The organism is Sphingomonas melonis DAPP-PG 224 (assembly GCF_000379045.1).
GTDB lineage: Bacteria > Pseudomonadota > Alphaproteobacteria > Sphingomonadales > Sphingomonadaceae > Sphingomonas > Sphingomonas aquatilis.
The window spans coordinates 1,882,501-1,940,171 of sequence record NZ_KB900605.1 but is presented as its reverse complement, the minus strand read 5'-3'; the positions used below and the strand labels follow the sequence as shown (position 1 = coordinate 1,940,171).

The window sequence follows — 57,671 nt, the reverse complement described above, 5'->3', positions numbered from 1 at the left end:
CAGCCATCCGTTTCAGCGGCTCAGCGGCTCAGCGGCTCAGCGGCTCAGCGGCTCAGCGGCTCAGCGGCTCAGCGGCTCAGCGGCTCAGCGGCTCAGCGGTCCCACAAGGCCTGACCGAAGCAACCCCTCCGCCCTGACGCACAAAAAAAAGGCGGCCCCGGATGGGACCGCCCTGTCATCGTACCGTTCGGCGTCGATCAGAAATCGTTGCGATACTGTTCGTTGCCGATGAAGCCGAGCTTCGTGACCGCCGAGCGCTTGATCACCGCCAGCGTCTGGTCGACCTTGTCGTACTTCGCCTGCGGGTCCGGCTGGAAGTGCAGTTCCGGCTCCGGATTGATCGCCGCAGCGGTGTCCAGATACTGACGCAGCGTCACCTCGTCGACCGGCTGACCATTCCACGAGACCGTGCCGGCCGCGTCGATGATGATCTTGTTCTTCTGCGGATCGACCGGCGGCTTCTGGTTACGCGGATCGTTGACCGGAAGGTCGACCTTCACCGCGTGCGTCGGGATCGGAAGGGTAATGATGAACATGATGAGGAGCACGAGCATGACGTCGATCAACGGCGTCGTGTTCATGTCCATCATCGGCTCGCCGTCGTCCGAGCCACCACTCATTGCCATGTCAAATACTCCTGGGTCGGGCGGGGCAGATCAGCCACCCGCGGGTGGCGGCTGCGAGATGAAGCCGACCTTGGCGAAGCCTGCCTGCTGCATCGTGTAGATGGTGCCGCCGATGCACTTGTAGGGCGTGTTGACGTCGCCGCGGATATGGACTTCGGGCAGTTCGAGGTTCGGGTTGCCCGCGCCGCCCTGGCGTTCGATCTCCAGCTTCAGCTTGTCGACCGCGCGGGTCAGCAGGTCCTTGCTGGTGATCGGCGACGTGCCCCAATAGACGAGGCAGTTGCCGTCCGGGCCGCTCGTCACCGACAGCAGCACGTTTTCGGGCTTCGTCGTCGTCGGATCGAAACGGACCTTGGGCAGAACGATGCCCTTGACCGTCTGGATCGCCACCGGAACGGCGATCAGGAAGATGATGAGGAGCACCAGCATCACGTCCACGAGTGGCGTGGTGTTGATGTCCGACATCGGTTTCTCGGAGGAGCCTCCTCCTCCAGTGCTCATCGCCATGTGCGAGCTATCCTATCCATTCCTTATGGCCGGACGCCATCTGCCGCAGTGGACGAAGCCACGGGCACCGGCGCCGGCGGGTTGCGGGATGGGCCGATGCCGGCACATCCCGCAGCCTCGTCGCTTACGGGCGCGTCTGCACGCCACCGGCCTGGCCGGCGGTCGTGGTCGCGGCAACCGGCTTCACCGGCGCCTTCGAAGCGGCACCTGCGATCGTCGGCTTCACGGCGCCGTTCGAGGCGAGGAAGCCCAGCACGTCGTTCGAGAAGGCCGACAGGTCTTCCGCGATCGACTTGTTGCGGCGCTGCAGCCAGTTGTAGGCGAGCACGGCCGGAACCGCGACGACCAGGCCGAGCGCGGTCATGATGAGCGCCTCACCGACCGGGCCTGCGACCTTGTCGATCGAGGGGTCGCCCGACGCACCGATCTTGATCAGCGCGCGGTAGATGCCGACCACGGTGCCGAACAGACCGATGAACGGCGCGGTCGCGCCGACGGTCGCGAGGAAGGCGAGACCGCCACCCAGCTTCGAGTTGATCGCCGCTTCCGAGCGGGCGAGCGAACCGTGCAGCCAGTCGTGCGCTTCGACCGGATCGGTCAGCTTGGCGTGCTGGTCCTGCGCCTGCAGGCCGTCGTCTACGAGCTGCTTGTAGGCCGAGTTCTTCTCGAGCTTGGCCGCGCCTTCACGCAGGTTGCTCGACTGCCAGAAGCCCTGACGGACGCGCTTCGCCTGGTTCATGATCTTCTGCTGCTCGAACAGCTTCGAGAACAGGATGTAGAAGGAGACGATCGACATCAGCACGAGGATCGTGAAGACCGACTGTGAGATGAGGCCGCCTTCCTTCAGAGCGGCCTGCAGGCCGAACTGGTTTTCGGCTGCCGCGGTGCCGCCGGCCGCGAGAATGGTGGTGAGCATTTGGGTTAAATCCTTGTCAAACGGTGTAGAAGTTCGGGGAGGATCCGCCCGTCGTCCGGCCTATTCCGGATAACGGGCGGACCGCATCATTCCTTCGGGATCTTCCAGACCACGCGCCGGGTCTGCGTCGTGGCGATCGGGTTGCCGCTGGCGTCCTGCGCCGGGGTATAGCGTCCCCGCCGCGTGATCGCCGCACAGGCTGCACGATCGAGAGCCGACGAGCCGCTGGACGAGGTCGTCCGGCAATTCTCCACCCGGCCAGCGGTGCTGATCGTCCAGGCGATCACGCTGGTGCCCTCTTCGTTGTTGCGAAGCGAGCTGGGCGGATAGTCGTCGTTCGTGATCCACGCCGACGGGTCACCCTTCGCACCCGCAGCCTTGCTGACGACCGGCGGAGCCGGCGGCGCAGGGGGTGCAGGCGGGGCCGGCGGCGCTGCGATCGGCGTCAGATTGACGGCCGGCGGCGGCGTCGTGACCGTCTGGATCACCACGGGGGGCGGATTCGGATTCTGCACGATCGGCGGCGGCGACACCACGGGCGGCGGCGTCATCGGCGTATCGGGCGGAGGGGGCGGCGGTTCGTCCGGCGGCGGGGGCGGCGGCTCCTCGACGTCGAACGTATTAAGCTTTTCTTGGGCCTTCTTCACGTATTGGTACGCGAGCCCGGTGACGAAGGCATAGCCCAGCGCCGCATGGATGAGCACGACGATGAAAATCGCGACCATCTTGCCACCGGACATCTTCTGGTCAGCATAGGCCATTCAGCAACGACACTCCCTAATCTCGTGGTCCTCGCGGCGCCTGGGGGAAGGACACGCGTAGGCCACTGCCCCGGCTGCGCCGGATATGGCAGTGCCGTCAGTCCTATCGCCCCGTTCCCCGCCGCGCAAACGCTTTGTCGGACGCAACAAACGTACAATCGCTTCGCGACAGAATTATTTCTGTATCGTTCAGGCGCGCTGGGCTAGCGCTACCGCCATGATCAGCGCCTTTCACCGTCGGCCGGCCGTCCTGCTCGCCTGCCTCGCCTCGGCCGTATCCAGCCCCCTTATTGCCGCACAAATGCCGCAGAATTCCGCGGTTTCGGCCACAAGCGCCTCACCCGGCATCAGCGCGCAGACCGCGCCGCCCTATGCCGACATCGCCGATCTGGTGATCGCGTCGCCGATCATCGCGGACGCCACGATCCGCTCGGCCCTGAAGCTGAAGGGCGCCGATTCGGCCGGCGTCGCGCCGGGCATGACGCGCTATTATGTCGAGGCCGATCTGGTCGCGCTGGTGCGCGGCGCGGGCGGATTGCCACCGCGAATCGGCTATCTGCTTGATGTGGCGCCCGATTCGGCAGGTCGTCAGCCAAAGCTCAAGAAACTGCGCGTTTTGCTGTTCGGACGGAGCGTGCCGGGCACGCCGAATCAGATCCAGCTCGTCGCGCCCGATGCGCAGATTCCCTGGTCCCCGACCGAAGACCAGCGCGTCCGCGCGATCGCGCAGAGCCTCGTCGCCGCCGATGCGCCGCCGGTCGTCACCGGCATCGGCAATGCCTTCCACGTACCCGGCGCGCTGCCCGGAGAAGGCGAGACGCAGGTGTTCCTGACCACTGCGAACGGTGCGCCCGTCTCGCTGACGGTGCTCCGCCGGCCGGGCGAGCAGCCGCGCTGGGCGGTCGCGCTGTCGGAGATCGTCGACGAGGCGGCGGCACCGCCGGCGCGCGACACGTTGCTCTGGTATCGCCTCGCCTGCGCCCTGCCCGCCGCGCTACCCGATCGCAGCACCGCCTCGCTCGATCCCGCCAATGCGGAGCTCGCGCGGCAGGATTATCGTTTCGTCTTGGAACAGCTGGGGCCCTGCGGCCGGACGCGCACGCTGCGCTGAGCCGGCCCGCGCCGCCGTTTACCGACGGTGACGGACCAGCGTGACCCCGATCGATTCGCCCGCCTCGGCGATGGCGAGCTTCACGATCTTCACCTCGACGCGCAGCACGCGCTCGTCGGCGAGGAACAGCGTCTCGCAGATATGGTCCGCGACCGCCTCGATCAGCGTGAAGTGCAGCCCCTCGGGCAGTGCGGTGGTCGCCGCATGTTTCAGATCGAGATAGTTTTTCGACGCCGACAGCGGCGTATCGGGCGCGAAATGATCCGGGCAGCGCAGGTCGACGGTCAGGTCGATGCGCAGCGGCTGCGGCAGGTGCGTTTCTTCCGAATAGATGCCGGTGAGCACCTGGACTTCGAGGTCGTGGACCTGCAGCTGAAGACGGTCTTGCATGGGCGGCGCCTCTAGCAAGCCTGCTTGCCGGACGCGAGTGGGGTGCGATCCTTGCGCATTCCGCTTGCCATCCGTCCCCGCGCGCGTCATGCGCGCCGCCGCCCGCTGTCGGGCGTGAAGGACCCCTGCCCGTGATCGCTTTCGTGCCGCTGGCTGATATCGATGGCGCCGCCGTCGAGGCGCTGCTCGACCGTGCGTTCGGCACGGACCGTCACGGGCGTACCGCTTATAAGGTACGTGGCGCCGCCGCCGCAGTGCCCGCGCTCAGCATTGCCGCGGTGGAAGACGGCACGCTGATAGGCTCGATCCAATGCTGGCCCGTCCTGCTGACCGGTGACGACGGCGTCGGTCATCGCCTGACCATGATCGGTCCGGTCGCGGTCGAGCCGGGGCGGCAGCGCGATGGCATCGGCCGCCGCCTCATGACGCAGGCGCTCGACGCGGCGGCGGAGCATGGCCTCGATCGGGCGCTGATGCTGATCGGCGACCCGGAATATTATGCGCGCTTCTTCGGCTTCGACGCATCGCGCACCGCCGGCTGGCGCTTGCCCGGCCCGGTCGAACGCCACCGTCTGCTCGCGCGCGGTGCCGATGTACCTGCCATCGATGGCATGCTGGGACCGATCCCCTCGCCAGCGGCGCACGCAAACGCCTGACCCGCTTTACGTCGCGCCTGCCAGCCCCTACCTCGCCCCCATGCCGATGGAGGAGCTTCCCGATCTCGCCGGTCTCAGCCTAGCCGAGATCGCCACCCTGGTCGAACAACGGCGCCTGCCGCCGGTCGAACAGTGGAACCCCGCGCATTGCGGCGACAGCGAGATGCGCATCGCGCGCGACGGCACTTGGTTTCATCAGGGGTCGCCGATCGGTCGCCAGACGATGGTGCGCCTGTTCTCCACCATCCTGCGCCGCGAAGAGGATGGCCGCTACGTGCTCGTCACGCCGGTCGAAAAGCTCGACATCGCGGTCGAGGACGCCCCCTTCGTCGCGGTCGAGATGAAGGCCGAGGGCGACGGCCGCAACAGCCGCCTCGCCTTCCGGCTCAACACCGGCGATCTCGTGAAGGCCGGCCCGGACCATCCGTTGCGCTTCGCCACGAGCGAGGACGGCCCGCGCCCCTATCTCCACGTCCGCGGCGGGCTGGAGGCCCTGGTCGCGCGGCCGGTCTATTACGACCTCGCCGAGCGCGCGCTCGCCGACCCGGAGCAGCCCGGCATCTGGAGCGATGGCGCCTTCTTCCCGCTGGACATGACCGCGTGAGCCTTGCCGCGCGGCTGGCTGCCGCCCTCGATACGGGACGGGCTGCGCAACCCGCACTGCTGACGGGCGATCATCGCGATCTCGAAACGCGCAGCGACGCCGATCTGACGCCCGCCGCGGTCCTGATCGCGGTGACCGACCGCCCCCGCCCCGGCGTGATCCTCACCCAGCGCACCGACACGCTCCGCAATCACGCAGGCCAGGTCGCCTTCCCCGGCGGTCGCCTCGATCCGGGCGAAGACCCGGTGACCGCCGCGCTGCGCGAGGCGGAAGAGGAGGTCGCGCTACCCCGCGCCCTCGTCGACGTGATCGGCAGCATCGCGCCCTATCGCACCGTTACCGGCTTTGCCGTCACGCCGGTGGTCGGCGTCGTCCCCGCCGACGTGCCGCTGGTGCCGAGCGAGGCGGAGGTCGCCAGCGTCTTCGAAGTCCCGCTCGATCATCTGCTCGACCCGGCGCAGCAGGTGGAGGCAAGCGCTGAGTGGCGCGGACAGACGCGGCATTTCTACGAAATCCGCTGGCAGGATCGCCGGATCTGGGGCGCGACCGCAGCGATGCTGGTCAATCTGTCGCGGCAGCTCGCATGGGCGTGACCCTGAACCTCGACCGCCTGAGCGCGCGCGAAGGCTTTGCGGCGCTGATCGAGGCGCTTGGCGGTCCAGACCAGACCCGGCTCGTCGGCGGCGTGGTGCGCGATACGCTGTTGGGGCTCGACCCCGCCGACGTCGACCTCGCGACGCGCCTGTTGCCCGACGATGTGCTTGCCCGCCTGAAGGCCGCCGGTATCCGTGCCGTCCCCACCGGCATCGCTCATGGCACCGTCACCGCCGTCCTCCCGTCCGGTCCGATCGAGGTGACGACGCTGCGTCATGACGTCAGCACCGACGGGCGCCACGCGGTCGTCGCGTTCACGGACGCGTGGGATGAGGACGCCGCACGCCGCGACTTCACGATGAACGCACTCTATGCCGATCCCGTCACGGGTGCGGTGTTCGACTCGGTCTGCGGCCTCGCCGATCTGAAGGCACGCGTCGTGCGCTTCATCGGCGATCCCTATCGCCGGATTGCGGAGGATCATCTGCGCATCCTGCGCTTCTTCCGCTTCCACGCCCGCTTCGGCGACACGATCGACGCGGAGGGCCTTGCGGCCTGCAGCGCCCGCGCCAACGACCTGATGGCGCTGTCGCGCGAACGGATCGCGTCCGAACTGCTCAAGCTGCTCATCGCGGCGCAGGCGGTGCGCGTCGTCAAGCTCATGATCGACCACGGCATCTTCCGCGCGGTCCTGCCCGAAATCGTCGATGCCACGCCGCTTGCCGAACTGGCGGAGCGCGAGGCGGCCGCCGGCATCGCGCCCGATGCGATCCGCCGACTGGCGACGCTGATCCCGCCCGCCGCGGCGGAAAGCGTCGGCGCGCGCCTCAAGCTGTCGAACGCCGACCGCAAGCGCCTCTGCGCTGCGCCCCAGGGTCCGGGCGAAGAGGGGCCGCGTGCGCTCGCCTATCGCGTCGGCATGGCGAGCGCGATCGACCGCCTGCTGCTCTCCGGCGAGGACGTGTCGGCGTTGCAGGAGTGGACGCCGCCCGCTTTGCCGATCGGTGGGGGCGCGCTGGTGGCGCGGGGGCTATTGAAAGGACCGCAGGTCGCCGCAGTCTTGCGCGCCATCGAAACGCGCTGGATCGCCGAGGGCTTTCCCCCCGCGGATCGTGTCGATCAGATCGCCGATGCAGCGGTCGAGGACGCCCTCGCCGCCCGGATCGTCGACAGCGCATCGACGGCTTCGAGCGGGCGCGCGTAAAGATAACCCTGACCAAAGGTGCAACCCAGCGCCGCGAGCGTCTGCGCCAGATCGTTGCTCTCAATGCCCTCCGCGGTCGTGCGCATGCCGAGTGCCTGCGCCAGGCTGAGCACAGCGCGCACGATCGCGATCTTGTCGCGGTCGGTCAGCATGCCCGTCACGAAGCTGCGGTCGATCTTCAAAATGTCGATCGGCAGCTTCTGGAGGTAGGCGAGATTCGAATAGCCGGTGCCGAAATCGTCCATCGCCAGCGTACACCCGAGCGATTTCAACGCGTGCATGATCCCCGCGATACGATCGGGATCGCTGACGATCGCGCTTTCGGTCAGCTCCAGCACGAGGCGGTCGCCCGTCAGATCGTGGCGGATCAGGGCCGCTTCGACGACCGGAGCGATATCGTCGCGCTGCATCTGGATCGCCGACAGGTTGACGGCGAGGCGCATGCCGCACGAGCCGCCGCATTCCTCGTCCCACCAGCGCAGCGTGCGCGCCGCTTCCTCGATCGCCCAGCGGCCCAGCGGCACGATCAGCCCCGATTCCTCGGCGACCGGGATGAAGGCACCCGGGTCATGCTCCACGCCGTGCGGGTCGCGCCAGCGCGCCAGCGCCTCGAACGAGACGATCGCACCGCTCGACAGGTCGCAGATCGGCTGGAAGGCGAGGCGCAGCTGGCGCTCCTCGATCGCGCGGCGCAGCGCGGTCTCCATCGCGAATTGCTCGCGCGCCAGCGTAAAGGCCTGGGTCTGATAGCTTTCGACCTGCAACCCCGACTTGGCGCGCTTCGCGGCGAATTGCGCGTTGCGGATCAGCTCCTCGGCGTCCTCGACGCTCTCGTCGGCATGCGCGATGCCGACCGAACATTCGATGCCGATCTCGTAATCGCTCAGGCGGAACGGCGCGGTCAGCACGCGCTGGATGCGCTCGGCGAGCCAGGTCGCCTCCGCCTGATCGTCGTCGATCCCCATCAGGATCCCGAATTCGTCGCCACCGATTCGCGCCAGCACGTCACGCGCGCGCAGCGCCCCCTTGATCCGGCGGGCAACGGTTATGAGCAGCTCATCACCGGCAAGGCCGCCAAGGCACGCATTCAGCCGCCCGAATCGGTCGAGGTCGATGACCAGAACTGCACACCGCCCCTGATCCTTCTGCGCCGTTTCGATCGCGTCGCCGAAGCCTTCGCGATTGGGCAGGCCGGTCAGGCTGTCGGTGGTCATCTCGCGGCGTAGCGAGCGTTCGGTGTGGACCTGCGCCGTCAGGTCGATGAAGGAAATCTGGCAGCGATCGCGCAGCGCCGGCGTCGGCCGTGCGAAGGTCACGCGGTAATAACGCGAATCGATCACCTGCCCGATCGACCAGTCGAAATCGGTGCGCATCTCGGTCGATCGAAGGAAGGCGTCGATACGACTCGCCAGCAGCGCGAGCATCGGCGACCGATCCGCCACCACGCCCAGTCCCGCGAGTCGGTAGGCCCGATTCATCGAGAGGAAGCCAAAGGCATCGCCCTCGCGCGCCACCTGCACCGCGGGGATCGGAATCAGCTCGAGATCCCGCTCGAGCATCTCCTGCGCGGCGGAAAACGGGGGCACCAGATCGGACGAGGCGGTAGCCATAGTCCCGTCCATAACCGGCGTTCGTTAAAGCGATCTGAAAGTCGGCCAGACGTTTACGCGGCCCCCGCCTGATCAGGCGAGGGCCGCGCAAGCCGTTTACAGGTGGATCGCCGCGCCGAACAGGAACGAGCGTCCCGCCAGCGCGTCATAATAGACGTTGGCCGCCGAAGACCCGCCCGTCGTTGCCGCCGCCGCATAGGGAATATTGCGATCGGTGACGTTGTTGACGTTGATGCGGAAATCGAAGCGCGGCGTGGCGTGGATCACGACGCCCGTGTTCCACATCACATAGCTGCCCACCCCCATCACGTCGCGCGTCCCGGGCTGCTCGGTCGGATCGAACACGGCCGGTCCGGTGTACAAGATCTGGTTGAACCAGGACACGTTGCCGCTGTCGAGCGTCGCGTTCAGGTTGGCCCGGTCGACGAAATTGCCGAGGCCCAGCTGCCCGCGTTCGTTCTGGATGCCGCTGTCGGCGCTGATGACGGCATATTGCTTGATGACGTGCTGATAGCTCGCCTGCACCGTCAGCCGACCGATCGAACCCGGCAGCGTCATCGGATAGGCCAGGGTCGCCTCGATCGCCCGGAACACCAGCGCGCCCTGATTGACGTACGGCTCCTGCAGCGCCGTCACCTGCCCCAGATTATCCGGACCAGTGCCGCGGGTGATCAGCCCACAGTAGAAGTTGTTCGGATAGTTGGTCGAATCGTAGCACCCCTTCAGTACCGATGTCGCCGACGAGGCGGTGATGACGTTGCGCAGATCGATGCTGATATAATCCGCCGACAGCGTCAGCCCGTGCAGGAAAGCGGGATCGAAGACGCCGCCGACGGTCCAGGACGACGACTTTTCGTTCTGCAGGTTGCGGTTGCCGATGATCGTGACCGGCACGGTCGCCGAATTGATCAGCGAGCTGAAGTTCGCCGGAACGCCCGCCGCCGCGCAATTCTTCGCCCGCACCGCCGGATTGGGTCCGGCGCTCACGTTGCTCTGATCGCACGGATCGTAGCCGCCGTCATAGGCAGGCTGGTTCGCCGCGAACAGCTCGGTGATCGACGGTGCCCGGATCGCACGGGTGTAATTGCCGCGGATTGCGAAGCCTGCCACCGGCGCCCAACGTCCGCCCGCCGTCCAGGTAAAGGCACCACCATTGGCCGAATTGTGGACGTAGCGGCCCGCCGCATTCACCTCCAACTCGTGGACCAGCGGGATATGCTGGTTCGGCCCGATCAGCGGCGCGCGCATTTCCCCGAACACCTCGTTGGTGACGTAGCTGCCTTCGACACCCAGGATCGGGATCGAACGACCCAGCGCCTGCGTGTAATAGGCGTCAGGCGAGAAGCGCGAATATTCGCGCCGGTTTTCATAGCCTACCGACACCCCCAGATCGCCCCCGGGCAGCGTTGCCAGCGCCCCCGTCAGCGTCGCCAGGAAGTCGCGCTGGCTGGTGATCGATTGCGTCCGTGCCATGGTCGTCACGTAATCGCGGGCGGCCTGCGTCGGCGCTCCGTTACCGAACAGATTGAGCGGTGCGCAGGTCTGCGAAATTGTGCCGTTATATTGCGGCGTGTTGGGCGGCGCGGTGGGATCGTTGGGATCGGGATTGAACGCCGCGCAGACGATATTGCCATTGGCATCGGTGCCCACGTTCAGCGCGCGGCGCAGGTTCGGCTCGACCAGGCTGGGGATCAGCGACGTGCCGCTCGTCCGCCCGTAATTGGCCGAGGCATCCCAGGTCCATTTGTGGCCCAGCGCCTGGAAGTCGCCGGTGAAACCGCCGACGAAGCGGTACATGTCCTGCTCCAGCCGCGACACGCCGGTGACGAGGTCCGTATTCGCCCGGCCCAGATAGAAGACGTCGTTGTCGCTCGCCGGCAGGCCGTTCGCCAGCAGGTTCTGGACGATGATCGCCTTGGCCTGAGGGTTCAGGAAGGGGTTGCCCACCTTCATGATGTAGTTGCCGTTGATGTCGAAGGCGCCCGGTGCCGCCTGGCGGAAGAAGGCGGTGTTATAGACCGGCTGGCCGGCGAGGTTGGTCGCGTTGCTGCGCGAATACCAGGCCTCACCATAGGCCTTCACCGAGTCGGTCAGCTGGTAATTGAGCAGCGCCGTCGCGTTGAAGCGATTGTCGTTGACGCGCAGGTTGGTGATGTTCGCCATGTCGAGCGCATCGCCGCCGAGGAACGTCGTCGGATCGGTCGTCACCTGCCCGGTGTTGAACGGCACCAGCGTGCCGTCGGGCGCGAAGCGCAGCAGGTTGCCGTTGGCGTCGGTGATGCTGCGCGTCTTCCCCAGCGTACCGCGATCGAGGAAATAGGGATTGCCGCCCGGCTCACCCAGGAAGGTGCGCACGTTCTGCACGAGCACCTTCTGATAGGGCGCATTCGCCAGCGGCTGTGTCGGATTGCTCGGATCGAACGGCGTGATGAAGCCCGACTGCTGGGCGATCACGCTGCGCTGGCTGCCAAGCAGGCCGTCGTCGTGATTATATTCCGCATCGACGGTGATGTTGCCGCGACCACCCGCGAAGTTCTTGCCGACCAGCGCACGGACGCGCTGGTTGCCCAGGTCACCGCGCTGGCTGATCCCGGCCTGCCCGTCGAGGTCGATGCCCTCGTAATCGTGCTTCAGGATGATGTTGACCGTGCCGGCGATCGCGTCCGAGCCGTAGATGGGGGCGCCGCCGATCGACACGGTGTCGACGCGCTCGATCAGCTTGGTCGGGATCGTGTTCAGGTCGACCTGCCCGCCGCCGCCCGCCGACGAGAAGACGGTCGAGGCATTGGCACCGACGAAGCGCCGGCCGTTGACCAGCGTCAGTGTGCGCTGCGAGCCCAGGCCGTACAGGTTGACGAAGCTCTGGCCGACGCCGAACCCGTTGCCTTGGTTGCCCAGCGACGAGCTGTCCGGCACCGCAAAGCCCGGCAGCTGATTGATCGCATCGGCGACATTGGCATAGCCGCGATCGTCGAGCAGCTTCGAATCGATGACGTTGGTCGGCTGGGCATTGTCGATCGAGGGGCGCCGAATGCGCGATCCGGTGACGACGATGTCGTCGCTTTTCGCGCCGGAGGACGTCGGCGTCGGCGCCGCCTGCGCAGGCGTGGAGGCGGTGGCATCGGTGGTCTGGGCTAGGGCCGGCGTGGCGATCATCGCAGCGGAGATCAGGCACGCCGACAGGCTCGTGGTGGAGAGCAGGGTTTTGGTGAACACGACAGGATCCCTTTTGTTTTCCTGACGCGAGCGCTGTCACAGCGCTGTAACATCACTCAAATTACAAATTTTTCACTAGATGACGAGCAGATTACGTCAGTGTTGCAGTCCATTATTGCACCTGAAAAACCCACCGACTTTCAATGCCTTACCTTGTTCTAATAGAAGTGCTATTTTTAGCACAGTCCTTTTATTTGCCGGCAAGGACAGCAGTGCTTCCGCTGTTCATCGATCATTCAGCGGGATGAGAGGGTTCGACCATCACCTCCGTCATTGCGGGCACGGCGAAGCCATCAGAGCCGGACCGGGACGCCCTAGAGGACGTCGCGCTGCTCGCAATGACGATACTGGGGAACGCTCCCCTCACCCCCCAAAGCGATTGTCGCGGGGGAAGCCGGTCGGCGGTGTCCGCCCCGCGGCACCGCGCGCGGTGCGCCACAGCGACAGGTCGCTTTCCGTCCGGGTGCGTCCCGTGTCACCGCCCATCGGCCAGCTCATGCCCTCGGCGAAGACGAAGGTCGTCGCGTCGGACAGGCTGCCTTCGCGGAAGCGCTGGATCTGCACCCCCTGCCCGCGCGTCATCACCGGCAGCTCGGCGATCGGGAAGACCAGGAATTTGCGGTTGTCGCCGATCGCCGCGATGTAATCCGCGTTGGGCACCACCGGCCGCACGACGAGCAGTTTCTGCCCGACGCGCGGCGTCATCACCGTCTTGCCCTTGCGCGTCTCGGCGATCACGTCCGCCACCGGCACGCGGAAACCGCGTCCGTCGGTCGCCGCGATCAGCAATTGCTCCTGCGCGCGCGCATTGAGGAAGGCAGCGACCCCGACCGACCCGTCGAGGTCGATCATCGCGCGCACCGGCTCGCCGAAGCCGCGACCGCCCGGCAATTTATCGGCCGCCAGCGTGTAGAACCGACCGTTCTCCGCTGCGAGCAGCAATTTGTCCGTCGTCTGCGCGTGGAAGGCAAAGGCGGGGCCGTCGCCTTCCTTGAACTTCAGCGTATCCGACGCGGCAAGGTCGACATGCCCCTTCATCGCGCGAATCCAGCCACGCTGCGACAGGATGACGGTGATCGGCTCACGCTCGATCATCGCTTCCAGCGGGATATCACGCGTCGGCGCCGCTTCCTCGATCCCCGTCCGCCGCGCGCCCAGCGGCGTATCCGGGCCGTAGCGGTCGCGGATCTTCTTCAGGTCGCGCTTCATCCGCCGCTTCTGCTTGGCGGGATCGGCGAGCAGTCCTTCCAGCTCGGCCCGCTCCTTGTCGAGCTTGTCGCGCTCGCCGCGAATCTCGAACTCTTCCAGCCGCCGCAGACTGCGCAGCCGCATGTTGAGGATCGCCTCGGCCTGCCGGTCGGTCAGGCTGAATTCCGCGATCATCACCTGCTTGGGCTCGTCCTCGGTGCGGATGATCTCGATCACCCGGTCGAGGTTGAGATAGGCGATCAGATAGCCGTCAAGCAGTTCGATCCGGTCGGCGATCTTGCCGAGGCGATGCCGCGTGCGCCGGTCGAGCACGACGAACTGATGCTCCACCCACGCCTTCAGCGCCCCGCCCAGCGACATAACGCGTGGCGTCCGCTCCTTGTCGAGCACGTTGAGGTTAAGGCTGATCCGCGTTTCGAGGTCCGAAAAGCGGAACAGCCCGTCCATCAGCACCTGCGGGTCGACGGTGCGGCTGCGCGGTTCGAGCACGACGCGAATCTCGGCATCCGATTCGTCGCGTACGTCGGCCAGGATCGGGAATTTCTTGTCGTTGATCAGGCCGGCGATCTGCTCGATCAGCTTGCCCTTCTGCACGCCATAGGGGATCTGGCTGACGACGATCTGCCAGCCGCCGCCCTTTTCGCGCTCGATGTCCCAGCGCGCACGGACACGGAAACTGCCGCGCCCGGTCGCATAGCTTTCCGCGATCACCGCCGCCGGATCGACGACGATGCCGCCGGTCGGAAAGTCCGGCCCCTTAACATAGTCGAGCACCGCGGCGTCGGGGCAATCGGGCTTGTCGACCAGCATCATCGCCGCATCCAGCAATTCGGCGGCGTTGTGCGGCGGGATGCTGGTCGCCATGCCGACCGCGATCCCGGCGGCGCCATTGGCCAGAAGGTTGGGGAACAGGCCCGGGAACAGCTCGGGCTCCTGCTCTTCGCCATTATAGGTCGGGCGATAGGCGACGGCGTCTTCGTCCAGCCCGTCCATCAGGTCGATCGCAACCTGCGTCAGCCGCGCCTCGGTGTAGCGATAGGCGGCGGCGTTATCGCCGTCGATATTGCCGAAATTGCCCTGCCCATCGACCAACGGATAGCGCAGCGCGAAATCCTGGGCGAGGCGGACCATCGCGTCATAGACCGACTGGTCGCCGTGCGGGTGATACTTGCCGATCACGTCGCCGACGACACGCGCGCATTTCTTATAGCCTTGCGCGGGATCGAGCTTCAGCAGCCGCATCGCCCACAGCAACCGCCGATGCACCGGCTTCAACCCATCGCGCACGTCGGGCAGCGAGCGCGCCGTGATCGTCGACAGCGCATAGACGAGGTAGCGATCCGACAGCGCGGTATCGAAGGGCGCGTCGAGCACGCCCACCGGAGGGTCCTGAAAATCGGTGGCCATATCGGGAACGATAGCAGGGGACGGCCCGCGATCCAACCGGATCGGCAGGGCGGGTGGCGCGGAGACAAGTGATGCGGTAGCGCCCGGCCGATGCCAGCTTCCTACGATGCCGCCCTCACCTGGCCTGATCTGACCAGCCGCCCGCGCCAGACGCCTGATGCGACAATCCCTTATGGCGCGGATTCGCTGCAGGTGGTGGACCTGTGGTGCCCCGCCGGCAATGGTCCCCACCCGGTCGTGCTGATGGTTCATGGCGGCTGCTGGCAGACGGAGATCGCCGACCGCCGCCTGATGGACTGGGTCGCCGCCGACCTACGCGAGGCGGGCGTCGCGGTTTGGAATATCGACTATCGCGGCGTCGACCGCGATGGCGGCGGTTATCCCGGCACGTTCCGCGACGTCGCCGCCGCCGCCGACCGGCTGCGCGAGGAGGCGCGGGCTCATGCGCTCGACCTCACCCGCATGATCGCGGCCGGCCATTCGGCGGGCGGGCATCTCGCGCTCTGGCTCGCCGCGCGCCACCGCCTGCCGGCAGACAGCCCGCTCGCCACCGCCGATCCGCTGCCCATCGCACAGGTCATCAGCCTCGGCGGCCTGCCCGATCTCGCCGCCGTCGCCGCCAGCCCGGATAACGGCTGCGGCACGGACGTCATCGCGCAACTGGTCGGCGACCGGCCCACACCCTTCGCCGATACGTCCATCCCCCCGCTGCTGCCGATCGGCGTGCGGCAGATCCTCGTCAACGGGCGCGAGGACGTGATCGTCCCCTATCGCCTCGCCACCAACTATGTCGCGCAGGCGCAAGCCGCCGGCGACTCCGTCGACCTCCACACCATCCCCGACACCGGGCATGTCGCGCTCATCGCCCCCGGCACCGCTGCCTGGGCCGCCACCCGCGCGCTCATCCTCGCCGCCCTCGCAAAGGAACCCGCATGACCCGCGACCAGGCCCGCGCCCTTGACGCCGCCGATCCGCTCGCCCGCTACCGCGACGCCTTCGCGCTGCCGGAGGGCGTGATCTACCTCGATGGCAATTCGCTTGGGGTTCTGCCCCGCGCCGTCACCCCCGCGCTCGCCGACACGGTGCAGCGGCAATGGGGCGAACGGCTGATCCGCAGCTGGAACGAAGGCTGGATCGACGCGCCGCAGCGCCTCGGCGGTTTGATCGCCCCGCTGATCGGCGCGCAGCCGCACGAGGTAATCGTCGGCGACACCACCTCGACCCACCTGTTCAAGGCGATCGTCGCCGCGCTGCGCCACGATCCCAAGCGCCGCACCGTGGTGAGCGAAGCCGGCAACTTCCCCACCGACCTGCATATCGCCGAAGGTGCGGTCGGTTGCGTCCCCGGCGCGCAGCTAAAGGTGGTGGCGCGCGACCAACTCGCCGACGCGCTCGACGACGATACCGCGCTGCTCCTCCTCACCCACGTCCATTACAAGACCGCCGACCGCTTCGACCTCGCCGACTGGACCGCGCGCGCCCATGCCGCCGGCGCGCTGATGCTCTGGGACTTCAGCCACAGCGTCGGCGCCGTCCCGCTCGATGTCGCCGCCGCCAACGTCGACCTCGCGGTCGGCTGCACCTACAAATATCTGAACGGCGGCCCGGGCGCGCCCGCTTTCCTCTACGTCGCCGAACGCCTCCAGGCCGCGCTCGCCAACCCGGTCAGCGGCTGGATGGGCCATGCCGACCCCTTCGCCTTTCAGGACACCTATCGGCCGGCCGAGGGGATGCGCCGCTGGCTGGTCGGCACGCCCTCGATCCTCGCCATGGCCAGCCTGGAGGCCGCGCTTGGCCTATGGGCCGACATCGACCAGCAGGCGGTCGCCGCGAAGAGCGCCGCGCTGTTCGACATCCTCCACGCCGCCGGCACCGCCGCAGGCCTGGAATGCGTCAGCCCCACCGACCCGGCAAAGCGCGGCAGTCACATCAGCTTCCGCGCGCCCCACGCCTACGAACTGACGCAGGCGCTGATCGCCCGCGGCGTCATCGGCGACTTCCGCGCGCCCGACGTCCTGCGCCTCGGCCTGACGCCGCTCTACCTCAGCCATGAGGACGCGTGGCAGGCGGGCGAGACGATCCGCCAAGTCATCGCCGACGAAAGCTGGCGCGATCCCGCTTATGCCATCCGCAACGCAGTGACCTGAACCGGTCAATCCTCGCCGAACAGATCCCGTTGCGCCTTGTCGAGTTCCTCGGCGTAGCGGCGGCGCACATACGGTTCGGAGAGGATGCCGAGCACCCGCGCGTCCTCGCCCACCACCGCCAGCTCGTCAGCGCCTGCCGCGTCGAACGCCGCCATCACCGCCTTGATGTCCGCGTCGGGCGGCAAGGCGAGGTCGCGATGGATCGCGAGGCTGCCGACGGGCGCGTCGACCACCGCCTCCTCGCCATAGGCCCGCGCGGTCTGGACGATCCCGGCGTAGCGATCGTCGGAATCGGCCAGCACGACGCGGCTGGTCGATCCGAGAGGGAACGCCCGCCGGAACTCGGCAACGCTGATATCGGCCGGCGTCGCCCGTTCTACCCGGCGCATCATCCGCCCCGCGGTCAGCGTCCGCATCCAGCCGACATCGCGCGCGCTCTTGATCGTCTCGCCACGCAGATGGAGCCGCCAGGTCGAGAAGGAGTAGCCGAACGTCTCGCGCACGATCGTCGAGGCGACGAGCACCGCGGCCAGGCTCGCCGCGGCAAGCGGCACGTCATGCGTCGCCTCCAGCACCAGCATCGCCATCGTCATCGGCCCGCCCACCACGGCGACGGCGAGCGCCGCCATGCCGACCAGCGCGGCATTCTGCGGATCGACCACCGCCTGCCCCGCCGCGAGCGCCAACAGTCCGGCAAACAGATGCCCCAGCAGACTGCCGAGGAACAGCGAGGCGAAGAACAACCCGCCGCGAAAGCCGAAGCCCAGCGACACGATCGAGCCAGCGCATTTCATCACGAACACCGCCGCGATGAAGGTCAGCGGCAAACCATATTCCAGGTCGAGGTGCAGCGCGCCATGCCCCGCCGACAGCACCTGCGGCGTCAGCAGCGCGAGCGGGATCAGCAGCACGCCGCCCAGCACCGGTCGCCACGCCGACGGGATCGGCAGCCGTCGGGTCAGCGCCTCCATCTCGGCGACGCTGCGCATCAGCGCGACGCCGACCAGCGCGGCGATCGCGCCCAGTCCGGCGTAGATCAGGTAATGATGCGTCGCCACCGCCTCGCCCGCGCTGGCGCTGACCAGATAGGGTTGCGCGCCGAACGCCTGCGCCACGAGCACGCCCGACAGTGATGCCGCCGCGACCGGCGCGATGGCGGCGGGCGTATAGGCCCCGATCACGATCTCGAACGCATAGAACGCTCCCGCCAGCGGTGCCCCGAACGCGCCGGCAATCGCGGCCCCCGTCCCCGCCCCCACCAGCACGCGCAGGTCGCCGCGCCGCAACCGCAGCCGCATGCCCGCGATCGAGGCCATCACCGCGCCCAATTGCGCATAGGCCGCCTCGAGTCCCACCGAAGCACCGAAGCCATTGGACAGGATCGTCTGCCCCGAGATGACGAGGCTATCGGTCAACGACATCCGCCCGCCGTGCAGCGCATTCGCCTCCACCGCGTCGATCATCCGCCGGGTGCGCGCCCGCGTCATCCAGGAAAAGCCGACGAGCGCCAGGCCGCCCAGCGGCAGCGCCAGCAGCGCGAGCGGCGCCAGATGATCCGCCGCGCTCAGCCGACCGCCGGTCGGCAGCGCGAACAGCCAATGCTGCAACGTCCGCGCGATTGCGCCCTGCACGACGCTGAGCAGCCCGGCGACGCCGCCGACCACGACCGCCAGCCCGATCAGCACCGCCTCGCTCGCGCGCGCCCGCCGCCGCACCCAAGACGACACGCTGCGCACCAGCGTCATCAGTCGTTGACGTTCGGAAAGGCGAAGCCGCGCAGATTGATCGTCAGTTGCATCGTCAGCGCATGGTCCATCTGCGCCCGCGCGTTGGTGCGTCCGGGGCGAAACTGGTTGAGATAGCCGACGTCCATACTCATCCGCTTGCCGATTGGCACCACGACGCCGGCGATATTGCGCATGCGTTCATACCCGCTGCGCTGTCCCCAGCCGGTGGAATTGGGCAGGTAGAAGCTTTCGTGGCTGACGAACAGCGCCCAGCCCTTGGGGCGCAGCTTGTGATTGTAGCGCACCAGCGGCCGGATGCGGATGCCGACGCCGGGCCCGCGCGGGTTGAAGCGTTCGTCCACCCGGAACCGCGTCACGACCGGTCCGAACGTGCCCACCACCTGCTGGCGGATGCGATCCTCGTTCGCGCCGGTATTGCCGTTATGGGCACCGACCTTGCGGTAGCCGAAGCCGAGTTCGAGCTGTTTCGTCACCTTCAGACCCAGCAGCGCCCCGAATTCGGTCTGATACAATCCATCCTGACGATCGCTGAACCGGGCAATCTGCTCCAGCGTCACGCGCAGATCGTCGGTCAGCGGCACGTTCGTGTTCACCTGCGTCCACAGCTGTCCATCCTGCTGCTGCGCGGCCGCGGAACTGGCGGCGGTCAGGCACGCACAGGCCGTCACGACATACAATGATCGGAAGCGGACGCGCTGCGGCAACATCGGCGGCGCTTAGGCGATGATGGGGCCGATGTCATGAGCATCTTGACGGCAAATCCTACCGGGTCGATGGTGTATAACATCAGAGGGGGAGGATCGCCGCTATGCGCGCATCTGGCACAGCCGTATGTATCGCCATCGCCATGCTCGCGGGGTGCAGCAAGGCCCCGGACGGCACTGACGCTCCCGCCGCGTCCGACACCGCGGGTGCCCCCGGCATTGCCGTCACCGCAGCGCCGGGTGTCGCATTCAATTATCGCTACGGTTTCCGTCTGCCGCCCCGCGCCATTGCCGCCGTGCAGGAAGCCCATGCCAGCACCTGCGAAAAGCTGGGGATCGCACGCTGCCGGATCACCGGCATGGACTATCGCGTCGTCGGCGAGAACGACATTCGCGGCAGCCTTCGCTTCAAACTCGACCCTGCGATCGCCCGTGCCTTCGGCAAGCGTGGCATCGACATCGTACAGGACGCGAAGGGTACGCTGGTCAGCGCCGAGATCACCGGCACCGACGCCGCCGAAGCGATCGAACGCGCCGGCGGCACCCAGGCCGAAGCCGCCGCGGCGGTCGCCCGCGCGGATGCAGCACTGGCCCGCAGCGACGCCAGCGCAGAAGAACGCGCCGAGCTGCAACGCCAGCGCGCCGCCGCGGCGACCGCCGCGCGCGATGCCGCCGCGACCGCTGCGGACAATCGCGCCAGCCTCGCCCGCACGCCCATGACCTTCGACTATGAATCGGGTGATGCCGTCCGCGGCTTCGACACCAGCGCGCCGCTCACCAGTGCCCTTGATACCATGGTCGCGTCGGGTCAGGTCACACTCGCCGTTTTGCTCGGGATCGTCGCGATCTTCGGCCCACCGGCGATCGTCTTCGTCATCGGCCTGCTGCTGTGGCGGCGGATGCGCAGGCCCGTCGCGCGCTGGCGGCGGGAGGCGGACGACTGAGGCGTCCCTTGCGCGATTGCACCTCCCGCCCCCTTCCCCTATAGGCCCGCCCATTCCGGCCCCGGCGCGCGGCTCACCCGCGCCGCCGGGGCTGCCTACTTTCAGGGGAAGTCGCGCATGGCTCGCCGCCGCCAGATCTACGAGGGCAAGGCCAAGATCCTGTACGAGGGCCCCGAGCCCGGCACGCTGATCCAGTATTTCAAGGACGATGCCACCGCGTTCAACGCCCAGAAGAAGGGCACGATCAGCGGCAAGGGCGTGCTCAACAACCGCATTTCCGAGCATGTCTTCACGCTGCTCGACGCGATTGGCGTGCCGACGCACTTCATCCGCCGCCTCAACATGCGCGAGCAGTTGATCCGTCAGGTCGAGATCGTCCCGATCGAGGTCGTCGTGCGCAACGTCGCGGCGGGCTCGCTGTCAAAGCGCCTCGGGATCGAAGAGGGCACCAAGCTGCCCCGCACGATCATCGAATATTATTACAAGGACGATGCGCTCGGCGATCCGATGATCTCCGACGAACATATCGCCGCGTTCGGCTGGGCCAGCCAGGACGAAATGCACGACATCGCCGATCTCGCGATCCGCGTGAACGACTTCCTCACCGGCCTGTTCGCCGGGATCGGCATCCGCCTGATCGACTTCAAGCTCGAATTCGGCCGCATCTGGGACAATGACTACGGCCGCATCATCCTGGCGGACGAGATCAGCCCCGACGGCTGCCGCCTGTGGGACATGGAATCGAACGAGAAGCTCGACAAGGATCGCTTCCGCCGCGACCTCGGCGGCGAGGCCGAGGCCTATCAGGAGGTCGCGCGTCGTCTGGGGCTCATGCCCGAAGGCGAAGACAGCGCCGTGCTCGACCTCGATTCCCACCGCAAGCGCCGGGGCAAGTAACCGATGAAACTCCGCATTTTCGTGACCCTCAAGCCCGGCGTTCTCGATCCGCAGGGCCGCGCCATCCATCATGCCCTCGGGTCGCTCGGCTTCGCTGGCGTCGAGGACGTGCGCGCCGGCAAGATGTTCGAACTCGAAGTCGCCGATACGACGACCGACGAAGCGATCGACGGCATGTGCCGCCAGCTGCTCGCCAACACCGTCATCGAGAACTTCCGGGTGGAGCGCGTTTAAGATGAAGACCGCCGTCATCGTCTTTCCGGGATCGAACTGCGACCGCGACCTCGCCGTCGCGCTGGAGGCGGTGACCGGCACCAAGCCCGCGATGGTCTGGCACGCCGACACGGCACTGCCTGACGGCGTCGGCCTGGTCGCCGTGCCCGGTGGCTTCTCTTACGGGGATTACCTGCGCTCGGGCGCGATCGCGGCACGCTCGCCGATCATGCAGGCGGTGGTCGAAGAGGCAGGCAAGGGCCTGCCCGTGCTCGGCGTGTGCAACGGCTTTCAGGTGCTGACCGAAGCCGGTCTTCTGCCCGGCGCGCTGATGCGCAACGCCGGCCTCAACTTCGTCTGCCGCGATGTCGCATTGACCGTCGAGAATGCGCAATCGGCCTTCACCAGCCGTTATGACGCGGGCGAGACGATCCGCGTGCCCGTCGCGCATCACGATGGTAATTACTTCGCCGACGCCGACACGCTCGACCGCCTCGAGGGCGAAGGCCGCGTCGCCTTCCGCTATGGCGAAGCCGTCAACGGCTCGGCGCGCAACATCGCCGGCATCCTCAACGCCGCTGGCAACGTGCTCGGCATGATGCCCCACCCCGAACGCAAGATCGAATCGGCGCACGGCGGCACGGACGGTCGCCGCCTGTTCGAAGGCGTGATGGAAACGATCGGCGCGTAATTCCGTTACGGGCTCACCACCGCCCAAATGCCAAAGAGCAGCGTCGTCGGGAGAGCGGGACGCTCGTCAGGCGTCCGGATTGCGGACTGTTTCCCCGAATGATCGAATTTTTGGAACTCTAACGCTGTTCCCAAGCCTGCGCCGATCACCGCAGGAAGAGAGTCAAGGGGGCGGCCACCCGCCCCCTCTCCCCAATCAGCCGTGGCAGGGGCAACCAGCATGGTCGCAGCCGGCCGACTGCGCGTGGTGGTTGGCGCAATTGTCGCTGCAATAGGCGCGGCCTTCGGCCTGCACGGCGCCTTCCGGGCTGACGATGCAGACGCAGTCCGTGCAGGCGCACTTCACCATGTCGACGTTGACGCTCATGATCCTATTCCTCGTGGATGTGGTCTTCGGGTTCCAATACGTGGTCCATCATGTTGGTGAGCATGGTGCGCACGTGGCAGTCGGGCAGATCGTAGAAGACGTTCCGCCCGCTACGCTCCTGCTTCAGCAATCGCCCTGCGCGCAGCAACCGAAGATGCTGCGACACCAGGCTTTGACTGATGCCAACCTCTGCCGTCAGATCGCCGACCGTACGCGGCCCGTCGAGGCAAGCCGCGACCAGCCGCAGCCGGTTCGGTTCGCCCAACAGTCGGAACAATTCGGCTAGCTGTGTGCTCTCGTCCGCTGTCATACACCCTTCAACACATGAACACATCCTAATATGTTCATGTGTTGATCTATGTCAAGCCTCAAAGAGGGGGGTGGTCGCAACAGCTGGCGGGAATTTTGGCTGGGCCAACCGCAGATGAGCGCCACGTCGAGCAGCATGCCGACGGTTCGGTGCAACACGCAATCGGACACAGACGGCGCAGCATCTGAAGAATCGTGACGGTCGGCGACGATGGACGACATCGGCGGACGCCTGCCCGCGTACGCCGCTTCAATCAGGGATCGAGAGCGAACGCGAGCAGCGCCCGCCTCTGTCAACTCCGCCGGTAACACTCCGCATCATCGCTCTTCGCGCTGCTCGGCCGCGACGGCGCGGACGATGAAGTCAGGCACCAGCACGTTCTCGGTCTGCAACCGGGCATGCGACCCCTTGATGAGCACGGCGTCCATATAGGCAATGTGACGGCGATCGAGCTCATGATTGGAGCTCTCGACCGGCTTGCCACCGGCCCCTTTCACCTCCAGCCAATACAGACGGCTCGGCTCGTCAGGCGCGGTGAACATCGCCTCGAAATAGGTCCGCTCGCGCCCGAGTGTCGCCACCGCCTCGCGGTGATGACTGCGCAGATAGTCGATCCACTCGCGGAAGGTGGCTTCGCTTCCCGGCTTGCGGTCGAAACGGTGCAGCGTCACCTCAACCGGGCGCAACGGTTCCGGCGGCGACTGCGGCACTGTCGCGCCGAGGCAGAAGGTAACGCCGATGCCCGCGACCATGCCGAGCGCAAAGGAACGATAGCGTGTCGTCATGCCCCTCACCTCAGAAGTCGACGGCGAGATAGGCGGTAGCCGTTCTCTGCGGGACGTAGTCGAAGGTCGACGGGCCATAATAGTCCCACGCGTAGACGTTGAAGAGATTGCTGACCGACACCCGCAGCGTCGCGCGGTTCTTGCCGATCGTGAAGCGATAACGGCTGCCCACGTCCACCAGCGTGCGCGCAGGAATGAACAGGTCGTTGTTCACCGTGGACGCGACACGTCCCTGATGCGTGACGGCACCATCGAGGGACAGCGCCTCGAAGCCGGGCAGGCGCCAGTCGAGATTGAGATCGACGGAGCGCAGGGGCACGCCGACCGGGCGCTTGCCGGTCTGCCCCGATCGTCTCGCTTCGCCCGTCACCTGCGGATCGAGGAACACGCCGCCCAGCGCTACGCTCAGCCCGTGAACGGGGGTGCCGGACAGCGACGCCTCGATCCCTCGATTGCGGATGTCGCCGAGCCGCGTGAACAGCCCCGTCGGATCGAGACTGAGATAGGGTTTGCGCACGTCGAACACGCCGGCCACCAGCTTCACGTCGCCGGCGATGGTCCAGCGCACACCTGCATCGCGCTGGCTGGTCAGGATGGCGGGCAGCGGCTGATTGCGGTTGGTGGCGTTCTGCGGCGGTAGGCCAGCCTCTTCCAGCCCCCTCGTATAGCCCGCGTAGAAGGCGACGCGCTCACCGGCGTAGATCGCGCCGGCCACGTTGAACAGCCAGGGCCGGTCTCGCGTCTGGAGCGCGGGCTGGTTGGGGCGTTGAAAACGCTTGGCGTAATCCGTCCTCGACAGGCCGGCGCTTACCTCGCCGACGCCGCGCCACCGCCCGGTATAGGCGATGCCGCCGAACCACTGCCGCACCCGATCCCGGCTGTACGCGCCATAAGCGATCGATGGCTTGGCGAAGTCCAGCGGATCGCCGAGCCGCACGTCGCCGAAATCGAGGAAGGCGGAGCCACCAACGCGTTCGTCGCGAGCGCGACCGCGGGCCGACAGGCTGATGTTATGGACACGGGGGCCATCGGCGATCATGCGCGTCACCCGCACTTCGCCCGACACCGAAACCCGGCGATAGGGCGGGTCCGAAAAGGCGATATAGCGGGCACGGCCGTCGGGCGTGATCTGGTCGAGAAAGGTGAAGATGTCCGCCCGGCTTGCCGACAACGCGCGGAATACGCCGGCTTCGATCTTCCACCCGCCCGCGAACGCTGCGCTGCCGATGAGTCCCGCCGTCTCCGATGGGCCGGAATACACCGCCCAGGCGGGGCCGTAGAACACGCCACGCCGGATCGGTGGCGGCAGATAAGGTCCTGCCGTCGTCAGAAGCGGACCGATCTTGCTATCGTCGATGTCGGACCGCCCCCAGAAGGGAAGCAGTTCGATACCCGGGCGCGGTCGCCACCGCAGGGTCAGGCCTTCGACATGCTGCCGGCTGGTCGCCCCGTTGTTGAAGACGTGGTCGTACAGGCCAAGCCCCGCGCCGAGCGACACGGTATCGCCGGCAAGCGGCAGTTCGGCATCGAACTCCAGGCTCTTGTCGCCCAGGGTGTTGAGACCGACGGTGGTCGACAGCAGCGCCTCGTTGCCCGGGCGGCGCAAGGCGTAGTCCACGACGCCGGTCGGCGCGGGGAAGAGATATCCCTGGGCGGACAATCCCACCTTGATGCTGGTGGATCGGCGGATGCGCTCGTTGGGCGCAGCGGTCGCATCGAAGTAGAGTCCGTCGATCCGCGCATTGCCGGCCGCGATGGGCGAGAAGCCGCGCACGCTGCCGCTGTTGTAGATGCCGATCGTCTCGCGACCGATGGTGGTCCCGAACGCATCCTGCGCCTGTCGCACGGCATTCTCGTCCGCGCGGCCCTGCGGCACCGTCGGGGCTGACGGTATGACCTGGGCGGGGGGCTGTGGGGCGGATACTTGCGGCGCCGTGGCTTGGGCAAGCAACAACCAACCGACGGAAAGTGCGGTCATCCGATCAGCTCGAACCGTCCGCGCTCGGGCGAAAAGCGAACGGCGTCCGTGTCGAACGCACGGCCGACATGGCCCGCGGCGATCAGATCGGCGGCCGGTCCGACGACCAATCCTCCCGTGCCGTCGAGCAGCCATACGGCGTCGGCGAGCTGCAACGACAGATCGAGATCGTGACTGGACAACAACACCGTTGTGCCGGTGGCGCGTGCATGCGCGCGCAGCAGCGCCATCGCCTCGACCCGCCCGGGCAGGTCGAGAAAGGCGGTGATCTCATCGAGCACCATGAGCCGTGGCGCCTGCGCGATGGCGCGTGCAATCATGACCCGCTGTCGCTCGCCATCGGACAGGCCGTCGAAGGGGCGAGCGGCGAAGGACGTGGCACCCGCCTGTTCAAGCGCCTCGACCACCCGCGCATCGTCCTCCGCTGACAGCCGCCCCTGCCAGCCGGTGAACGGCTGGCGTCCCATCGATACGACGTCGGTAACGGTCAGCCCCGGGCTCGACACGCGCTCGGTCAGTACCACCGCGATGGCCCGCGCGCGGGCCTGCGGGCGCATTACGGCAATATCTTCGTTGCCCAGCAGCGCGCGACCGTCCCGCGCAGCCTGCAGGCCGGCGATCGTCCGCATCAGCGTCGACTTGCCGGCACCGTTGCGGCCGAGCACGCAGACGAAGCTGCCGGCCGGCGCCTCCAACGTCAGATTGGCAAGCACGGTGCCGCGCGGGCCGACGTACCCGACGCTCAGCTTATCCAGATACAGCATCAGTCGCTGCTCCGCATGGCCGGGGCGAACACGAGAAGCGCGATCACCACCGGCGCGCCCACCAGCGCCAGCACCGCATTGAGGTGCAGGAAATGCTGTTCCCAAGGCAGATGCACGATGAAGTCGGCGCCGAGCGCCAGCAGCGCGCCGGCGAGTCCCGCCAGGGGGATCAGCGGCAGGATACGCGCGGTGCGCGCCAGCCGGCGGGCGAGGTGCGGGACGATGAGCCCCACGAAGGTGACCGGGCCGCACAAGGCTGTCACCGGCGCAGCGAGCAGGACCGTCGCGGCCAGGATCGATCGGCGCAGGCGCGGCACGTTGGTGCCGAGGCTCGCGGCATAGGTTTCGCCCAGCAGCAATGCCGTCAGTCCCTTCGCGTTCACGACCGCCAACGCCAGTCCGCACACGACCGGCACCACCAGCCACGGCAGGTCGGCGGTGGTCGCTGCCGAGAAGGTGCCGTCATCCCAACCCGAGAACACGCGCCCCCCGACGCGGCTCGCGAAGTGCAGGATGACGCTCACCAGTCCCTGTGCGGTGAAGCCTAGCATCAGACCGACGACGAGAAGCGTGATGTTGCCGACCCGACGCGCCAGTGCGGCCATCGCGGCGGCGGTGGCCGCGACGCCGATCACGGCGCCGAGCGTAAGGCTCAATCCAGCAAAGGACGTCAGGAAGAGGAGGACGGCCGGGCCGGCGAACGCCGCGCCTGCGACGGCAAAGCCGACGCCCAGCTGTCCGCCGGCGACAAGCCCCAGCGACCAGGCGTCCGCCATCGGATTGCGGAACAGCGCCTGCATCAACGTACCCGCGACCCCCAGCGCGCCGCCCGCGACGACCGCGGTGAGGACGCGGGGCAGGCGGATCGCCCAGACGATCTCGGACAGGGTCGGATCCCCGGATCCCGTCATCGCGCCGATAACGTCCAGCGGCGAGAGGATGACCTGGCCATAGCAGAGCGACGCGGCGGCAAGGACGAGGATCGCGACGAACAGCGCACTCGCGCCCGCTAGGCTACGATCCATGACCGACCCCCGCGCTGCCCCCTGCCCGCTGATCCTGCCGCACCCACGTTGCGGGCCAACCGCGCAATTGGGGATGCAGCATCCGCGCGTAATCGCGGAGCAGCAGGTCAGGTCGAATCGCACCCCGCTCGAACAGGTCGAACGCATCCACCCCCGGCTTTTCCCCGCCATCCGCGGCGAACACGCATCCGTCACGCCAGGCACGCATATGCGCGAGGAACCGTTGGTCCCCGAACCGCTTCGAAATCGGATCGCGCCACAGCCAGCAGTCCGCCTTGCCACCGTCCGTCAGTACCGTTTCGGATGGCATTTGCATCGTATCGTCCAGGCGCGGGTCGTCGGGGCGGCGCATGACGTTAATGCCACCGGCATCTTCCAACAGGCGATTGGCGGCACCGCGAACGGTCACCATCCATGTGTCGCCGTTCATCCACCAGGCGGACAGCACACTGCGCCGGGGCAAGGCGGCGACGGCGCGCTTGACCTGATCGACGCCACTCTCGACCATGGCGACGAACTGCTCGCCCTGCCGCTCGCGTCCGGTCAGCATCCCGAACAGCCGCGCATATTGCACGGGACCCAGATAGTCCGACTCGTTGGCCATGAAGACGGGCATGACCGGTATGCCCATCGCGATCGCGCGGCGCATGGCGTCCGCATGGGCCGGATCGCCGATCGTCATGAGGAAGACATCGGGCTTGGCCGCGAGCAGCACGTCGAGGTTGGGAGGCGAGTGCCACCCATAGCCGATCTGGCCGATTTCCCCCTTCTTCACCCGCTCGCGGATGGTATCGTCGTACGACTTCGTGCCGCCCACCGCGACCAGTCGATCCGCCGCGCCGATCGCTGTCAGCAGCGCCTCGCTGCCCCCGTAATTGACGGCGATACGCTTCACCGGCGTGCGCACCATGACCGCACCGGCAAGATCGCCGGTCAGTGCAGGCGCCTTGACGCTTCGGGGCACGAGCACGACGCGCACCCGCTGTTCCGGGCCATTCGCCGCGCCGCCCCAGGTGACGATATTGGCGTGCAGATCGACGATCCGGTACCCATCCCTTTCGACTACGCTGAACGTTCGGGTGTGGGGGATCGGGATCGGGCGACCGACGGCGGGTGTCTCGGTCGCTTGATTGCCGCACCCGGTAAGCAGAGCGATCAGCAACACAATCAGCCAACGCATCAGAAGCTCGTCCTTACGGTTGCCCGGACCTGCCGCGGGGTGGATGGGGTCGCAAAGGTCGGCTGCGTGTCCGTCCCGAAATAGGAGTCAATCTCGCGATCCAGGACGTTCGTCACCGCTAGGTCCAGTTCCAGCGGCAACCGCGTCGGCAAGGCGATCGTCGCGCTGAGATTGAGCAGTGCGTAGCCGCCATTCGCGACGCGATTGTCTCCGGTGATCGGGTAATCGCCATAAACGTAAAGGTTGGCGCGACCATTCAGCCACGACGCGAAACGCCGCTGTGCGCTGACGTTGACGATATGGGTCGGAACGCCCGCCGGACGCTTCCCCGTCAGGTCGACCTCGCTGGTCGCACCGGGCACCCGATATTCCCGCCAGACCGCATCCACATACGAATAATTGGCGGAAATGCTGGTGCCGCGATCCGGCCGCACGACGGCGGACAGCTCTAGTCCCTGACTACGATAGCGCTGCCCGGTCGTCAGGAGGGTCGATGGACCATTGGCGTCGGGGTTCGTGGTCGTGACGAGCCGGTTGCGCTGGTCATAGCGGAACAGCGCCGCTTCCCAGGCCAGGATGCCGGAGCCCGTCCTGCCCTTGTAACCGACCTCGTAGCTGTCGATCGTCATCGGCTTGAGATCGAGCTGATATAACGCCGGATCGAAGTAGAAGAGCGGCCCGAAGTTGGAGTTGAAGCCCCGCCCATAGGAGGCATAGACCATGCCGCGTGTTCCGGCATCGCGCTCGCCCAGTCGATAGGCGACGCTCGCCTTGGGCGAAAAGGCGTTCTCCGACGCAGACAGCCGCCCTCCCGGATTGAAGGCTGCTTCGATGGGACGGAAGACCGCGCGCCGCCCGAAGTCGTCGTAGCGCAGGCCGAGGGTCACGGTCAGCCGGTCGGTCGCGGCCCATTCGTCCTGAAGATAGGCCCCCCAGAACCGGTTTCGCACCGTTCCGTCGGTAAGCAGGAAATGGCGCTGGAAACACGGTGCATCGGCGTTCAGCACGGCGCCGGTCGCGTAATTGATGTCGATCTGGAAGAAGCGGAACCCGCACTGCGGCGTGAAGCCATATTCGCCGGACCAGAAGTCGCGTTCGTCCATCCGGGCACGCTCGACATTGCCACCGGCCACGATCGTGTGGGCGCCCAGGCGCGCCGTCAGCTGCGCATCGCCGATCCAGACGCTGCTTTCATCCTGCCGCGCAAAGCCGTTGACCGCGTAGGTCTTGGCCTGCGGATCGACGCTGCCACTGAGGTAAAAATTGAAGCTGTTGGACCGGTCGAACCGACGATGCTGCCCGGTCAGCACCAGCTCGACATTGCTTCCGAAGCTATGCCTCAGCTTCAGAGCGCCGATCCCGCCCTTGGTATCCAGGTCGTTGGGCAGGTAACCGATGTAACCGCGACGACCGCCTGCAACGCTGGCACGGCTCCCGTCGCTCAGCAGGGGAATGTTGCTCGGCACCTCGACCTGTCGATCGAAATAATTGCCATAGGCGGTCAGCGTGGTGTCCGCGCCGATCGGCACGACGACCTTGCCGAACAGGTTCAGCACCTTGCGATGGGAGTGTGCCCGCCAGCCGCCGTCGTCCTCGTAGAAGCCGGAGAGGAGCATTCCCCCCCCATCGCCGAACATCGTCCGCTCGAGGGTCGCTTCGCCGCGAACATAGTCGTACGTGCCCGCCGTCAGCGACGCGGTCGTGCCGTCGAAACCCGGGCTGCGCGTGATGTAATTGACCGCGCCGGCGGTCGCCCCGCGCCCGTACAGCGCGGATACCGGTCCGCGTACGACCTCGGTACGGCTGATCGCCCCATAGGGCAGCTGGTCGAGCAGCACCTGCTCGTCGGGACCGACGAACGGTATGCCATCGATCAGCGCCAGGAAGGTATCCCCGCCGGCGCTGCCGGTCACCCCGCGGAACGAGAATTGCAACGTATCCTCGGCATCCCCGTCGGTCCGGCGAAAGAAGATGCCGGGAATGCCGCGAAACTCATCGCTGCCGATCGTCAGACCGCGTCGGCGCAGGTCATCGTTGTCGATCACGGTGATCGCCGCCGGTACGTCGAGGAGCGATTTTTTGGTCCGCGTCGCCGTCACGACGATGTCGTCCGCATTGGTCGTCTGATCGTCCGCCATTTGCGCCAGTGCGCTGCCCGGCAGCATCGACAGGGCAACACCAATCCCCATCGCAACAGTTCGTCTCGTCAATGCGCCTTCCCCCCAGATCGAAACACGCTATGATATGTGATATCATCGCGCAAGCATTTTGGGGTGGATTGGCCGACGCCACTGCGGGCGGAAAACCGGCCTTGCCGGTTCGCAGGTCTGTACTGAAATGGCGCGCCCGGCAGGATTCGAACCTGCAACTCCAAGCTTAGAAGGCTCGTGCTCTATCCAGTTGAACTACGGGCGCGCAAGGCAGCCCCGGTAGCGCGTTGCGTGGGCCGGGAAAAGCCATAGAGTGCGCCGCCATGGATACGGGGCACGAACGGGCGGTCGATGCGAGCGCGCTGCCGGGGCAGGCGTTTCGCTATTATGATTTCGTGATGGCGGCGTTCGTCGCGATCCTGCTGCTGTCGAACGTCATCGGCGCGGGCAAGGTCGCGCAGGTGACGCTGCCCGGCATCGGGCCATGGCCGTTCGGCGCCGGCATCCTGTTCTTTCCGGTCAGCTACGTGATCGGCGACGTGCTGACCGAAGTCTACGGCTATGCCCGCGCGCGTCGCGTGATCTGGGCGGGCACCGCGGCGGTCGTGTTCATGGCGTTCATGAGCTGGGTGGTCGTCGCCCTGCCCCCGGCGCCGTCCTGGGGCAACCAGGCGGCCTATGCCGTCATCTTCGGCCAAGTGCCGCGGATCGTACTGGCGAGCGTTCTCGCCTTCTGGGCGGGCGAGTTCGTCAACAGCTATGTCATGGCACGCATGAAGGTGTGGACCGGCGGCAAGCATCTGTGGACCCGCACGATCGGCTCGACCATCCTGGGCGAAGGCGTGGACAGCCTGATCTTCTATCCCGTCGCCTTCTTGGGCGCGGAAGGCTTCACGCCCCAGCTGGTCGTCACCGTACTGTTCACGCAATGGGCGCTGAAGGTGGCGTGGGAGATCGTGCTGACGCCGCTGACCTATGTCGTCGTGGGCGCGCTGAAGCGGGCCGAAGGCGTCGACGTGTTCGACCGGGGCACGGACTTCACGCCATTCCGCGCGCGAGTCTGATCGACAGCCGCGCCTCGCAGGGGTGATCGCTCCTCCCCCCTCGACGGGCATCGGTCGCCGCAGCCCCCTCTTCGACAAATAATGCCCCGCGCCCGCGCACCGAAGGAAGGGATTCACTTTTAGCCGCTAATCAGTCGGTTATGGCTACAATCGCGCCCCTGCCCTCACCCCCCGCATCGCCCGTGACGCGGGCCGTGCGGGGGCGGTTGTCGCGAGTCGTGGCGACTCTCACGCGCTTCCGACAGAGCGGCACCAGGCAGACATCGCCGCACACGCCTGGTCCCGCCGATAGCGAACTGGACGAGATGCTTGCCGCGGCGCAGTTCCGGGCGCTGCGTCATCAGGTGCCGAGCCTGCACCTGATCCTGCTGATCAACGTCACCTTCCTGACCTTCATCACCTCGTCCGCGCGCGCGGCGCCCGTCACCTATCTGCCCTCGTGCGTCCTGGCATGCTCCAGCGTGGTTCGCATCCTGAAATGGCGGCGCGTCCATTATGCCGGCGCGGCGGCGGCACGGCGGATGTTCGCCTCGACGGTCCGCACCTCTTTGCTGTTCGGCCTGAGCCTGTCCGCGTGGAGCGCCTGGGTGCTCTATACCCGCAGCGCGGACGTCGCCGCCTTCATCCCGTTCTTTGCAGCGCTGTCGACGATCGCCTGCGCGGTCTGCATGGTCTCGTTGCCCCGCGCCGCTTATGCCGTGATCTGGTCGGGAACGGTCCCGATGGTTGTCGCGATGATCGCGACGGGCAATCCTGCGCTGATGGCGGCGGCGGCGAACCTGTCGGTCATCGCCGTACTGCTGTTCGCCTGGATGCAGCGCCAGCACCAGCAATTCCACGACATCGTGCAGGCGCATGCCACGACGATCGAGCGCGAGCGTGAGGTCGCCCACCTCGCCTTCAACGACCAGCTGACCGGCCTCGCCAACCGCCGCGCCTTCCTCGCCCGGCTGGACGAAGCACAGCGGCCGGCCGGCGAACGGCTGGACACCACCGTCGTGCTGATGGACCTCGACGGGTTCAAGGCGGTCAACGACCGACTGGGCCATGGCGTCGGCGACGTCCTGCTGCGACGCGTGTCGGATCGTCTGGCGCAGCATGTGCCGCCCCAGGCGCTATGCGCGCGGCTGGGCGGTGACGAGTTCGCCGTGCTGCTGCCCACCGCCGACGCGGCCGAGGTCGCAGAGGCGGCGCAGCGGATCGCGGCAATCTTCGACCAGCCGATCACGATCGGCGACGACGTGATCCAGCCGCGCGGATCGATCGGCCTGTCGACGGGCGACGCCTGGCCCGGCGATCCGATCGACCTGATGCATCGCGCCGATCTGGCGCTGTACGAGAGCAAGGCGCTCAAGCAGGCGCAGCCCTATGCCTTTCACGTCGGTTTGCAGCAGCAAAGCGATCGGCGCCGCATCATCGAAACCGCCTATCAGGATCCGGCCGCGCTCGCGCAGCTCGACGTGCATTTCCAGCCCATCGTCCGCACCGGCACCGGCGAGGTCGTCGCGTTCGAGGCGCTGATGCGCTGGCAGCACCCGCACCTGGGCAACGTGCCGCCGGACGAGCTGTTCGCAGTCGCGGACCGGGCACGCGTCGCGATGCATTTCACCGACCATCTCTTCGCCCGCGCGCTCGCCAGGGCAACGCAATGGCCATCGCACCTCGCGCTGTCGTTCAACGTCACCGCGGGCGAGGTCGGGCCGCATCTGTGCGCCATGGTCGCCGCCGCCTGCGAACGCCACGGCTTTCCGCTCGATCGCCTGATCGTCGAAATCACCGAAACCGCGCTGCTGCGCGACCTGGAGGTGGCGCGACGGACCATCGCCGAATTGCAGGCGCTCGGCGTCCGCGTGGCGCTGGACGATTTCGGAGCCGGCTTTGCCTCGATCGGATACCTCAAACACATCCGGTTCGACCTGATCAAGATCGACGGCGGCCTCGTTCAGTCGATCGCCGAATGTCCGCTCGCCGGCCAGTTGCTGATCGGCGTCGTAGAACTGTGCCGTGCGGTCGGCACGCCGATCGTGGTGGAACAGGTGGAGACGCAGGCGCAGCTCGATATCCTGCGCGTGCTGGGGGTCGACAAGGTGCAGGGCTATCTGCTCGGCCATCCGACCGCCGATCCCGATCTCACCCCACAGGCTCCGTTGCGGACCAACCGGATGTGACGGCACGATCCCTCGCTCGCCGGGGGAGCGCTGCCGGTGCCATGGTTGCCCGAGCGCCGGTCCCGGCGACGTCGGTTGTCAGGGTATCGCACCAAGGCTAGAGCCGGCACCATGGCGGCTTCGAAGAACGCACCCGAACCGGCGGCGCCGCGCGCCAATTATCATCGAGGCAACGTCGTCGAGGATCTGCGCAAGGTCGCCGAACATATCCTCGCCACCGAAACGCTGGAACATGTCACGGTGCGCCGCCTGTCGCGCGAACTCGGCGTGACGCCTGGCAATTTCTACAACCATTATCCCAGCATCGACTTCCTCGTGCTCGACATCGCACGCGAGGCGTTCGACCGGCTGGAGGTCACATTGCAGGCCGCGGCCGCGACCAAGGATACGAAGGTCGACCGGCTGATCAGCCACGCCCAGATCTACGTCCGCTTCGGCGTTGCCCAGCCCGAGCTGGTCCGGGTCATGTTCGGGCGCACCGATCGGGGCACGATCCACCCGGGGTTTCGCGCCGCCTCGCTGCGCGCGTTCGTCGGCATGGCCGAGTTGATCTATGGCGAGGGCGGGTTCGACCTCAGCGATACCGCCGCCGCGCATCGCAACTGCCCGCTCGCCTATAGCTGTTTCGCCTTATGTATCGGCCTGGCGCGAACGATCGGCGCCGGCCAATTCGACATCGACCTCAGCCGCAGCGAGGATATCGACCGGTTCGTGGACCTGACCGTCCGGCCGATGGTGCAAGGGGCGATGGCGACGTTTTAGCGCGCATGGGTCGGTCGCTGCCGACCGCCAGCTCTGGCATCAGGCCCCCGCCCCGCGCGCGCCGGTCACGGCTCGACGACGATACCGTTCGCGTCGGATCGCACCTTGAGCCCGTACGCGGAGTGGAGGAGATCGAGGAATCCCGCACTGTTGTCGATCTGGAACGTCCCGCCGATCCGGATGTCGGCGGTGGAAGGATCGGCAATGCGGATCGGGCGGTTGGTATAGCGGTTGAAGTCCGCCACCGCGTCCCCCAGCCGCTGGTTGTCGAACACCAGCACGCCATCGCGCCATCCGGTCATCGCTTCGACCCGCGCCGGTGCCGCCAGAGCCACCAGCGTGCCGTGCGATTGGGCATAGGCGATGTCGCCCTGCCCGATGACGGCGGAGCGCGTGCCCGCACCGGCGGTCGCATCCTCGATCCTTACCCGGCCCGACAGCACCGCCACCGTCACCTTGTCCCCATCGCGGCGGACCGTGAAGCGCGTGCCCAGGACGGTCACCGTTCGCGGCCCCGCATGCACGACGAAGGGATCGTCGGGGCGGTGGACGATATCGAAATAGGCCTCGCCTTTATCCAGCCAGACCTCACGCCCCTGATCGGCGGCCGCGGTGCGCACGACGGTCGCGGTGTTCAGTTCCACCCGGCTGCCATCGCGCAGCGCAATCGCGTGGCGCACGCCGACCGGCGTCTGCACCCGCACCGGCCCGGACTGCGATGGCGACGCCGTGTCCTGCGCACCATGCCCCACACCAAAACCCGTCGGCGATCGCACCACCGTGGTGCCGATCCCCACCGTCACCGCGAGTGCGGCGGCGATCGCCCCGATCGCGCGGGGGCGGGCACGCAGCACCGCCTGCCAGCCGCGCCGCGCGCGCGACCGCGGGGCGGCGCTCTGGAACCCGAGCGCGCCGACCCGGTCTGCCGCCGCCCAGCCGTGGCGCAGCCGCCAGAACGCAGCCTTGTGCGCCATCTGCTCGTCCAGCCACGCGGTCAGCGCGGCGTCGTCCTCGGCGGACCATTCCCCGCTTTCCTGGCGGACGATCCAGCGCGCGGCGGTTTCTTCGATCATCGTCGCGCGGTTCATTGGCGGCGCGCCTTGCCGGTGCCGGCCGCGCCGCCGCGACGGATCTTTCCCGCACCGCCCAGCATCGCATCGGCCATCGCGCGGATACCGAGCACCAGTTGGCGTTCGATCGTATCGATGCCGACACCCATGCGCGCCGCCGCCTCGCGGGTCGACAAGCCTTCGATCTTGCGCAGGCGCACGACCTCGCGGCAGCGCGGAGGCAGTCGCTCGATCCCCTCCTGCGCCCGGCGCAGCGCGTCGCGCGCATCCAGATGGCGGTCGGTTGCGGACAGATCCACGCCCTGATCGACGCTTTCCATGTCGGCATAATGTTCGAACTGCACGATCCGTTCGCGCTTCGCCCGGTTGACCAGGATATTGCGCGCGATCGTGAAGACATAGCCTGGGGTGTTCGTCGGCAATTCCTGCCGCCCGCCCGTCAGCGCCGCCTCGTATATGTCCTGCCGGATATCCATGATCTGCTCGGCCGTCCGCCAGTTACGACGCAGATAGCGGGTCAGCGACGCTTCCAGCGGAAGCACCTCCTCGCAAAACCACCGCTCCAACTGCCTGTCGTCTACCATCGCCCGCCCGAGACACTCCTTCGTCAAAGGGGTTCGGCCGTCATGACAATCGACCGCGTCAAAACCCTAACGGAAAAACGCGACAAGCCCCTCTTCCACCGCTTTTGGCGAAAAGTTCCACAATCGTAAACTTTTTTGAAATCCGATGTTACGGGTTCGTGGCGCTCGAATGACAATCTTGCCGAGCGGCGTGATGGGAGCGACCGCAACAAGGGGGCATCAGATGAAGAGAAGGGGTGTGGCGATCGCCTTGGGGGCGAGCATGCTGACGGCCTTTGTGCCAGGCCATGTCGCGGCGCAGACCACGCAGGGCGTACGGGCCGCCCAGCGGTTCGATATTCCGGCCGGGAGCCTGGCGGCCGCCCTGCAAGCCTGGAGCAAGGTCACCAAACTCCAGATCGTGTATCGGATGGACGATGTCGGCCGCAAGCGGACCAATGGCATCCAGGGCGACTATGCCCCGTTGCTGGCGTTGCAAGGCCTGCTGATCGACACCGGTCTGAAGATCGTCACGACGGAGGATGGTGCGGTCGCCCTCCGCCCTTTGGCCGGCGACGAGGTCGACACCAGCGCCACGCCTGACATCCTCGTCAACGGCAAGGTCAATTGGTCGCTCAACACCGGCATCGAACGCACGCAGGACGACAGCCAGCCGTTCATCGTGCTCGGCCGCAAGGAGATCGAGCGCAGCGGCGCGCCCAACCTCGAAACGTTCCTGCGCAACCAGCTGAACGTCAACACCTCGCCCACCGTCGGCGATCAGGCGATCGGCGGCAGCACCTCAGCCGATCCCCGCCGCCCGATCGGCGTCAGCGCGATCAACCTGCGCGGCATCGGCCTGCGCGACACGCTGATCCTGGTCGACGGCCGGCGCCAGCCCGGCATCAACCTGGGCAATGGCGACATCACCCAGCCGTCGATCACCGGCATCCCGATCGCTGCGGTGGAGCGGATCGAGGTTCTCGCCTCGTCGGCCTCGGGCATCTACGGCAGCGGCGCATCGGGCGGCGTCATCAACATCGTGCTGCGCCGCGACTTCAAGGGCGCCGAATTGTCGGCGAACTACGACAACACCAGCGATTTCAAACAGGGTCGCGGCTCGATCGATCTCACCGGCGGCCTGCCGCTGGAAGGAGGACGCACGCGCCTGACCTTTACCGGCAATTGGACCAAGCAGCTGGCGCTGCGCTACGGCGACCGCGACAATCTGCGCCGCCGTGGGCTGGACGACATCCTCGCCAACGACCCCGGCTCTTTCTATGGTGGCTTCACCAATCCGCCGCAGGGTTCGCTGGTCAACTTCAAGACGCAGGACGGCTCGCCGCTCCAGCTGAAGCCCCAATATGGCGGACAGACGCTGTCGAGCGGCCTGGGGACCATTCCCAAGGGCTATGCGGGGATCGCGAAGGCGGGCCTTGCTCCGCTGCTCTCGTCGCTCGGCACCTTCAACCTCGACCAGCCGAATACCGCCGCCGGCACCGGCGCCCGCGCGCCGCTGCTCTATCCGATGAATCAGTACAGCGGTTCGGTCGCGGTGCGGCGCACGTTCAACAGCTGGCTGACCGCCTATGCCGAAATCGGCATGTCGCATTCCTCGGCGGTCAACACCTTCTCCAACACGCTCAACTCGGTCTTCCTGTTCGCGTCGGCCCCCAGCAACCCGTTCACGCAGGATCTCGCGATCGCGTTCCCGGCCAATCCCGCCTATGATGCCCGGATCAAGCAGGTGTCGTCGACACTGCGTACGCTGGGCGGTGCCATCGTCCGGCTGCCGGCAGACTGGCAGGCGGTCGCCGAAGTCTCCTACTCCAAGTCCAACTTTTCGGTCGCGAACAGCCCGCCGGCGATCAACGCGTTCGCTTCCAACGATCTCCAGTCCGGGGTTCTGAACGCGCTCGTCGATACCTCGACCTATCCACTCCCCTTCACCTACGACAAGACGCCTTATTATCAGCGCCAGCAGGACGGCAAATCGAGCAACGTCGCGCCCTCGCTACGCCTTGCCGGGCCGCTGCCGTTCTCGCTGCCGGGCGGCAAGCCGCAATTGACCGTCAACACCGAGATCAACACCCAGAAACTGGACTCGCGCCTTCTCACGCTGCTGACCGACGATGGCGCGGTCACCACCTTCACCCCCACCGCGCACCAGACGACCAAGTCGGTCTATGGCGAAGTCGTGTTCCCGATCCTGGGCGACAAGCATCAACTGCCGCTGATCCGATTGCTGGAATTGCGCCTGTCGGCGCGGCATGAATCCTATAGCGGCGACGGCACCGATACGTCGGACCCGGTATCCTGCACGGCACCGTTCGACGCGAAACAATATAATTATTTCGACAACTGCCCGCCGACGGGAACTGTCATCGAGCGATCGACAACCACCAATGCGCATACCGATCCCAGCATCAGCCTGCTCTGGTCGCCGATCGATGGCGTCACGCTGCGCGGCTCGTACACGACCGGCTATCTGCCGCCACAGCTCAGCCAGTTGGTCAAGGTCCCCCGCCCGCAGATCACCCTTCAGATGCGCGATCCGCAGCGTAACAACGAGTTGATCGGCACCCAGATGTTCGGCCTTGGCGTCATCTCGGGATTTTCGGGCGGCAATCCGGCCGTTCGGCCGGAATCGTCCAAGACGTGGACGGCCGGCCTGATCCTGAAGCCGCATTTCATCGACGGCCTGCGATTCTCGGTCGACTGGACGCGCATCCACAAGCGGGACATGTATTTCGATCCGCTGCTACTGCTTTTCGGTGCCGTGCAGTCGCAGTTCAACCAGTTCATCACATCCAACCCCGACCGCGTCACGCGCGGCCCGGCATCGGGGGGCTTTGCCGTCGGGCCGATCACCGCGCTGGACATATCGCTGATCAACCTGACGTCGCTGGTCACCTCGGCCTATGACTTCACGCTCAACTACGACACGAACCTGTTCGGCGGTCAGCTGTCGGCCATCGGTCGTGCGACCTATGTCGACCAGTTGGTGATCCAGCCGTTCGCCGACACGCCCGCACAAAATTACGCAGGCGTCGTCACGGCCGGTTTCGCGGCCGGCACCAGTGCATCCGGTTCGCTGCGCTTCCGAGGCAGCGGGTCGCTGCAATGGACGAAGGACCGGCTCAGCCTTGGCTGGCAGACGCGTTATCTCAGCGGCTATTACCTGACGCTGGATCGCAGCGTCGTGGCCGCGCAGGGATCGGCAAAGGTCGCCAGCCAGATGTATCATGATATGAACATCAGCTACCGCCTGCCGCAGAAGATGACGGTGCGTTTCGGCATCAACAACATCTTCAACAAGATGCCGCCGCTCGATGTGACGCAGGCCCCGCTCTATTACAGCGCGTACGGCGATCCGCGGCTGCGCAACTTCTATCTGGGGGTCAGCAAGTCGTTCTGACCCCGGCCGCCGCATCCCGTCGAAACGACGGGGTGCGGCGGACCGTCGATAGGCGCAGCGCCGCCGGACGCCGCCCCAGACATGGTCCTCGCCATTACGGTTTTCCCACCCCCGATTGTCCTGTCCCGCGACGGTTCCGCCCCCCTGTCACGGTGCCGAACCGTCGCTCGACCAGCGCCTCCCCAACCGATCAAGGATAAGTCGATGAGCCTGCGTATGATGTTGATGGCCGGTACGGCACTGATCCTGGCCCCCGTCCCGGCCTTGGCCGGACGCCCCGCGAACGCCGCAACGACCACGGCATCCCACCCGGACAGTACCCCGGCGGAGCTCGTCAAGCTGGTCCGCGACTTCACCATTCCCTATCAGACGTTCACGCTGCCCAATGGCCTGACGGTCATCGTCCTCACCGATCACAGCGTGCCGATCGTCTATACCAGCATCAATTATGCCGTCGGCTCCACCTTCGAGCCTGCGGGGCGCAGCGGCTTTGCCCATCTGTTCGAGCATCTGATGTTCAACGGCAGCGAGAATGCGCCGGGCGACTATTTCAAATACCTGCGCGACGCCGGGTCGATCGGCGTCAACGGTAGCACCGGCTATGATTTCACCAACTATCACGAGGCAGTGCCGACCGGCAGCCTGGACCGCGTGCTGTTCGTGGAAAGCGACCGGATGGGGCATCTGCTCGGTGCGATCACCCAGGGCGTGCTCGACGAGCAGCGCGGCGTCGTCCAGAACGAAAAGCGCAACAACGACAACAACCCCGCCAGCATCCTGGGCTATAGCCGCCGCAGCGCGATCTATCCCGCCTCGCACCCCTATGGCCACAGCGTCATCGGATCGATGAAGGATCTGAATGCGGCGTCGCTCGCCGACGTGCATCAGTGGTTCAAGGATTATTACGGTCCCAATAACGCCACGCTCCTGCTGGCGGGCGACATCGACCTGGCGACCGCCAAGGCAAAGGCGATGCGCTATTTCGGCGACATCCCGCGCGGGCGCGCGATCACCGCGCCCGCCGCCGAGCCGCCGGTCCTGACCGCGCCGATCAACCAGTCGTTCACCGGCCCCGTCTCTACGGCACAGATCGCCCGGACCTGGCCCGTGCCCGGCGGGCGCGACCCGGCGAACTTTTCGCTCGACGCGGTATCGGGCCTGATGACCGGCATCGACGGCGCGCCGCTGTTCGACAAGCTGGTGCGTCAGGACAAGCTGTTCAACAATCTCAGCGCCGACAACACGACCTATCGCGGCGTCGGCGAATTCACCATTTATGGCTCGGTCCGGAAGGGTGTCGATCCGAACGTCGCGGCAAAGGCGCTGGACGACGCGATCGCCGCCTTCCTGCGCAGCACGCCGTCCGCCGATGCGCTGGAGCGCTACAAGGCGACGCGGATCATTCCGGCAGTCCGCAACAACGAGACGATCGAGGCGCGCGGCGGCCTGTTGATGCAGGCCAATTCGGTACTCGGCTCGCCCGCCAAATATAAGGACGACCTGATGGCGTATCTCGCCCTGACCCCGGCAAAGGTCATGGCCGATGCGCGCAAGTGGCTGGGCCGTCCGGGCTATCGCGGCATGATCGTCCCGGGACCGCGCATGACCGCGGCCGGCGACGAAAGCGTCGCAGGGGCCGAGGTGCCCGATGCACCCAAGACCGCCGTCGTCGCCCCGCAAAGCGGCACGCGCGGCCCCATCCCCGGCGTCGGCGAGCCCCAGGCCGCCCGCTTCCCGCCGGTGCAGCACGCCAAACTGGCGAACGGTATTCCCGTCCTCTACGTCCAGCACGACGCCGTCCCCTTCACCACCGCCGAACTGTCGTTCGACGTGGGCAGCGTCGACGATCCCGCCGGTAAGCCCGGCACGATCCGCGCGATGTTCCAGATGCTGGACGAAGGTGCGGGCGGCCATGACGACCATTGGTTCAAGCAGCTGCGCGAACGGACCGGCGCGGCGATCTACGGCAGCGCGCAGAACACCGATTCCGGCGTCTCGTTCGCGGCGCCCAGCGCCAGTCTAGACACGACGCTGAACACGATGATGCTGATGCTGACCCGCCCCGACTTTCCGCAGGATCGGCTGGAGGAATATCGGCGGCAGGAATTGTCGCGCGTCACGGCCGCGCCGACCAGCCCCGGCACTTTGTTGGGCACGGCCTTCACGCAAGCGCTCGCGCCCGGGACGCTGCTCGCCAAGGCGTCGCAGGTGCCGAGCGTGGCCGAGGTCGACGCCATCACCCGCCCCGATCTGGAGGCGGCCTTCCGTCGCTGGGTCCGCCCCGAAGAGGCCAAGCTGGTCATCGTCTCGAACGAGCCGCTTGCGACGCTATTGCCGAAGCTGAATGCGACGCTGGGCCATTGGAGCGTGCAAGGGCGCGGCCCCGCCCCGGTCGCGCTGGACCCGCGTCCGGCGCTCGTCACCGGACCGCCCAAGATCGTGCTGGTCGACATGCCCGGCCAGGTCCAGGCGTTCCTCGGTGGCGGGCAACTGGTCGACATGCCGCGCAGCTATGAGGGCGTCGCACCGCGTCTCGCCAACATCGCGCTGGGCGGCGAGTTCACCTCGCGCATCAACATGAATTTGCGCGAGGACAAGCACTGGACCTATGGCGCGTCGGGCAATTTCGACGTCAACGATTTGGGGTCGAGCTATCAGGTCGAGGTGCAGCTACAGCCGGACAAGGTCGGCCCTGCGATCAAGGAGGTGCAGAAGGAGCTGAACGCGATCGTCACCGACCGGCCGATCACGCAGGAGGAGTTCGACGAGGCCGTCGCCAACACGCTGCGTAAGAACGTCGCCTCGTTCCGCTTCGGCGGGCAGGTGATGGCCGCCGCCGCCATGCTCCAGCGCAACGGCTGGCCGGACGACTTCTTCAGCACCTTCGACGCGCGCATCCGCGCGGTAGCGCTGCGGGACGCGAACGCTGCGATGCGACAGTATCTGCAGCCTGCCAAATGGGTCTGGACCGTCGTGGGCGATGCCAAGACGATCCGCCCGCAGCTGGAAGGACTGGGCCTGCCGGTCGAGGTGGTGACCCCGGCTGAGGTGTTGGCCAAGCATTGAGGCGCACTGGGGCGGGGCCGATCCTGCCTCGCCCCGGGCAGCCATCGGCGCGGACGCGCTCCTCTTTTGACCTGGGACAGGCCATGGACATCGATCATATGCCGCGCTTCCGCCTTTGCGGCATCATGGGGCGGGCGCTGTTCGCCGCCGGGCTATCGGCCAGCATCGGCGCACCCGCCGCTGGCCAGACCGCGCCACGGCCGATCGGCAACGCCGTGGTCGACCTGAGCCCGCCGCTGCCCCGCCCCAGCGGTCCATCCTGCACCGTCACCCTGTTCGACCGGCGCGATTTCCAGGGCGACGAACCCTTGCCACTGGCCTACCGCCCGCCTGCCGACTGTCCCGGCCCGTGGCGCAAGGTGGTGCTGGAGGCGGACTTCGACGTCACCACGGGTACGCAGTTCGACCGTTCCGCCGACCTGACGCTGGGCGGTGCCACCCTCTTCCTCGGCACGACGATGGAACCCGGCGATACCTATGCCCCGCATTGGCAGGTCGCCCGCGACGTGACCGATTATGCCGCGCTGCTCCGCACGCCGACCGATGGCCGGGCGACCTTGGTCAACTATCTCGACAAGGACCATGATGCGCACGTCCATTGGGGCGCCCGTCTGGTCTTCTACGCCGGGGAAGCGCCCCGGCCGGACGGCGTGGTCCTGCCGGTGACAGCGGGACTGGCGCGGCTCGACCCGCAAAAGCCGATGGTGTCACGCACGATCCGTTTCCCGCGCAACCTGACGCGACTGGCTATCGACCTGTTCGCCATCGGGCAGGAGCGCGAGGAATTCTGGTACGATTGCGCGCCCGGCAATCTCGCCCAGCGCAACATCTTCGGGCCGCCGCCCTGCGACGCACCGTATCGCGAGGTGGAGGTACGGATCGACGGACGGCTGGCGGGCGTCCGCTCGGTCCAGCCCGACATTTTCACCGGCGGTATCAATCCCGGCCTGTGGCGACGCGTGCCCGCCCTGCGCGCGCTGAACCTGCCGCCCGCCCGGGTCGACCTCACGCCGTTCGCCGCGCTGCTCAACGACGGCCAGCCGCATGTGATCGCACTTGCCATGCCGACCGCCGGCACGTTCTTCCGCGTGTCGGGCACGCTGATCGGGACGGTCGATCCCACCCGTCCGGTGGTGACCGGCGCGCTGACCGCCAACACGCTCGCCCCCGCGCGCATCGTCACGCGACAGCTTCGCGCGCCACGAGGGCCGGGCGCGATCGGCACGGTGCAGACGATCGCCACGCGCGCCGACCGTGTCGAGGGCTATGTCGACACCCCTCACGGTCGCGTGGTCACCCGCGTCGCCTATGACCTCGACCAGCGGCTGACCAACACCCGCGACACCGGCGTGTCGAGCAAGCGCTATGCCGCACGCCAGACGATGACCGTCACGACGCACGGCGCGAAGCCATCGCGGCGCCGCATCGCCGAACGCGACACACTGGCCATCGACATCGGCGTCCAGCCGCCGCTCTATGGGGTGAAAAACGGCACGCAGATCGCGCAGGCCAGCGAGCGCACGATCAGCGACGATGGCCCCGACAACGGCCGCACGGCACAGACGCTGACGACCTTCGCCCCCAGCTTCTCGCTGTTCGCACCGCCGCGGCCCACGCCGAACCAGGTGACCGTGACCGCACACGACACGGGTGCGGGCGGACGTCGCTACAACAGAACGGCCGTGGTGACCGACGACACCGTCGTGTACACGTCCGGCACCACGACGCCCCCTGCCCGATAGGCGGCGCAGAGCCCCCCGTCAGCAGGCGGGCGGCGGCCCCTTCAGCGTCATTTGCGGCATCCGGCAATCGACCTCGCCCTTCAGCCGCGGCGCCGCGCCACTGATATCGACGGCATAGGGAAAGCGCGCGCCCTCCGTCGATCCGGGCTTCTGCCAGCCAAGCGATTCATACACGCCCGGCGTCGCCGTCACCGCCAGATACAGGCGCGCATCCTTGGGGATACGATAGGAGACGGTGGCGCTACCGGTCCCCTCGACCGCGCCCAGGCGGGAATAGGATGCATCCGCCTCGCCCCGCACCGCCACCAGCGCGAAACGCCATGCCGCGTCCTTGGCGGTCGTGGCGCCGGTCAGGCGTACGGACACGGTGTCGCGATGGCCGGTCGGAGTCAGCGGAATGAGGTCCGTGCCGAACTGGTGCAGCACCTGGTCGGACTGCGGCACGAACCGGCCCGGCCGGTCGCCCGGAACCAAGGCGGCAAAGCGGCTCCCGCCGAAGACGAACCGCGACTGCGCAACGGCGTCCAGCAGCGCGCGCTGGTTCATGAAGTCGAGCGTGACGAGCCGCGCGCCATACCATCCCATGTCGTCGGCGAAGGAGCGAAAGCCCTTCGGATAGGCGCCCGATGCCGTGCCGAGCCGCAGGATGGTCGGCACGAAATCCTCGGTAGACGCCCAAGAGGCGGTCCGCGCATTGTGGGTCCACCCCGCCCAGACGAGCGGTCGCGTGCGCGGATCTTCGAACAGCATGTTGAGGAACGGAAACGCACCGTAGCGCGCATCGGGCCACAAAGGCCCGACATACTGGCGGTTGCCGTAACTCCCGATCCACGTCGTCGAACCCGGCACGAGCAGGTTGCCGATCCAGTTGCCGCCCGCTTCCCAGATCGCCCCGGCGCTCGGACTGTCGCGCAGGCCGCCCGAATAGAATTGCATGACATGGCCGAATTCATGCGCGAACGTCTTGGACCCGTAATTGAGCATGCTCGCGGCGATCCAGATCGCGGGCGAGGCCACCGGCGTGCCCGACATCAGGTCGCCGTCCGCGACATGGGGGCGCCCGGTGCCGGAGATGTAGACCGCGATGCGTCGGCGTTCGCCGGCCGGACGGTCGGCATAAGGCATCGGTGCGCCCGTCAGATCGCGGCTCAGATGCCACACTTGCTCCGCCCACGCCCCCGCGCGGGTCAGGACGGTGCGCCAGTCCTGCCCGGTGTCGCGTGCATAGGCATAGCTGTCGCCCTTGGTGTTCGTGCCGTACCAGAAGACGAAATGCTGGATCTCGTACTTGGCGATTTTGCCCGCCTCGATGTCGCCTGGCTCCACCTGCCCCGGCTCCAGCACGGTCGCATAGCTGGCGGGATCGGGGGTGGAGGGATGCCGCGCGACTTCGGCAGCGATGATGGCCTGGTCGGCGGCGACGAACGAATCCGCGCGGAACGCGCGATAGCAGCCCTCCGCCGTCACCATCTCCACGATCCGGCGCGCCTCGCCGTCGTCGACGCCATAGGCCTGCACCATGCGCGCGCGGAACGGCGCACCGATCGCCAGCCCCTCGCGCTTGCTGCCGTCATCGTCGATCGTTGCGGGCTGGCGGACCTGCCGGATCGGGGTCCAGCGCCTCAACGGATAGCGCCCCCACGGTGCCAGTGTCGTGTGGCTCCGACAGCCGGACGACGCCGCAGCAAACGCGGGCCCGGCATGCAACGCCGCCGTGCCGACCACCATCGACACCAGCGCCACCCATCGCACTCCCCGCGCCATGCGCATCACTCCCCACCCCGCGACCTCTCGTCCTGGGATACGACAAGGCACAATCGAAAAGCCGTAACGCCGCCACAGCACCGCACCATGCATCTCGCTGAAACCGCCCCTCGCCGCTTGGCAAGCCGGGATCGCCGCAATAGGTCGGCGCGGAAGACCCCGCCTCCCCACCTTTCACCCGACCGACAGCGTGCCGTCGCACGCGATCGGCGCCACCGCAGAAAGACCCGCGTGCTGAGCATCGAAGCCTGGCTGCACGGTGGCATAGCTACGTTGCTCGCACTGGCGGTCGCGCTGTTCCTTAGCGAAGCGCCGACCCGCGCCGGTCGCTACGGCGCGGCCCTGGCATGCGCCGCGTTGCTGACGGAAGCGGCCGCTCTGCCGTTCGTCCAGCATAGGCCGACGCTCGTCACACTGCTGCAACTCGCCGGATCGGCGAGTTTGCCGCTGTTCTGGCTGTTTGCCCGTTCGTGGTTCGAGGACGATTTCCGCCCGGGCGTTGCCGAACTGGCCCCGGCGCTGGGGTATCTCGGCGTCAGCGCGGCCGTGATCGGCGGCGAGCGGGGGACGCATGCACCGCTTCATCCGCTCGATGGGATTCTGTACGTCGCGGGCATCGCGCTTACCGTCGATGCGCTGCGCCATGCCTGGCAGAACCGCGCGACCGATCTGGTGGAGGCGCGGCGGCGCGCGCGCGTGGCGTTCGTCGTCATCGTCACGATCGTCGTGCTCTGGACGATCGGCGCGGAGGTCGCGGGGCGCGCCTTCGGCCGCTTTGCCATTGCCGGTATCACGAGCGCGATCGGTATGTTGATGGGGACGTTCGGTCTCGCGCTGCTGCTGTTCGGCCTGCGGCATCGGGACATGTTCGCATCCGCCGCGCCCGACAGCACGCTGCCCCTGGTGATCGCCGCCGATCCGTCCCCGCCGCAGGAGCAGGACGAGCCGCTCGCCCGTGCGCTCGATAGGGCGATGATGCAGGACCGCCTGTACCGTGAGCCCGAGCTGACCATCGGCGCCATCGCCGCGCGGCTCGACGTGCCCGAATATCGCGTCCGCCGATTGGTGAATGGCCGTTTCGGGCATCGCAACATCAGCGACTATCTGAACGGATTGCGCGTGGCCGAGGTCTGCGCCGCGCTGGCCGATCCCGAACAGGCGGACGTGCCGATCCTGACCATTGCGATGGATGCGGGCTTTGGCAGCCTGGCGGTCTTCAACCGCAGCTTCAAGGCGCGGCTCGGCGAGACGCCCAGCGCCTACCGTCGCCGGCATCTGGAGACTCCGCCCCTGTCGGACTGATCGATTTCGAAATCGATCGGTCGAAATCGGAAATCCGGGAGGCGCGACGCGTCGCACCCGGCATGGCGCGCCCGTTCCGCTTTCTGGGGGCCGTCATGCCGTTTGCTCGCCACCGTCACTTCGTCGCGCTTCTGTTACCCCTGTCCGCCTGTGCGTCGCCGCCGTCGCAGCAGCCCGATCGCAATACGGCGATCGTCGATGTCGTGCCCGTCCATGCCGCGGGCGGCGCGCTTCGCCAGTTCAGCGGCGTCGTGCGCCCCTATCGCGAGACGATGCTCGCGTTCAAACGGCCCGGAAGGGTGCTGACGCTCACCGTTCAGGTCGGTGATACGGTGCGCGCCGGTCAGGTGCTGGGCCGCCTGGGCAAGGCCGACGCCGCAGCCGGAGCGGCACAGGCCGAGGCCGAGCTCGCCGCCGCCACCGCCGATGCGCGGACAGCGCAGGATGCGGCCGACCGGTCGCGCGGGCTGGACGGCATTGGCGCCTTGTCGAGCGCGGAGGTCCGCCAGCGGGCTCTGGCCGCCCGCGCAACGGCCGCTAAGGTCGCCGCTGCCGCTGCGGTCGTTCGGCGCAGCCGCGACATGCTGTCGGACGCGATACTGATCGCGCCGCAGGATGGGGTCATCACCGCGCGCCTCGTCGAACCGGGCAGCGTCGTCGAGGCGGGCAGCGCGGTGCTGAAACTCGCCAGCGGCGCGCCCGAGGTGGAGATCCACGCACCGGCCGATCTGCGCCTGATGTCCGGGGTGATGGCCGATGTCGGCATGCCAGGCCGCGCGGGCACGTTCACCGCCCGGCTGCGCCGCCTCGCGCCGGAGGGCGATCCGACGTCGCATCTGCGCGATGCCCGCTTCGTCCTGAGCGGCACGGGATCGCCACCGCCCTACAACAGCATGGTCACGCTTACCCTGCGCACCCCCACGCCGGACCAGCAGGTCCGCGTCCCCCTGTCTGCCATCGGCGATGCGGACAGGCGCCCCTATGTCTGGACGCTGCGGCCCGACAGCCACATCCGGCGTCAGCCGGTGCGCATCGCGGCATGGCTGGGGCGCGATGCGCTGGTCACGGGTCTGCGTGATGGCCAGTCGATCGTCGCGACCGCCGCCGACACGCTGGTCGACGGACAGAGCGTGGTCGATGCCGGTATCGAGCCGGGGTTCCACTGAGCCATGGACCGGCTCAACCTATCCCGCTGGGCGATCCGGCACCCCGCCCTGGTGGGTTTCCTGATCGCGCTGCTCTTCGTCGCGGGCGCGGCGCAATTCCTGGCGCTGGGGCGCAACGAAGATCCCGGCTTCACGCTGAAGGAAATGATCGTGTCCGCCCGCTGGGACGGCGCGAGCCCGGCGCAGATGCAGGCGCAGATCGCCGATCCGGTCGAGCGCACGCTGCGCGGGATCGACTATCTCGACTATCTCCAGACCTATTGCCTCGACGGAGCCTGCGTCATCACCGTCGAGCTGAAGGACGCCGCCCCTCCCGGACAGGTCAAGGATGTCTGGCAACAGGTCCGGCACAAGCTGAAGGACATCGAGCCCGCGTTGCCGGCCGGCGCGTCGCTGGCGGCGAGTGAGGACAATGCCGACGTCTATGGTTACGTCTTTGCCCTGACCGGCGCGGACAATGCCCGGCTGGTCCGGCTGGCGGAGCAGGCGCGCGATACGATGCTGCGCGTACCCGGAGCGGGCAAGGCCGAGATCATCGGCGAACTGCCGCAGCGGCTGTTCGTCGATGTCGATCCGCGGCGGCTCGCCGGCATGGGCCTGTCGCCCGGTCGCCTGGCCCAGGCACTGGCGCAGCGTCAGGCGATTGCCCCGGCGGGCGGCGTACAGGCCGCGATGCAGACGCCCGTCCGGCTGGACGGCGAGGTGGACGACGTTCGCGATCTGGAAAGCGCGTCGATCCCGACGCCGTCCGGCGCGATGCGTTTGGGTGATATGGCGACGGTCGCGCGGGGCTTTGCCGATCCGCCTGAGGCCGTGGTGCGCCACGACGGCCGATCGGCGGTCATCCTGGCCGTGTCGATGCGGCCGAGCGCGGACGGACTGGGCTTCGGCAAGGCAATCCGCGCGGCGGCCGAGCAGGTTCGGCGCACGCTGCCCGCCGGTGCGCGGCTGACGCAGGTCGAGGACCAGAGCGCCAATATCCGCGAGGCGGTGAACACCTTCCTCATCAAATTCTTCTGCGCGCTGACCGTCGTACTAGTCGTCGCCTTCGTCACGCTCGGCTGGCGGACGGGGATCGTCGTGGCGCTATCGGTGCCGCTGACGCTGGCGATCGTCGCTTTGTACATGGGGGTGGCGGGGATCGGGCTAGAGCGGATTTCGCTCGGCGCGCTGATCCTCTCGCTCGGCCTCCTGGTCGACGACGCGATCATCAGCGTCGAAGCGATGGTGGTCCAGATGGAGCAGGGCGTCGATCGGCATCAGGCCGCATCCTATGCCTGGACGCACACCGCCTTTCCGATGCTGACCGGCACGCTGATTACGGTCGTGGGGTTCCTGCCGGTCGGTCTCGCTCAGTCGACGACCAGTGAATATGCGGGCGGCATCTTTTGGGTGACGGGATCGGCGCTGCTGGTCAGCTGGATCGTCGCCGTGGTCTTCACCCCGTTCCTGGGCGTCAAGCTGTTGCCGGACATGGCGCGGGGGCATGGCCATGCCGCCGGGCCGTCCGGACTCTACCGGCGACTGCGCGCCGCGATCGAGTGGGCGCTGAACCGGTGTTGGCTGGTCGCCGGCATCACGATCGCGCTGCTGGCGGTCGGCCTGCTCGGCGCGACACGCGTGCGGCAGCAATTCTTTCCCTATTCCGACCGGCCCGAGGTGATGATCGACCTCGCGATGCGGCCGGGCAGCTCGATCGACGCGACCGCAGCGGCGACCCGGCGGCTGGAGACCCTGCTGCGCGGTGACCCGCGCATCCGCACCATGGACAGCTTCGTCGGTCGCGGGGCGCCGCGCTTCTACCTTCCCTATGGTCCGGCCTTGCCCAATCCGGCGAATGCGACGGTGATGCTGGTGGCCCGCGATCTGGCGGCGCGCGATGCGCTGATCGAGAAGCTGGAGCGGATGCCGGGCATCCCGGGCGCCAGCCTGCATGTGCGTCGCCTGTCGCTGGGGCCGAGCCTGGGATCGCCGGTCCAATACCGGGTGACCGGGCCCGATCCCGCCCGCTTGCGCGCGATCGCTCAGCGTATCGCGGCGGTGCTGCGCGCCATCCCATCGTCCACGGCGGTTCAGATCAACTGGGGCATCGCCGCACCGGTCGCGCGCTTCCGGATCGATCCGGCGCGTGCGGCGGCGCTGGGGGTGGACCGGGCGCAGGTGGCGAGCGATCTTGCCGCCACCTTGTCGGGCGCGCCGGGCGGCGCGGTGCTGCGTGGGACGAAGCGGATCGGCATCATGGTGCGCGGTCGGGCCGAGGATCGGCACGACCTGGGCGGTCTGATCGACATGCCCGTATCGACAGCGCACGGCATGGTGCCGCTGAGCGAGGTCGCGACACTGTCGCCGACCACCGAACAGCCGATCGTCTGGACGCGCAATGCCGCGCAGACCATCACGGTACAGGCCGACATGATCGGCGACGTCCAGGCCTCCGAGATCGTCGACGCCGCCGCTGCGCGCATCGCCGCCATCCGCGCTGCGTTGCCGCCCGGATATGACATCGCGGAGGGTGGCGACGGCGAACTGTCTGCCGACGCCAACCGCGCGATCTATCGCCTGCTTCCGGTCACGATCGGGATCATGCTCGTGCTGCTGATGATCCAGTTGCAAAGCCTGCCGCGAACCCTGCTGGTGCTGGCCACCGCGCCGCTGGGGATCATCGGCGCGGTGGCGGCGCTGCTGCTGACGGGCGCGCCGTTCGGCTTCGTCGCGCTGCTGGGGCTGATCGCGCTGGCCGGGATGATCATGCGCAACACCATCATCCTGGTCGATCAGGTGGAGATGCACCGGGCCGAGGGGATGGCGGTGCGTACCGCGGTGATCGAGGCAACGATCGGCCGCGCGCGCCCCGTGGTGCTGACCGCCCTGGCCGCCGTGCTCGCCTTCATCCCCCTGTGCTTCAACATCTTCTGGGGGCCGATGGCGATCGTGATGATCGGCGGACTGATCGGCGCGACCATCCTGACCTTGGTCGCGCTGCCCGCCTTCTACCTTTTGCTCTTCGGCCGCGAGGATACTGCCAAGGAAACCGCGCATGATTGATCGTCGCACCGTCGGCGCGGGCTTGGTCGCGCTGCTGCTGCTGAGCGGCTGCACGGTCGGCCCGAATTTTCATCCGCCCATCGCGGACCTGCCCGCGCGGTGGCAGGGGACCGTCGCAGCACCGACCCAGCCCGATGCGCCCTGGTGGCGTAGCTTCGGCGACCCGCTGCTCGACCGGCTGGAGGATCAGGCGCGCGCCGCCAATCTCGACCTGCGCATCGCCGAGGAGCGGCTGGTCGGGGCGCGGATCGCCCGCGACGCCAAGCATGCCGACAGCCTGCCTCAGGTTGGCGCACAGCTCAATTATAGTCGCAACCGCATCGGCACCGCCGGGCTGGCCGGCGTCCTGGCGCCGCTGCTGGGCCAGTCGCCGAATGCCGCCGACGCTACGATTCCCAAGGGCTATGCGTTCGACCTCTACCAGACCGATACCAGCGCCAGCTGGGCGATCGACCTGTGGGGCAAAACCCGGCGCGAGGTGGAGGCCGCGACCGCCGGGGCCGCGCAAGCGGACGCCGCCACCCGTGGCGCGCGGCTGTCGGTCGAGGCGGCGGTCGCGCAAACCTATTGGCAATGGCGCGGGCTGGTGGAGGAGCGCAGGCTTGCGCTCCGCGAGCAGGCGCTGGGCGACCGGATGCTCGCGATCGCCACCGCACTCCAGACGCGGGGCCTCGCCACCGGCATCGACGTCCGCGCGGCGGATCGGGAGCGGCGGGCGAGACAGGATGCGTTGCTGACGCTCGACGCCGATATCGCGCGCAGCGCCCGCGCCTTGGCGGTGCTGGTCGGCCGCAACCCGGATATGCCACCTTTCGACGCGACCGATCGGTCCGCCATGCCGGCGCTGGCCGCCCCCGCGCCCGGCATCCCCAGCGATCTCGCCCGACGCCGACCGGACATTCTGGCCGCGGAAGCCGCTTTACACGCCGCAACTGCCGCGATCGGTGCCGCGCAGGCGGATTTCTACCCCAGCCTCAACCTCTCCGGCCTCTTCGGCATCGACGTGTTGAACCTGGCCGATTTCGGTTGGGATGCGCGTACCACCGGCGTCGGTCCGGCGCTGTCGATCCCGATATTTGCGGGTGGGCGGCTGCAACGCCAATTGTCGCTCCGTCGATCCCAAGAGCGCAGCGCCGCCCTTACCTATCAGAAAACGGTGCGCGATGCCTGGCGCGAGGTGGACGATGCGCTGGCCATGGTGCGGACGCTCGACCGACGGCGGGCGCTGGCGACGATCGACAGCCTTGCCCAAACGCAAACCGTGGCCGCGATCGAGGCGCGATATCGGCGCGGCGACATCGCCGCCGGGCCGCTGATCGAGGCGCAAGCCGCACAGACCGCCGCCGAGCGGGCGCTGCTCCGCCAGACCATCGCTGGCGCGCTCGCCCGCATCCAGCTGCACGTCGCCCTCGGCGGCTGATCGAAAGGTTCTTCCTGTGTCGAAATTTCCTGTCTTTGGCGCGACGGCATGGCTGACCGCCTGCCTGTTCCCCGCACCCGTCACGGCCCAGTCCCGTCAGGACACCGACCCCCTCGATCGCGACATCGTCGCGGTCGGTGCGGGGTTGGCGGTCGTTCCCGACTATGAGGGTTCGGACCATTACCGCCCGGTCGTCGCGCCCGCCGCGATCGAATCGGTCAAGGGACACAGCTTCGTCGTCGCGGGCAACCAGGCCAGCCTCAATCTGCTGCGCGACCGACCCGGGCCGGTCTGGCAGGTACAGTGGGGCCGTTTGCCCAGATCAATTTCAATCGCAGCGCCATGGGCGCTATTCACGATCCTCGTGTACGGGCGCTCGGAGCACTTGGCCTCGCCGTCGAAATGGGCGGCTATGTCGGGGTCCAGAAGACGGGGGTCGTGACCAGCCCCTATGACAAGCTCGCCATGGCGCTGTCTTATCGGCACGATGTCTCCGGCGTGCATGAAGCGGGGGTCTGGCAGCCCAGCCTGACCTATTTCACGCCGCTCTCGCTTCATGCGGCGGTGGCCTTTACGGCATCGGCCGACATCGCCGAAGATCGCTATGCCCGAACCTATTACAGCATCTCACCCGCCGGCAGTATCCGAAGCGGCCTGCCCGTCTATGATGCGAAGGGAGGGTTGAAAAGCTGGACCATCGGCCTGATCGGCGTTCGGACGGTGCGCGGCAATCTCCTGCACGGCGTCCAACTCGTCGCGCTTGGCACGTACGGGGGGATGACCGGCAGCATCGGCGATAGTCCGATCGTCGCGCAGGCCGGGTCTCGCGGCCAGCGGCTGGGGGCGCTGGGGCTCGCCTATAGCTTTCAATCGGCCGTGGTGCGACCGTGACGTTCGGCGATGGTGCTGGCCGTCATTCGGTGGCGTAGCGTCTTGAGGCGACGTGAGCGGATATGCAACGTCAGCAAGGCCGCAGGCCCGCTCCGCGGACATTGCCGCGCAAGTTCGAGCGGTTCTGTTGTGCGGTTGCGCTGGGGATGGGTGTGGGCCCAAACGCACGAAAGCCCCGGACCGGGTGGTCAGGGGCTTTTGTGAGGATTGGTTGCGGGGACAGGATTTGAACCTGTGACCTTCAGGTTATGAGCCTGACGAGCTACCGGGCTGCTCCACCCCGCGCCAAGGACCATCAAAGTGGACTTTGATGGAATGTCCGTTGGAGACGCGAGAACCCCCGCTTGTGGCGAGGGTTGCGTGTCCCGTTGGGACGAAATCATGAATGGGTTCTTGTTTCCCGCACAGGCTTCAATGCCTGGCGACGACCTACTCTTCCACTGCTTAGGCAGTAGTACCATTGGCGCAGTCGGGTTTCACGGCCGAGTTCGGGATGGGATCGGGTGGGACACCGACGCTATAGCCACCAGGCAATGAAGCGTGTGCGGGAGAGCTGAGCCGCTCGGTCGGCACGCTTCATGCGTGCTGGCCGTGCGGCTTAGCTATGGTTCAAATCGATGCGTGCACTGTTACTGGAATATGTATCTGGCGTTCGACGCTGACATCCACGCCTATCGTCGACAACCCAGGGTTGTCATTGATGGTGTGTCCTCTCAAGCGCGAATAGGACAATTAGTATCGGTTAGCTCCATGCGTTACCGCACTTCCACATCCGATCTATCAAGGTCGTGGTCTCCGACCGTCCTATGAAATCTTATCTCGAGGGAGGCTTCCCGCTTAGATGCTTTCAGCGGTTATCCCGTCCGTACATAGCTACCCTGCTGCGCCGTTGGCACGACGACAGGTACACCAGAGGTACGTTCAACCCGGTCCTCTCGTACTAGGGTCAACTCCTCTCAAATTTCGACGCCCACGGCAGATAGGGACCAAACTGTCTCGCGACGTTCTGAACCCAGCTCACGTACCACTTTAATTGGCGAACAGCCAAACCCTTGGGACCTGCTCCAGCCCCAGGATGTGATGAGCCGACATCGAGGTGCCAAACAACCCCGTCGATATGAGCTCTTGGGGGTTATCAGCCTGTTATCCCCGGCGTACCTTTTATCCGTTGAGCGATGGCCCTTCCACGAGGGACCACCGGATCACTATGACCGACTTTCGTCTCTGCTCGACTTGTCAGTCTCGCAGTCAGGCGGGCTTATGCCATTGCACTCTAACAGCCGGTTTCCAACCGGCCTGAGCCCACCATCGCGCGCCTCCGTTACTCTTTAGGAGGCGACCGCCCCAGTCAAACTACCCGCCACAGAGGGTCCCTGCACCGGCTAACGGTGCGAGGTTAGACATCAGAAAACAACAGGGTGGTATTTCACCTATGGCTCCACACCGGCTGGCGCCAATGCTTCAAAGCCTCCCACCTATGCTACACAGTTCTTTCCTAATGCCACTCTGAAGCTGCAGTAAAGGTGCACGGGGTCTTTCCGTCTAACCGCGGGTACTCCGCATCTTCACGGAGAATTCAATTTCGCTGAGCATGTCCTGGAGACAGTGGGGAAGTCGTTACGCCATTCGTGCAGGTCGGAACTTACCCGACAAGGAATTTCGCTACCTTAGGACCGTTATAGTTACGGCCGCCGTTTACCTGGGCTTCATTTCAGAGCTTGCACCCCTCCACTTAACCTTCAGGCACCGGGCAGGCGTCAGGCCCTATACGTCGTCTTGAAGCCGACTTAGCAGAGCCCTGTGTTTTTGCTAAACAGTCGCTACCCCCTGGCCTGTGCCCCCCACGAGAGCTTGCGCTTACGTGGGGCCTCCTTCTTCCGAAGGTACGGAGGCAATTTGCCGAGTTCCTTCAGGACACTTCTCTCAAGCGCCTTGGTATACTCTACCAGACCACCTGTGTCGGTTTCGGGTACGGTCTATACGGTGGGGCTATTTCCTGGGACAGTTTCGAAGCCTGACCAATCCGATAAGGTCAGACAACACACACCATCCGTCACACACCACCAGGCCCACGAATATTAACGTGGTTCCCATCGACTACCCCCTTCGGGCTCGTCTTAGGGGCCGGCTCACCCTGCGCGGATTAGCCTTGCGCAGGAACCCTTGGTCTTTCGGCGAGAGGGCATCTCACCCTCTTTATCGCTACTCATGTCTGCATTCGCACTTCCGATACCTCCACGACCCATTACCAGATCGCTTCACAGGCGTACGGAACGCTCCGCTACCGCGTGATCGTAAGATCACACCCTAAGCTTCGGTGCGTGTCTTGAGCCCCGTTACATCTTCGCCGCAGAAACCCTTGTTTAGACCAGTGAGCTGTTACGCTTTCTTTAAAGGATGGCTGCTTCTAAGCCAACCTCCTGGTTGTTTTGGGATTTCCACATGCTTTCCCACTTAGACACGACTTGGGGACCTTAGCTGTAGGTCAGGGCTGTTTCCCTTTTGACGACGGACCTTAGCACCCGCCGTCTGTCTCCCGAGTATCACTCCTAGGTATTCGGAGTTTGGTTAGAGTTGGTAGATCTCGCGACCCCCGCATCCATCCAGTGCTCTACCCCCTAGGGTGTCCGCTCGAGGCACTACCTCAATAGTTTTCGCGGAGAACCAGCTATTTCCCGGCTTGATTGGCCTTTCACCCCTAAACACAACTCATCCGGTAACTTTTCAACGTTAATCGGTTCGGACCTCCAGTGCGTGTTACCGCACCTTCATCCTGGTCATGCCTAGATCGCCGGGTTTCGGGTCTAATACATCAAACTACGGCGCCCTATTCAGACTCGCTTTCGCTGCGCCTACACCTATCGGCTTAAGCTTGCTTGATACATTAAGTCACAGACCCATTATGCAAGAGGTACGCAGTCACTCCACAAGAGAGCTCCTACTGCTTGTAGGCAATCCGTTTCAGGTACTGTTTCACTCCCCTCATCGGGGTGCTTTTCACCTTTCCCTCACGGTACTAGTTCGCTATCGGTCATGTACGAGTATTTAGGCTTGGAGGGTGGTCCCCCCATGTTCAGACAGAATTACACGTGTTCCGCCCTACTCGAGTCTCAGATCATCACTTTCGCATACGGGGCTGTCACCCGCTATGGCCCAACTTTCCAGATGGTTCTGCTAGTTGAAATCTGAGCACTGGCCTGGTCCGCGTTCGCTCGCCACTACTAACGGAATCTCGGTTGATGTCTTTTCCTCCGGCTACTGAGATGTTTCAGTTCACCGGGTTCGCTTCTCGAAACCTATGTATTCAGTTTTGAGATACCTGTTCCCGCCTAACCCCGCTCGCCGTCCTTGCGGACAACGTTCGAGATTAAACGGATAGGTGGGTTTCCCCATTCGGAAATCTGCGGGTCAAAGGTTGCTCACACCTCACCGCAGCTTATCGCAGCGTGCCACGTCCTTCATCGCCTGTACATGCCAAGGCATCCACGAATTGCCCTTACCTCACGCTTGAGAGTCC

Annotated in this window: 44 protein-coding genes, 2 tRNA genes and 2 rRNA genes; 23 read left to right on the top strand and 25 right to left on the bottom strand. The window is 66.6% G+C overall.

All coding sequences use genetic code 11. The annotated features are described in order from the left end of the window. Nucleotides 1-197: 197 nt before the first annotated feature. The 4 genes from SPHME3_RS0109470 to SPHME3_RS0109455 form a co-directional block, all read right to left on the bottom strand. Nucleotides 198-626 (bottom strand): ExbD/TolR family protein, encoded by a 429-nt coding sequence (locus SPHME3_RS0109470; protein ID WP_024310303.1) that lies wholly within the window; start codon nucleotides 624-626, stop codon nucleotides 198-200. 30 nt (nucleotides 627-656) lie between these two features. After that, on the bottom strand, nucleotides 657-1,133 hold the full coding sequence (locus tag SPHME3_RS0109465) for an ExbD/TolR family protein (protein ID WP_024310304.1): 477 nt from the start codon (nucleotides 1,131-1,133) through the stop codon (nucleotides 657-659). Between the two features lie 124 nt (nucleotides 1,134-1,257). Further along, nucleotides 1,258-2,049: a MotA/TolQ/ExbB proton channel family protein gene (locus SPHME3_RS0109460; protein ID WP_017979407.1), complete on the bottom strand. Its 792-nt coding sequence runs from the start codon at nucleotides 2,047-2,049 to the stop codon at nucleotides 1,258-1,260. A gap of 86 nt (nucleotides 2,050-2,135) precedes the next feature. Then, nucleotides 2,136-2,810: an energy transducer TonB gene (locus SPHME3_RS0109455; protein WP_017979408.1), complete on the bottom strand. Its 675-nt coding sequence runs from the start codon at nucleotides 2,808-2,810 to the stop codon at nucleotides 2,136-2,138. A 301-nt stretch (nucleotides 2,811-3,111) separates the two neighbouring features. Here SPHME3_RS0109455 and SPHME3_RS0109450 point away from each other — a divergent pair, with 301 nt between their 5' ends. Beyond that, nucleotides 3,112-3,921, top strand: a complete 810-nt coding sequence (locus SPHME3_RS0109450) for a hypothetical protein (protein ID WP_017979409.1) — start codon at nucleotides 3,112-3,114, stop codon at nucleotides 3,919-3,921. A gap of 18 nt (nucleotides 3,922-3,939) precedes the next feature. Here SPHME3_RS0109450 and SPHME3_RS0109445 read toward each other — a convergent pair whose 3' ends face one another. Further along, a complete protein-coding gene (locus SPHME3_RS0109445) occupies nucleotides 3,940-4,311 on the bottom strand; it encodes a dihydroneopterin aldolase (RefSeq protein ID WP_017979410.1) in 372 nt (123 codons plus the stop codon). Between the two features lie 131 nt (nucleotides 4,312-4,442). On the opposite strand from SPHME3_RS0109445, the gene SPHME3_RS0109440 reads away from it, so the two are divergent. From SPHME3_RS0109440 to SPHME3_RS0109425, 4 genes are read left to right on the top strand one after another with little or no spacing between them, the layout of a single operon-like run. Next, nucleotides 4,443-4,967, top strand: a complete 525-nt coding sequence (locus tag SPHME3_RS0109440) for a GNAT family N-acetyltransferase (protein WP_017979411.1) — start codon at nucleotides 4,443-4,445, stop codon at nucleotides 4,965-4,967. Nucleotides 4,968-5,007: 40 nt separating this feature from the next. After that, nucleotides 5,008-5,571 (top strand): DUF1285 domain-containing protein, encoded by a 564-nt coding sequence (locus SPHME3_RS0109435; protein ID WP_017979412.1) that lies wholly within the window; start codon nucleotides 5,008-5,010, stop codon nucleotides 5,569-5,571. Then, nucleotides 5,568-6,164 carry a CoA pyrophosphatase gene (locus tag SPHME3_RS0109430; RefSeq protein WP_017979413.1) on the top strand — a complete coding sequence of 199 codons (597 nt, stop codon included), beginning with the start codon at nucleotides 5,568-5,570 and terminating at the stop codon, nucleotides 6,162-6,164. The genes SPHME3_RS0109435 and SPHME3_RS0109430 overlap by 4 nt, the downstream gene beginning before the upstream one ends. Then, nucleotides 6,155-7,369: a CCA tRNA nucleotidyltransferase gene (locus SPHME3_RS0109425; protein ID WP_017979414.1), complete on the top strand. Its 1,215-nt coding sequence runs from the start codon at nucleotides 6,155-6,157 to the stop codon at nucleotides 7,367-7,369. The genes SPHME3_RS0109430 and SPHME3_RS0109425 overlap by 10 nt, the downstream gene beginning before the upstream one ends. On the opposite strand, the gene SPHME3_RS0109420 is transcribed toward SPHME3_RS0109425, so the two are convergent. From SPHME3_RS0109420 to parC, 3 genes are all read right to left on the bottom strand, one after another. Then, a complete protein-coding gene (locus tag SPHME3_RS0109420; protein WP_017979415.1) occupies nucleotides 7,285-8,979 on the bottom strand; it encodes a putative bifunctional diguanylate cyclase/phosphodiesterase in 1,695 nt (564 codons plus the stop codon). The two genes, SPHME3_RS0109425 and SPHME3_RS0109420, sit on opposite strands and share 85 nt — an antisense overlap. Before the next feature lie 96 nt (nucleotides 8,980-9,075). Beyond that, entirely contained in the window at nucleotides 9,076-12,195 is a 3,120-nt protein-coding gene (locus tag SPHME3_RS0109415) for a TonB-dependent receptor domain-containing protein (protein WP_017979416.1), read from the bottom strand. Nucleotides 12,196-12,558: 363 nt separating this feature from the next. Next, a complete protein-coding gene (parC, locus tag SPHME3_RS0109410; RefSeq protein ID WP_017979417.1) occupies nucleotides 12,559-14,811 on the bottom strand; it encodes a DNA topoisomerase IV subunit A in 2,253 nt (750 codons plus the stop codon). 90 nt (nucleotides 14,812-14,901) lie between these two features. On the opposite strand from parC, the gene SPHME3_RS0109405 reads away from it, so the two are divergent. Next, nucleotides 14,902-15,747, top strand: coding sequence for an alpha/beta hydrolase (locus tag SPHME3_RS0109405; RefSeq protein WP_017979418.1), 846 nt, complete (start codon nucleotides 14,902-14,904; stop codon nucleotides 15,745-15,747). Beyond that, entirely contained in the window at nucleotides 15,744-16,958 is a 1,215-nt protein-coding gene (gene kynU, locus SPHME3_RS0109400) for a kynureninase (protein ID WP_017979419.1), read from the top strand. Before SPHME3_RS0109405 ends, kynU begins: the two co-directional genes overlap by 4 nt. A gap of 5 nt (nucleotides 16,959-16,963) precedes the next feature. On the opposite strand, the gene SPHME3_RS0109395 is transcribed toward kynU, so the two are convergent. After that, entirely contained in the window at nucleotides 16,964-18,703 is a 1,740-nt protein-coding gene (locus tag SPHME3_RS0109395; RefSeq protein ID WP_017979420.1) for a chloride channel protein, read from the bottom strand. Beyond that, nucleotides 18,703-19,413 carry a DUF2490 domain-containing protein gene (locus SPHME3_RS0109390; RefSeq protein WP_017979421.1) on the bottom strand — a complete coding sequence of 237 codons (711 nt, stop codon included), beginning with the start codon at nucleotides 19,411-19,413 and terminating at the stop codon, nucleotides 18,703-18,705. Before SPHME3_RS0109390 ends, SPHME3_RS0109395 begins: the two co-directional genes overlap by 1 nt. Before the next feature lie 101 nt (nucleotides 19,414-19,514). On the opposite strand from SPHME3_RS0109390, the gene SPHME3_RS0109385 reads away from it, so the two are divergent. The 4 genes from SPHME3_RS0109385 (at nucleotide 19,515) to purQ (ending at nucleotide 22,155) form a co-directional block, all read left to right on the top strand. Then, nucleotides 19,515-20,354, top strand: coding sequence for a hypothetical protein (locus SPHME3_RS0109385; RefSeq protein WP_020486551.1), 840 nt, complete (start codon nucleotides 19,515-19,517; stop codon nucleotides 20,352-20,354). A 117-nt stretch (nucleotides 20,355-20,471) separates the two neighbouring features. Next, entirely contained in the window at nucleotides 20,472-21,251 is a 780-nt protein-coding gene (gene purC, locus SPHME3_RS0109380; RefSeq protein WP_017979422.1) for a phosphoribosylaminoimidazolesuccinocarboxamide synthase, read from the top strand. A gap of 3 nt (nucleotides 21,252-21,254) precedes the next feature. Beyond that, the gene (gene purS, locus SPHME3_RS0109375) at nucleotides 21,255-21,485 is read left to right on the top strand and encodes a phosphoribosylformylglycinamidine synthase subunit PurS (protein WP_017979423.1); all 231 of its coding nucleotides are present in this window, start codon (nucleotides 21,255-21,257) and stop codon (nucleotides 21,483-21,485) included. Between the two features lies 1 nt (nucleotide 21,486). After that, a complete protein-coding gene (purQ, locus tag SPHME3_RS0109370) occupies nucleotides 21,487-22,155 on the top strand; it encodes a phosphoribosylformylglycinamidine synthase subunit PurQ (RefSeq protein ID WP_017979424.1) in 669 nt (222 codons plus the stop codon). A 195-nt stretch (nucleotides 22,156-22,350) separates the two neighbouring features. Here the strand turns inward: purQ and SPHME3_RS20030 are convergent, their stop codons facing one another. From SPHME3_RS20030 to SPHME3_RS0109330, 9 genes are all read right to left on the bottom strand, one after another. Then, nucleotides 22,351-22,521 (bottom strand): metallothionein, encoded by a 171-nt coding sequence (locus SPHME3_RS20030; protein WP_017979425.1) that lies wholly within the window; start codon nucleotides 22,519-22,521, stop codon nucleotides 22,351-22,353. 4 nt (nucleotides 22,522-22,525) lie between these two features. Beyond that, on the bottom strand, nucleotides 22,526-22,798 hold the full coding sequence (locus SPHME3_RS20025) for an ArsR/SmtB family transcription factor (protein ID WP_231292033.1): 273 nt from the start codon (nucleotides 22,796-22,798) through the stop codon (nucleotides 22,526-22,528). A 350-nt stretch (nucleotides 22,799-23,148) separates the two neighbouring features. After that, nucleotides 23,149-23,616, bottom strand: a complete 468-nt coding sequence (locus SPHME3_RS0109360; protein WP_017979427.1) for a DUF6176 family protein — start codon at nucleotides 23,614-23,616, stop codon at nucleotides 23,149-23,151. A gap of 10 nt (nucleotides 23,617-23,626) precedes the next feature. Further along, the gene (locus tag SPHME3_RS0109355; protein ID WP_231372468.1) at nucleotides 23,627-25,462 is read right to left on the bottom strand and encodes a TonB-dependent receptor; all 1,836 of its coding nucleotides are present in this window, start codon (nucleotides 25,460-25,462) and stop codon (nucleotides 23,627-23,629) included. Nucleotides 25,463-25,590: 128 nt separating this feature from the next. Next, nucleotides 25,591-26,358, bottom strand: a complete 768-nt coding sequence (locus SPHME3_RS0109350; protein WP_017979429.1) for an ABC transporter ATP-binding protein — start codon at nucleotides 26,356-26,358, stop codon at nucleotides 25,591-25,593. After that, a complete protein-coding gene (locus SPHME3_RS0109345) occupies nucleotides 26,358-27,383 on the bottom strand; it encodes a FecCD family ABC transporter permease (RefSeq protein WP_017979430.1) in 1,026 nt (341 codons plus the stop codon). The genes SPHME3_RS0109350 and SPHME3_RS0109345 overlap by 1 nt, the downstream gene beginning before the upstream one ends. Beyond that, complete coding sequence (locus SPHME3_RS0109340) at nucleotides 27,373-28,563, bottom strand: ABC transporter substrate-binding protein (protein WP_017979431.1); 1,191 nt, start codon at nucleotides 28,561-28,563, stop codon at nucleotides 27,373-27,375. The genes SPHME3_RS0109345 and SPHME3_RS0109340 overlap by 11 nt, the downstream gene beginning before the upstream one ends. Continuing rightward, nucleotides 28,563-30,752, bottom strand: coding sequence for a TonB-dependent receptor (locus SPHME3_RS0109335; protein WP_020486552.1), 2,190 nt, complete (start codon nucleotides 30,750-30,752; stop codon nucleotides 28,563-28,565). The genes SPHME3_RS0109340 and SPHME3_RS0109335 overlap by 1 nt, the downstream gene beginning before the upstream one ends. A 149-nt stretch (nucleotides 30,753-30,901) precedes the next feature. Continuing rightward, nucleotides 30,902-30,978 (bottom strand) — tRNA-Arg (locus SPHME3_RS0109330). A gap of 58 nt (nucleotides 30,979-31,036) precedes the next feature. On the opposite strand from SPHME3_RS0109330, the gene SPHME3_RS0109325 reads away from it, so the two are divergent. The 3 genes from SPHME3_RS0109325 to SPHME3_RS0109315 all read left to right on the top strand — a co-directional run bounded on the left by SPHME3_RS0109325 (nucleotide 31,037) and on the right by SPHME3_RS0109315 (nucleotide 34,707). Then, nucleotides 31,037-31,777: a queuosine precursor transporter gene (locus SPHME3_RS0109325; RefSeq protein WP_017979433.1), complete on the top strand. Its 741-nt coding sequence runs from the start codon at nucleotides 31,037-31,039 to the stop codon at nucleotides 31,775-31,777. Between the two features lie 218 nt (nucleotides 31,778-31,995). Next, nucleotides 31,996-33,945: a putative bifunctional diguanylate cyclase/phosphodiesterase gene (locus SPHME3_RS0109320; protein WP_231292034.1), complete on the top strand. Its 1,950-nt coding sequence runs from the start codon at nucleotides 31,996-31,998 to the stop codon at nucleotides 33,943-33,945. A 111-nt stretch (nucleotides 33,946-34,056) separates the two neighbouring features. Continuing rightward, nucleotides 34,057-34,707 (top strand): TetR/AcrR family transcriptional regulator, encoded by a 651-nt coding sequence (locus SPHME3_RS0109315; RefSeq protein WP_017979435.1) that lies wholly within the window; start codon nucleotides 34,057-34,059, stop codon nucleotides 34,705-34,707. Nucleotides 34,708-34,772: 65 nt separating this feature from the next. On the opposite strand, the gene SPHME3_RS0109310 is transcribed toward SPHME3_RS0109315, so the two are convergent. Both SPHME3_RS0109310 and SPHME3_RS0109305 read right to left on the bottom strand, forming a co-directional pair. Then, entirely contained in the window at nucleotides 34,773-35,795 is a 1,023-nt protein-coding gene (locus SPHME3_RS0109310) for a FecR family protein (RefSeq protein WP_017979436.1), read from the bottom strand. After that, the gene (locus tag SPHME3_RS0109305) at nucleotides 35,792-36,361 is read right to left on the bottom strand and encodes an RNA polymerase sigma factor (RefSeq protein ID WP_024310307.1); all 570 of its coding nucleotides are present in this window, start codon (nucleotides 36,359-36,361) and stop codon (nucleotides 35,792-35,794) included. Before SPHME3_RS0109305 ends, SPHME3_RS0109310 begins: the two co-directional genes overlap by 4 nt. 223 nt (nucleotides 36,362-36,584) lie before the next feature. Between SPHME3_RS0109305 and SPHME3_RS0109300 the strand changes: the two genes are divergently transcribed. The 3 genes from SPHME3_RS0109300 (at nucleotide 36,585) to SPHME3_RS0109290 (ending at nucleotide 44,566) form a co-directional block, all read left to right on the top strand. After that, complete coding sequence (locus SPHME3_RS0109300) at nucleotides 36,585-39,758, top strand: TonB-dependent receptor (protein ID WP_196795641.1); 3,174 nt, start codon at nucleotides 36,585-36,587, stop codon at nucleotides 39,756-39,758. Between the two features lie 204 nt (nucleotides 39,759-39,962). After that, the gene (locus tag SPHME3_RS0109295) at nucleotides 39,963-42,824 is read left to right on the top strand and encodes a M16 family metallopeptidase (protein ID WP_018250689.1); all 2,862 of its coding nucleotides are present in this window, start codon (nucleotides 39,963-39,965) and stop codon (nucleotides 42,822-42,824) included. A gap of 83 nt (nucleotides 42,825-42,907) precedes the next feature. Beyond that, nucleotides 42,908-44,566 (top strand): peptide-N4-asparagine amidase, encoded by a 1,659-nt coding sequence (locus SPHME3_RS0109290; protein WP_017979440.1) that lies wholly within the window; start codon nucleotides 42,908-42,910, stop codon nucleotides 44,564-44,566. Between the two features lie 18 nt (nucleotides 44,567-44,584). On the opposite strand, the gene SPHME3_RS0109285 is transcribed toward SPHME3_RS0109290, so the two are convergent. Next, nucleotides 44,585-46,330, bottom strand: coding sequence for a DUF6055 domain-containing protein (locus SPHME3_RS0109285; protein WP_231292035.1), 1,746 nt, complete (start codon nucleotides 46,328-46,330; stop codon nucleotides 44,585-44,587). A gap of 231 nt (nucleotides 46,331-46,561) precedes the next feature. On the opposite strand from SPHME3_RS0109285, the gene SPHME3_RS0109280 reads away from it, so the two are divergent. The 6 genes from SPHME3_RS0109280 to SPHME3_RS20450 all read left to right on the top strand — a co-directional run bounded on the left by SPHME3_RS0109280 (nucleotide 46,562) and on the right by SPHME3_RS20450 (nucleotide 54,154). After that, nucleotides 46,562-47,632, top strand: coding sequence for an AraC family transcriptional regulator (locus SPHME3_RS0109280; RefSeq protein ID WP_017979442.1), 1,071 nt, complete (start codon nucleotides 46,562-46,564; stop codon nucleotides 47,630-47,632). A 95-nt stretch (nucleotides 47,633-47,727) separates the two neighbouring features. Beyond that, nucleotides 47,728-48,798: an efflux RND transporter periplasmic adaptor subunit gene (locus SPHME3_RS0109275; protein ID WP_231372470.1), complete on the top strand. Its 1,071-nt coding sequence runs from the start codon at nucleotides 47,728-47,730 to the stop codon at nucleotides 48,796-48,798. Nucleotides 48,799-48,801: 3 nt separating this feature from the next. Further along, entirely contained in the window at nucleotides 48,802-51,843 is a 3,042-nt protein-coding gene (locus SPHME3_RS0109270) for an efflux RND transporter permease subunit (protein WP_017979444.1), read from the top strand. Beyond that, complete coding sequence (locus tag SPHME3_RS0109265; RefSeq protein ID WP_017979445.1) at nucleotides 51,836-53,263, top strand: efflux transporter outer membrane subunit; 1,428 nt, start codon at nucleotides 51,836-51,838, stop codon at nucleotides 53,261-53,263. Before SPHME3_RS0109270 ends, SPHME3_RS0109265 begins: the two co-directional genes overlap by 8 nt. Nucleotides 53,264-53,279: 16 nt before the next feature. Then, complete coding sequence (locus tag SPHME3_RS21535; RefSeq protein WP_051076122.1) at nucleotides 53,280-53,705, top strand: hypothetical protein; 426 nt, start codon at nucleotides 53,280-53,282, stop codon at nucleotides 53,703-53,705. After that, nucleotides 53,606-54,154, top strand: a complete 549-nt coding sequence (locus SPHME3_RS20450) for a MipA/OmpV family protein (RefSeq protein WP_081614854.1) — start codon at nucleotides 53,606-53,608, stop codon at nucleotides 54,152-54,154. Before SPHME3_RS21535 ends, SPHME3_RS20450 begins: the two co-directional genes overlap by 100 nt. Before the next feature lie 208 nt (nucleotides 54,155-54,362). On the opposite strand, the gene SPHME3_RS0109255 is transcribed toward SPHME3_RS20450, so the two are convergent. The 3 genes from SPHME3_RS0109255 to SPHME3_RS0109245 form a co-directional block, all read right to left on the bottom strand. Beyond that, nucleotides 54,363-54,439 (bottom strand) — tRNA-Met (locus SPHME3_RS0109255). Nucleotides 54,440-54,570: 131 nt separating this feature from the next. After that, nucleotides 54,571-54,685, bottom strand: a 5S ribosomal RNA gene (gene rrf, locus SPHME3_RS0109250). 181 nt (nucleotides 54,686-54,866) lie between these two features. Beyond that, a 23S ribosomal RNA gene (locus SPHME3_RS0109245) occupies nucleotides 54,867-57,664 on the bottom strand. Nucleotides 57,665-57,671: the final 7 nt, after the last annotated feature.

Excerpts from the sequence above, each read along its gene's own strand:
- SPHME3_RS20450 (WP_081614854.1), top strand. The coding sequence starts at position 53,606 with ATGGGCGCTATTCACGATCCTCGTGTACGGGCGCTCGGAGCACTTGGC.
- SPHME3_RS0109275 (WP_231372470.1), top strand. The coding sequence starts at position 47,728 with ATGCCGTTTGCTCGCCACCGTCACTTCGTCGCGCTTCTGTTACCCCTG.
- SPHME3_RS0109265 (WP_017979445.1), top strand. The coding sequence starts at position 51,836 with ATGATTGATCGTCGCACCGTCGGCGCGGGCTTGGTCGCGCTGCTGCTG.
- purQ (WP_017979424.1), top strand. The coding sequence starts at position 21,487 with ATGAAGACCGCCGTCATCGTCTTTCCGGGATCGAACTGCGACCGCGAC.
- SPHME3_RS0109285 (WP_231292035.1), bottom strand. The coding sequence starts at position 46,330 with ATGGCGCGGGGAGTGCGATGGGTGGCGCTGGTGTCGATGGTGGTCGGC.
- SPHME3_RS0109290 (WP_017979440.1), top strand. The coding sequence starts at position 42,908 with ATGGACATCGATCATATGCCGCGCTTCCGCCTTTGCGGCATCATGGGG.
- SPHME3_RS0109465 (WP_024310304.1), bottom strand. The coding sequence starts at position 1,133 with ATGGCGATGAGCACTGGAGGAGGAGGCTCCTCCGAGAAACCGATGTCG.
- SPHME3_RS0109460 (WP_017979407.1), bottom strand. The coding sequence starts at position 2,049 with ATGCTCACCACCATTCTCGCGGCCGGCGGCACCGCGGCAGCCGAAAAC.
- SPHME3_RS0109405 (WP_017979418.1), top strand. The coding sequence starts at position 14,902 with ATGCCAGCTTCCTACGATGCCGCCCTCACCTGGCCTGATCTGACCAGC.
- purS (WP_017979423.1), top strand. The coding sequence starts at position 21,255 with ATGAAACTCCGCATTTTCGTGACCCTCAAGCCCGGCGTTCTCGATCCG.
- purC (WP_017979422.1), top strand. The coding sequence starts at position 20,472 with ATGGCTCGCCGCCGCCAGATCTACGAGGGCAAGGCCAAGATCCTGTAC.
- SPHME3_RS0109455 (WP_017979408.1), bottom strand. The coding sequence starts at position 2,810 with ATGGCCTATGCTGACCAGAAGATGTCCGGTGGCAAGATGGTCGCGATT.
- SPHME3_RS0109425 (WP_017979414.1), top strand. The coding sequence starts at position 6,155 with ATGGGCGTGACCCTGAACCTCGACCGCCTGAGCGCGCGCGAAGGCTTT.
- SPHME3_RS0109395 (WP_017979420.1), bottom strand. The coding sequence starts at position 18,703 with ATGACGCTGGTGCGCAGCGTGTCGTCTTGGGTGCGGCGGCGGGCGCGC.
- SPHME3_RS0109345 (WP_017979430.1), bottom strand. The coding sequence starts at position 27,383 with ATGGATCGTAGCCTAGCGGGCGCGAGTGCGCTGTTCGTCGCGATCCTC.
- SPHME3_RS0109310 (WP_017979436.1), bottom strand. The coding sequence starts at position 35,795 with ATGAACCGCGCGACGATGATCGAAGAAACCGCCGCGCGCTGGATCGTC.
- SPHME3_RS0109385 (WP_020486551.1), top strand. The coding sequence starts at position 19,515 with ATGCGCGCATCTGGCACAGCCGTATGTATCGCCATCGCCATGCTCGCG.
- SPHME3_RS0109270 (WP_017979444.1), top strand. The coding sequence starts at position 48,802 with ATGGACCGGCTCAACCTATCCCGCTGGGCGATCCGGCACCCCGCCCTG.
- SPHME3_RS0109300 (WP_196795641.1), top strand. The coding sequence starts at position 36,585 with ATGAAGAGAAGGGGTGTGGCGATCGCCTTGGGGGCGAGCATGCTGACG.
- SPHME3_RS0109445 (WP_017979410.1), bottom strand. The coding sequence starts at position 4,311 with ATGCAAGACCGTCTTCAGCTGCAGGTCCACGACCTCGAAGTCCAGGTG.
- SPHME3_RS20030 (WP_017979425.1), bottom strand. The coding sequence starts at position 22,521 with ATGAGCGTCAACGTCGACATGGTGAAGTGCGCCTGCACGGACTGCGTC.
- SPHME3_RS0109450 (WP_017979409.1), top strand. The coding sequence starts at position 3,112 with ATGCCGCAGAATTCCGCGGTTTCGGCCACAAGCGCCTCACCCGGCATC.
- kynU (WP_017979419.1), top strand. The coding sequence starts at position 15,744 with ATGACCCGCGACCAGGCCCGCGCCCTTGACGCCGCCGATCCGCTCGCC.
- SPHME3_RS0109335 (WP_020486552.1), bottom strand. The coding sequence starts at position 30,752 with ATGGGGATTGGTGTTGCCCTGTCGATGCTGCCGGGCAGCGCACTGGCG.
- SPHME3_RS0109325 (WP_017979433.1), top strand. The coding sequence starts at position 31,037 with ATGGATACGGGGCACGAACGGGCGGTCGATGCGAGCGCGCTGCCGGGG.
- SPHME3_RS0109420 (WP_017979415.1), bottom strand. The coding sequence starts at position 8,979 with ATGGCTACCGCCTCGTCCGATCTGGTGCCCCCGTTTTCCGCCGCGCAG.
- parC (WP_017979417.1), bottom strand. The coding sequence starts at position 14,811 with ATGGCCACCGATTTTCAGGACCCTCCGGTGGGCGTGCTCGACGCGCCC.
- SPHME3_RS0109295 (WP_018250689.1), top strand. The coding sequence starts at position 39,963 with ATGAGCCTGCGTATGATGTTGATGGCCGGTACGGCACTGATCCTGGCC.
- SPHME3_RS0109390 (WP_017979421.1), bottom strand. The coding sequence starts at position 19,413 with ATGTTGCCGCAGCGCGTCCGCTTCCGATCATTGTATGTCGTGACGGCC.
- SPHME3_RS0109340 (WP_017979431.1), bottom strand. The coding sequence starts at position 28,563 with ATGCGTTGGCTGATTGTGTTGCTGATCGCTCTGCTTACCGGGTGCGGC.
- SPHME3_RS0109360 (WP_017979427.1), bottom strand. The coding sequence starts at position 23,616 with ATGACGACACGCTATCGTTCCTTTGCGCTCGGCATGGTCGCGGGCATC.
- SPHME3_RS0109305 (WP_024310307.1), bottom strand. The coding sequence starts at position 36,361 with ATGGTAGACGACAGGCAGTTGGAGCGGTGGTTTTGCGAGGAGGTGCTT.
- SPHME3_RS0109435 (WP_017979412.1), top strand. The coding sequence starts at position 5,008 with ATGCCGATGGAGGAGCTTCCCGATCTCGCCGGTCTCAGCCTAGCCGAG.
- SPHME3_RS0109315 (WP_017979435.1), top strand. The coding sequence starts at position 34,057 with ATGGCGGCTTCGAAGAACGCACCCGAACCGGCGGCGCCGCGCGCCAAT.
- SPHME3_RS0109350 (WP_017979429.1), bottom strand. The coding sequence starts at position 26,358 with ATGCTGTATCTGGATAAGCTGAGCGTCGGGTACGTCGGCCCGCGCGGC.
- SPHME3_RS0109470 (WP_024310303.1), bottom strand. The coding sequence starts at position 626 with ATGGCAATGAGTGGTGGCTCGGACGACGGCGAGCCGATGATGGACATG.